This is a genomic window from Mesorhizobium sp. WSM3860, assembly GCF_002294995.1.
Taxonomy (GTDB): domain Bacteria; phylum Pseudomonadota; class Alphaproteobacteria; order Rhizobiales; family Rhizobiaceae; genus Mesorhizobium.
Map to the genome: position 1 here is coordinate 1 of NZ_NSGF01000028.1, position 57,671 is coordinate 57,671.

The following is a 57,671-nucleotide window of genomic DNA, read 5'->3' on the forward strand; positions in this document are numbered from 1 at the left end:
GCGGCGGACAGCAACTCAGGGGGAAAACTGTAACCCATGTATCCGGTTCAAAGTGTTACCCATCTATCGGCTGGACACAGGACAGAGGGGGGCGCGACAGAACGCAAACCTCGCCTATTGGCGCGGTCATTGTTATGAACCGCTTCGCCGAGCTCCTCGACCGGCTGGTGCTGACGCCTTCGCGCAACGGCAAGCTGACGCTGCTCACCGACTATTTCCGCAGCGTCGAGGATCCCGATCGCGGGCTGGCGCTGGCGGCGATCACCGGCGATCTGTCGATCGCGGCGGTGAAGCCGGCGATGCTCCGCGCGCTGGTGGTCGAGCGCATGGACCCCGTGCTGTTCGGCTATTCCTACGACTATGTCGGCGACCTCGCCGAGACGGTGTCGCTGGTCTGGCCGCAGCCGGCCGGCCACCACGCGCCGACGCTCGCCGAAGTCGTCGGCAAGCTGCAGGCGGCGAGCCGCTCCGACGGGCCGCAGGTGCTCGCCAGGCTGCTCGACAGCGCCAGCATCTCTGCGCGCTTCGCCATCATCAAGCTGGTTACCGGCGGGTTGCGCATCGGCGTGTCGGCGCGGCTTGCCAAGCAGGCGCTGGCCGATCTCGGCCAAGTCGATGTCGTCGAGATCGAGGAGCTCTGGCATGGGCTGACAGCGCCTTATACCGAACTGTTCGCGTGGCTGGAGGGCCGGGCGGAAAAACCGAGGAGCGCCGCGCTCGCATTGTTCCGGCCGGTGATGCTGTCCAATGCGGTCGACGACGGCGACTTGGAAAAGCTCGATCCCGTTGATTATGCGGCGGAGTGGAAGTGGGACGGCATCCGCGTCCAGGCGGTGTGCGAGGGCGGCATCCGTCGCCTCTATTCGCGCACCGGCGACGATGTTTCAGGCGCCTTCCCGGACCTCGCCGCGACGATGGATTTCGAGGCGGCGCTCGACGGCGAGTTGCTGGTGGGCGATCCGCGCGAGGCGACCGGAACCTTCTCCGACCTGCAGCAGCGGCTGAACCGCAAGAGCGTGTCGCCAAAAATCCAGCAGCAATATCCGGCCTTCATGCGCTGCTACGACGCGCTGCAGGTCAACGGCGAGGATTTGCGCAGCCTCCCCTTCGCCGAGCGCCGCACCCGGCTCGGAGCCTTCGTCGAGACGCTCGATCCCAGCCGTTTCGACCTCTCGCCGCTGGTCGAATTTTCGGATTGGGCGACGCTGGAGCGGCTGCGCCAGGCGCCGCCGCATCCGATCATCGAAGGGGTGATGCTGAAGCGCTGGGATTCGCCCTATCTTGCCGGTCGGCCGAAAGGCCCCTGGTTCAAGTGGAAGCGCGATCCGCACACGATCGACGCGGTGCTGATGTATGCGCAGCGCGGCCACGGCAAGCGCTCGAGCTTCTATTCCGACTACACATTCGGGGTCTGGTCCGGCCCAGAGGGATCGGAAGAGCTGGTGCCGGTCGGCAAGGCCTATTTCGGCTTCACCGACGAGGAGCTGCGGCAGATCGACAAATATGTCCGCGACCATACGATCGAGCGGTTCGGGCCGGTGCGCTCGGTGCGCGCCGATCGCAAGAATGGGCTGGTGCTGGAAGTGGCTTTCGAAGGCCTCAACCGCTCGACGCGGCATAAATCGGGCGTCGCGATGCGTTTTCCCCGCATCTCACGGCTACGCTGGGACAAACCGGCCGCCGAAGCCGACCGGATCGAGACGCTGCAGGCGCTGCTCGACAGCTAGGTATCCAACACCGGCGCTTCACCCCACCCAGCGCTTCGCGCCAACCTCCCCATCAAGGGACCATCAAGGGGAGGTAGAAGGTCGCACCCCGGCAGATACCGCTCGCTGCCGATGCCGAGGTCACTCCGCGATCGATACGCGGATCTCGTAGATGTCGACGGACTTGCCCTGCTTGTCGAAGTCGGAATTGACGGCGATGGTGCCGGCCGCACCCGGGTGCTTGGTCGGGAACTGCACGTCGAACAGGTACTCGTTGCGCTCGTGGCCGACGGCATAGCGCTTGCGACCGCAATCGCCGAGCTCGCCGAAATTGCAGTCGACCGAGATCTGCGTCTCCTTGCCTTCTTCCGAACGGGCGATGATGTCGAACATTGCGTGCTTGCCGGCGAGCTTTTCCAGCACGCCCTGGCCGACATCGAAGGCGATGGCCGAGCCGGATGCGCCGGAGCGGATGCGCAGGAACTGACCGGTGTCGTCCTTCATGACATCGGCGGCCGCATCGGACGGTGTGCTGACATGGGTTGGATCGCTGGGCGAGAAGACGTTGATCCAGTTCTTCGACTGATCCGCCTCGCCGGGCTTTTGCGGCGAGCCGGTGTCGGCTGGCTGCGAGGAGTCTTCGTCTTCCAGCGTCGGGGTCGGCTCCGGCGGACCGGTGTTCAGTTCAGCCGCCGTCTTGAAGACGCCGGTCTGCTTGGCGAAATAGAGGCCGATGCCGGCAGCCGCCAGCAGCGTCGCCGCGACGAATATGGCGGTGAGCGGCAGACGCCGGCCACGGATACGCCGTTCATCGCGATCCGGCGCCACTTCGGCGCCGTTGCCGATGGACGCTCCGGGAGAGTCATCGAGCGTCGGCGCGTTCGGGAGCGCCTCGTCCGGCATGATGTCGGGCACGCGGGGCAGCACGCGCGAGCGCGGCGCGTCCGATGCATCGGGCTGCACCGGACCGTCGATTGTGATCGACGGCGACGGTGAGGTCTGGGTCGGACCCTGCGGCGCTTCCACGGAGGGCGCGGGAGACTGGCTCGGCGTGTCGAGCGCGGGCCCCGGCGCGGCGTTGCCGGCGAATGGACCGCTGTCCAGCGGAAGCGTCACGTCAGGAACGGCCTGGACGGCCGGCAGGAATTCGGATTCGATCTCGGTGATCTTGGCCTGCACCGCCTTGCGGCGGTTGATGGCGGCTTCCACCGTCACATTCGGGTTGGCCTGCAGCACGCGATCGAGCGCGGCAAAGGCCGAGCGATAGACCTTCTCGCGAAACGCCCGGTCCTCGGGATTGCCTTTCTCGAAGGCGTTGCGGATCGCTTTCTCGATGGCGTCCAAGCGAGCTCCCTCTGCGCGTTCGCTCACAGTTATCGATCGTGAGCCGCAGGCGACCAGTCAATCAACGGGCGGCCGGCTGACTTGCCGACGCATCCAATGCCCATTTCGGCGTTTTTTGTTGAAGAATCAACATTTTTGTCGCCGCCGCCGGATCGGCCCGCAACGGAACCGGACGCCGACCGCCGGCGGGCCGGCAAGCCTCGCCGGCGGGGCGCCGGAGGCTATCGCGCGGCGGCAAGCGACGGAATTGCCGCGCATGAGAGCAGGATTTCGCCGCCAGCCATCTTGAATTAGCTGGCGGTTGAGTCTATCAACCGGCGCATCTTGGAAGCCCAGCGGCTTCCCGGGCCGCTTTAGCTCAGTTGGTAGAGCACATCATTCGTAATGATGGGGTCGCGTGTTCGAGTCACGCAAGCGGCACCAACTTTTCCTAAAAGCGTGTCATTCCAATACCATACCTGTTGGGTGGATTTGGATTCACCCACAAACCCACCCAGATTCGCCTCAAGCGGAAACACTGCGGCGTCGGGCGGCCGCATTGCGCCTTGCCGACCTCAGCACCTCCGAGCGTGAATTCGGTGTGATGCCGATACAAGAGCGCCGCCACGGTGGCGTCAACCGGTTACACAGGGCAGGCAACATCCCCGGCCTTCTGGAAGTGGCGTGTCCCCAGAGGCTGCGTGGGCGGGTCGTTGGTTGGCTGTTGGCGCGCGACTGAACGCTCCACGCCTAGCAGGCTGGATAGCGAAATCTCGTGGGGGCAAGGTCAAGCTGCCTTCCGTTCCAGCGACGGGCGAAGACTGGGAAAGATGGATACCGTGCACGTGAGGCGTATGGAAGCTGGCAGGACATGGACGCGGGGCGGCCCGCGTGCAGGCGCCTGGCTGAGCCGTGCAATGACCACGCAGCGCCACCTCGCAGCGATCCTGGCTTGCGACGTGGTCGGCTATTCGCGCCTGACGGAGCGCGACGAGCGCGGCACGCTCGAGCGGCTGAAGGCCTACCGCAAGGACCTCCTCGAACCGCTGGTATCCGAGAACCAGGGGCGCATCGTCAAGCTCACGGGCGACGGCATGCTCTGCGAATTCGCGAGCGTCGTTAATGCGGTGACAGCGGCGGTGGCGATCCAGCAGGCTGTGGCAGAACACGAGGCGGAGACGCCAGAGGAAGAGCGGATTCGCTTGCGCATCGGCGTCAATCTCGGCGACGTGGTCTGCGACGAGGACGGCGACCTCTATGGCGACGGGGTCAACATCGCCGCCCGCCTCGAAAGCGTCGCCGATCCCGGGACCGTGGTCGTCTCGGGCACCGCCTACGACCACCTGCAGGGCAAGCTCGACTGCGGCTTCATGCCGCTCGGCAACCTGCGCCTCAAGAACATCGAGCGGCCTGTTCGCGCCTACCGCGTCGAGACCGACGCCAGCGCCTCGGTGGCTGCACCGCCTCTCCTGCCCGAGAAGCCCTCGATCGCGGTTCTGCCTTTCACCAATATGAGCGGCGACCCTGACCAGGAATACTTCGCCGACGGGCTGGTGGAGGACATCATCACGGGATTGAGCCGGGTGAACTCTTTCTTCGTGATCGCCCGCAACTCGTCCTTCACCTACAAGGGCCGGGCGGTGGACCTGCGCCAGGTCGGGCGCGAGCTGGGCGTCCGCTACGTGCTCGAAGGGAGCATCCGCAGAGCCGGATCGCGGGTGCGCATCAGCGGGCAGTTGGTCGACGCGATCAGCGGACACCATGTCTGGACCGGCCGTTTCGAAGGCGACGTGAGCGACATCTTCGACCTGCAGGACAAGGTGACCGAGAGCGTCGTCGGCGCTGTCGAGCCGAGCATCCGGCTGGAGGAGATCAAGCAGGCGCGCATGAAGCCGACCGAGTACATGAGCGCCTACGACCTCTACCTTCGCGCACTGCCGCGCTTCTACAGCATGACGCGCGAAGGCTTTGCCGATGTGCGTCGGCTCACCAACGAGGCGCTCAGCATCGACCCTGGCTTCACTTTGGCTAAGGCACTCGGCGCCTATATCCGCAGCCTATCCGTGAGCCAGTGCTGGCACGAGCCCGACGATGTGCGAGTCGCCGCGCGCATGGCGCGCGAGGTGCTGGCGGAAGCGCGCGACGACCCCACAAGCCTTCGCTTCGCGGCGCAGGTGATTGCCTACAGCGCGAAGGAATACGAGATGGCGCTGGGCACGATCGAACGGTCACTGCTGCTCAACCCCAATTCGGCGCAGGGCCATACCGGCAGCGGCTGGGTGAACGCGCATTCCAGCCGCCCGCTCGTGGCGATCGAGCACTTTCACAGGGCGATGCGGCTGAGTCCGGTCGACCCCGAGAAAGGCATCGCGCTGTCCGGCATCGGGATGAGCTATCTGATGCTCGAGCGCTACGAGGAAGCGCTGGCATGGGGAGAACGCGCGCTGCATGAGATGCCGAACTACGGCTCCTCGCACCGCGTGGTGATCATGGCGCTGGTCAAGCTCAACCGGCTGGAGGAGGCGCAGGCCGCGGCGCGCCGGCTGATGGAGGCGTTCCCGACCTTCACGCTTACCCTGCAGAGACAGATCAACCCGTGGCTGGACAAGGTGTTCGCCGAGCGCTACGTCGAGGCGCTGGGCATCGCCGGCGTGCCGGAGTGATCGTCGCGGCTGCAACGATACCCTGATGCGGGGACAGTGCGGCCAGACGACCTCCTTTGCACAGGGGCCGAAAGCGGAACGTGCGCTTCGGGCTTTGTCGGCGCATCTCGGCCATTGTCGGGAATCGCTGTTGGTGGGAAACTCCCGGCCTCTAGCAAGGAGGCCAAAATGCCCAACAGTTTCAAGACCGGTGACGTCGTCAGGCTGAAATCCGGAGGCCCTGAGATGACGGTGAGTGATGGCGCTGCCTCGGGCACGTATCTATGCCACTGGTTCAACCGCGACGGAGATGTCTGGACCCCGCAACATGCCGGCTTCAAGCCGGACCAGTTGGTGGTGGTCGACGAACGGAAATAATTTCGCTCACTCTCAGGATCGGCTCCGGCCGGACTGTTGTTCGCATCGTCTCGTCAGAAACGACCGACGGATTTTCTCCGTTGCCGCGTTTAACGGCTGAAGCGTGGCCGCCAATGGCCGCGCGCAACCGGAGACGAGAGCATGATCCGCCGTTCGATATTTGTCGTTGCCCTTGGCCTGCAGGCCGCCGCTGCGGCGGCCCAGACAGCGACGCCTGCCACCGCGCCGGCGCAACCAGCGCCAAGCGTGTCTGCCTCCGCTAGGCCCGGCATCACGCTGGAAAAGTTCGAGGCGCGCCGGGAAAAGGCTTCCATGCGGGCTGACACCGACGGCGACGGCAAGGTCAGCCTCGCCGAGTGGACGGCGTTCCAGACCCAGCGCAAGGCCAAGGGCGATCCTGCCAAATCCTTCGCGCGGATGGACCCCAACAAGGACGGCTTCGTCGACAAATCCGAGCTCGACGCCTTCTTGGCCAAGCGCTTCGCCAGGCTCGACAAGAACGGCGACGGCGTGGTGGGCGCCGAGGAACGGCCGGGCCACAAAACCGCTCCCAATCAGGAGCAATGACCGAGAGGTTATGCAGCACGATGATCATTGGGAGCGCCCCGCTTGATGGGCCCCGATCCGGACGAGGAACTGGTACGGCGCATCGGTGCCGGCGATCAAGCCGCCGTGCAGGCGATGGTGGCGCGCAAGCTGCCGCGCCTGCTTTCGCTCGCCACCCGCATGCTCGGCGACTCCGCCGAGGCCGAGGACGTCGCCCAGGAGACCTTCGTGCGCATCTGGCGTCATGCCTCGAGCTGGCGCCATGGTCATGCGCGTTTCGACACCTGGGTCCACCGGGTGGCGCTCAACCTCTGCTACGACCGGCTGCGGCGGCGCCGCGAATGGGTGACGGACGAATTGCCGGAGGCGGCGGATGAGGCACCGCTTCCCGACGCCGGAGACGAAGGCCGGCGCGTCAGCCAAGCGCTGCAGCGCATCGCGCCGCGCCAGCGCGAGGCGATCGTGCTCGTCTATTATCAGGAGATGTCCAACATCGAGGCCGCCGGCGCCATGCAGGTCAGCGTCGATGCGTTGGAAAGCCTGCTCGCGCGGGGCCGGCGCTCGCTGCAAGCCATGCTCATCGGAGATGGCGATGACTGAGCAACTGGCGGCGGTTGGGACTTGGGTGGCCACGTCAAATCCGTGGAAGGGGAAACGAGATGGCTGACGAAAGAAAGGCCGCCCACGGGCCGATGAACGCCCAACGCTTCGCTGCACTTGCGGACGCCTATGGCAGCGCCCTGCATCGCTGGCCGCGGGCCGAGCAGGCTGCCGCCACGCTGTTTGCCGAGAGCGAAGAGGGTCGCGCCATCTTAGCGACCGCCCGCCGGCTCGATGTCATCCTCGACCGCCATCACGTCGAAGCCCCAAGCCGGACGCTGCATGGCGAGATTGTCGCACGGGCCACCACGCAGCTCAGCCAGGGGCGCCGCCGCCGTTTTTGGTGGCTGGGCTTTGGGCTTGCCGGCGTCGGCCTTGCCGGCGCCCTGGCCGGGCTGGCGCTGGTCACCGTCGTCACTCCAGATGCCGCGTCCGACCATTATGTGATGGATGCCAACGCAACGTCGTTCGGCGATGCCGGTCCCGACGCCGACACGGAGGACCTATGAGCGCTCGTCTTTTCGCGGCATCCCTGGTGCTGAACGTCTTCCTGATCGGTGCCGTCGCCGGCGGTGCAGGCTGGCTGATCGGCCGTTCCGGAGGCGGCTATTCGCTGGAATCGGCCGGCGGTCAGCTTCCCGCCGGCGACCGCAAGGTATTCCGCCAGGCGCTGCGCGAGGTTCGTCGCGAGTCCCGCGCAGTCATCCTCGACGGACAGCAGGCGCGGCGCGAGGCGGCCAACCTCTTGCAGCAGCCGACGCTCGACGCCGACGCTCTGGCCGCTGCCCTGGAACGGGCGCGCAATGCCGATGCCACCATCCGCAGCCGGCTGGAACAGCGCATCGTCGAATTCGCCGCGTCGAGCTCGCTGGAGGACCGTAAGCTGCTGGCCGACGCCCTGCTGCGCCATGTCGGCAGGCAGCGGCCGATCCCGACAAAAAATACGCCGTAGGCAGCGACGGAAAGCGCCGACCATCTCCGTTCAAGGAAACGAAGGGACACGCCTGCCGCCACGCGAACGCGGCATGGCCGGTATCAACCTGGAGAAACTTCGGAGCATCCCATGAACGGTCTGACGAAATATTCTGTTGCGGCTGCGCTTGCCATCGGCGGGACGGCCGCGGCAAGTGCCGCCTCGGCAATGCCGATCGCGCCGGTTGCGGCGCCTGCGATTGTCGAGCACGTGGCCTGGGGCTGCGGCCCCGGCTGGCACCCCAACCGGTGGGGTCGCTGCGTGCCCAACCGCCGCGTGATCTATCCGGGCTATTATTACTGGGGTGGCCCAAGCGTCTATATCGGCCCGGCCTGGCATCCGTGGCACGGCGATCGTTACTGGCGCCGCTGGTGAGCCGCCGGCCGGCCTCATCAAGCCGACTCCGGCTGAGGCTTTCGACCTTGGATACCGCCGACGCGACCTGCGTCGGTCCGCGACGGAGGCTGTGTTGGCTCTATCCGTTTCAAATGCCGTTCCGCCCGATCCAGCCTTGGTCGCGCTCAACCGCTTCGGGCTTGGCGCCAAACCTGGTGACGATCTCGAAAAGATCGCGGCCGATGCGCGCGGTTATCTGAACGCCGAGCTCAAGCAGTTGGATGTCGCGCTTGTCTCGGCCGACGATCCAAAGAATGCCGGCTTGTTGGACAGCACCGCCGCGATCCAGGCCAGCATGGCCGCCGCCGCGGAGCGCAAGGCATCGCGGGACGAGAAGCCGGCGCCCGCCATGCAGCCTGCGGCAGACACTTCGGACGGCTCAACCGAGGCAAAAAGCAAGTCGGGCGTGCCGCCGGTCGAGGCCGATATCTATCGGGATGAAGCCCAAGCCCGTTTCGACAAGGCGCTCACTGCCGCACCCGGCTTTGTCGAAAGACTGGTCGGTTTCTGGTCGAACCATTTCTGCGTCTCGACCGCCAAGGGCCAACTCGTGCGGGCTTGCGCCGGCGCTTTCGAGCGCGAGGCCGTCCGCCCCTTCGTGCTCGGCCGCTTCGCCGACATGCTGCTGGCCGTCGAGCATCACCCGGCGATGCTGTTCTACCTCGACAACCAGCAATCGATCGGACCGGATTCGCGCGCCGGAAAAAGGCGCGGCCGCGGCCTCAACGAGAACCTCGCCCGCGAGATCCTGGAATTGCACACACTCGGCGTCGACGGCGGCTATAGCCAGGCGGATGTCACGAGTTTCGCGGGAGCGCTCACCGGCTGGACGATGGCCGGACGGAAGGGCCGCCTGGGCGAGCCCGGCACATTTGTGTTCGACGCCAATGCGCATCAGCCCGGCGAGGCGGTGCTGCTCGGCAAGACCTACCCGGCCGGCGGCATGGACCAGGCCGAGGCCGCGCTCAACGACATCGCCCGCCAGCCGGCGACCGCGCGCCACATCGCTAGCAAGCTTGCCCGCCATTTCATTGCCGACGATCCGCCCGCGGCTGCGGTCGACCGCCTTGCCGAGATCTTCACCAAGACGGATGGCGACCTGCGCGCGCTGGCGCTTGCCCTGGTCGATCTGCCTGAAGCCTGGTCGATGCCGCTGACAAAATTGCGCTCGCCGTTCGACTATGCCGTGGCGGTCCGCCGGGCGATCGGCCCCACCAGCGGGAAAGAGCCGCAACGAACGCTGCGCTGGCTAAGGGCGCTGGGCGAGCCGCTCTGGCAACCGCCCGGGCCGAACGGCTTTTCCGACCGGACGGATAGCTGGGCGTCCGCCGAAGGCCTCAGGACCCGCCTCGACATCGCCTGGCAAGCGGCTCGCCAGGCGAGCGACATCGGCAATCCCGATGACATGCTTTCCACCGTGATCGGCGCCTCCGCCTCGGCCGAGACGCGCCAAGCGATCGCGCGCGCCGAATCCAGACAGCAAGGCCTGGCCCTGCTGCTGATGGCGCCGGAATTCCAACGCCGGTGAACAGCAATGGAGAAGCGGCATGAGCCTTCTTTGTGAAACGCCGAATCCATCTCGGCGCGCCGTGCTGATGACAGGCGGCGCGCTGTTTGCCTGGGCCTATCTGCCGCGCTTCGCCCGCGCGGCCGACCAGCGCGATCCGCGCCTGATCGTCATCGTGTTGCGCGGCGCGCTGGATGGGCTGTCGACGATCGGCCCGCTCGGTGACCCCGACTATGCCGGCCTGCATGGCGACATCGCGCTTTCGCTCTCGGGCGCCAATGCGGCGCTGCCGCTCGACGGCTTCTTCGCGATCAATCCCGCGATGCCGGCGTTCGCGCGGCTGTTCAAGGCAGGTCAGGCGGCTGCGGTGCACGCGGCCGCGACCGGCTACCGCGACCGCTCGCATTTCGATGGCCAGGACGTGCTGGAGAGCGGCCTGCCGGGCCCTGGCAACGCCACAACCGGCTGGCTAAACCGGGCGCTTGCCAGCCTCCCGGCAGGTGACCGGGTAGCGAAGACCGGCGGGCTGGCGGTCGGCCCGTCGACGCCGCTGGTGATCCGTGGCGCAGCACCCGTGCTCGGCTGGGCGCCGCAGGCTTTGCCGACGCCCGCCGATGCGCTGGCGGAGCGTGTGCTCGACCTCTACAACCATCGCGACCCGGTGCTGGCGGCGGCGCTGCAGAAGGGGCTCGACGCCGACCGGATGGCGATGAGCGACGAGCTCGATTTGAGCATGATGAAACCCCGAGGCGGCCTCGACAATGCCGCCGGCATGCGCCAATCCGCGCAAGGCGCGGCGAAACTGATGGCGGCCGACGACGGGCCGCGCATTGCGGCGCTGGCCTTCGACGGCTGGGACACGCATGTCAACGAAGGCGGCGCCACGGGGCGGCTCGCCAACCTGCTCGGCGGCCTCGATGGCGCCTTCGAGGAATTCGAGAAAGGGCTCGGCGAGCGCTGGAAAGACACGGCGATCGTCGCCATCACCGAATTCGGGCGCACCGCCCGCGTCAACGGCACCGTCGGCACCGATCACGGCACCGGAACGGTGGTTCTGCTCGCCGGCGGCGCGATCAAGGGCGGCCGCGTCATCGCCGACTGGCCGGGGCTGAAGCCGGCTCAGCTCTATCAAGGCCGCGACCTCGCGCCAACCAGCGATGTGCGCGCGGTGCTGAAGGGGTTGCTTGCCGAGCAGTTCGGGCTCTCCGCCGCCGTGCTCGGCGACAAGGTGTTCCCGGAGTCAGCGTCGGTGAAGCCGATGCGGGATTTGGTGGCGTGAGTCTTCAATGCGGATCGTGCCTGCATTGGATAATGTGGAGATTCGCCAAGGCGCTTGTCAGGTCGTCATCCTATGGCGAAGCAAGGAGCGAAGCGACGCGCGCAGACCATAGGATCCGTCGTCCTCAATGCCATCATTCGCGACAAGACTGCATTTGCGTGAACACAGTTGCCATTCCGTGACGTTGGGGCGTTGCCACGGTGCAGAATTCTGCTCCGCTGGCTTCTACGATCGAGGTAACGGAATGGATCCTCGGGTCTCCGCGTCCGCTTCGCTCCCGCTCCGCCCGTGGATGACGAAGCTGAGGGGCTTTGACCAATCAGGACCGTATTCGAAAGCCCACCGACATGAATCCCTCACATCGGAAACTCAACAAAAGCGCCCGCGCCTTTCCGGCACGAGCGCCCTTCAAACCGATCACCAGCTCCAATAGCCGGGGTGCCAGCGGTGGTGATACCGGAAACCGGGATGCCAGTGGCGCACGGGCCGGATGAACCGGCGACCGTTCGGCACGCATCTGCCCCAGTGGTTCACGTGCCAACCCGGACCGCAGCGCCAGCCGACCGTCTCGATCGGCAGCGGCGCAGCGCTGGGCTTTGCCATCGGCATGGCCTGCGCGCCGGCGGAGAGCATCAAAGTGCCGGCAGCCAATGCGAACGGTAGAAAATATTTCGTGAGCATAAAGTTCGTCTCCGTGATTCATCCCTACCGCCGTGAAACGGACGACAGGGTCGAAATCCGTCGGAGGGGATAGATCACATCCTCGTTATCGGGCGGCGTCGTTGAGCGTCGCCACGGTCTTCAGCGCGCCGTCGAGCATGTCGCCCCTTTCGTCCTTGAGCGCTGCTTCGCGCAGGCGGCGGATCCAGTCGGCGGCGTCTTCACGGCCCTTGAGCATCGGGAGCGCCGAGAGCACGCGGTCGAATTTCGATTGTCCACGGGCGTGGGTGTCGCTGTAGCCCTTGATCAGCCGGCGGCAGTTCAGGATCTCCACCCCGAGCGCGTAGTTTTCGCGCGCATGGGCAAGCGCCAGTTGGTACCAGCGCTGCAGATGCTCGACCTCGACCTTGTGGCGCAGCAGGCGGCGGCGCCAGCGGCGCAGGCCGCCGATGAACCACAGCATGGCGAAGCCGGAAAAACTGTCGGTGCGGATGTGGCGGCCGCGATTGATGCGGCGGTCGAGGAAGGCGGCGAGCCTCGGGCGGTTCTCGATGTAACTGCCGATTGCTACCGGCAGCGTGCCGCAGAATTCTTCGATGCGGGGATGGAAATATTCGGTGACCTGCAGGACCAAGCCTTCCCTGACACCGACTTCCTTGCGCACGCGCCTATCGCGGGTCGAACGCGTCTTGAGGTCGGCGACGCGGATCATGTCGTCGTAGCACATGGCGTTGGCCAGATGTTTCGCCGCCGCGACCGACAGCGCATGGCCACGCTCCGCATTGTCCAGCGCGACGGCCTTGTCCAGCCGGTCGAGATATTCGCCGCCATAGGCGATGTCCTGGTAATCGACGACCTTCTTCAGGCCGCGTTCAGCCATGTCGCGCAGCGGTTCCGGTAGCGCCGCGACACGGGCGGCGAGTTCCTGCCAGCCCGTCAGCAGGGTTTCGGGACCACTGACCTTCGCCGTTGATGCGGTGTCGGGAGCAGCAGGCTTCCCGGTCGCCTCATCCCCGGCTATCGCGACCGCGATGCCGCGCGCCCGGTCATAGGCGGTGCCGAAGGCGGCAAGGCTGGCCTTCACGCCACGGCCACCGGCGCCGATCGCCTGCTCGTAGTTGTCGCGCGGGAAGGGCAGCGCGTCGGAACCGGCCAGCGCCCCGAGCAGGCTGGCCGAGATCATCGTGCCGTGCTCGGCGGCGATCTTTTCCATGTCGAAGGCGATGAAGCGCTTCGCCGCCGCCTCGGCCGTCGCATGCACCTTTTCCGACGAGGCGCGGCCGTCGCCCGGCTCGATCTTTTCCGAGACGGCGGCGATACGGTGCGAGGAGGCGATCAGCGTGGTTCGCCCAGGCGAGACGAAACCGCGGATGATGGCGCGGCCGGCTTCCATCAGCTCGGCGGCTATCAATATGTCGACATCGCCCTGCGAGGGCGACAGCGCGAAGACCGGCAGCCGGCCGGTGTCGCGGGCCATCTCGATGTAATAGATCGTCGCCCCCGTGCGCTGGGCGACGCCCGCCACCGAAGTCGATTGCGCAATGTAGCCGCTGCGCTCGGCGACGTCGGTGATCCAATCGGCGAGCACGCCGCCGCCCTGGCCGCCGACGGCAAGCACGGCGAGTTTTATCACCCGCTCGTCATCAGAGGCGCCCGCCTTCGGGCGCAGCGGTGAAGCCTGCTCAAGCATCGGCGAACATCAAACGGCGGCGCTCGCGGCGGCGCTGCAAACGGCCGATCACGGCGCGGCGCGCGCTTTCCAGGAAGCGGTCCCAGCGGCTCGGATTGTGGACGACATCGGCGCGGTAGAAGGAGGGGCAGAGCACGGCCGCATCCGCCACCTCGCCGCAATTGCCGCAGCCGACGCAGTTCTGGTCGATCGAGGCGACCGGATCGTCGCGCAGCGGATCGTCGAGCGACTTCACCGAGAGCGACGGACAGCCGGAGAGCCGCATGCAGGCGTGATCGCCGGTGCAGACGTCCTCGTCGACGCCGAATTTCGGCTTGACCACCCGCTCGCCGCCCTTGACCGCCTTGTCGACCAGCGGCCTCTCGCGGCGCTGGCGGTTCAGCATGCATTCGGACGAGGCGACGATGACCTTCGGCCCCTTCTCCTCGGTGGTCAGCGCCTCGCGCAGCGTGTCGCGCATCTTGCCGACATCATAGGTGCGGTCGATGTGGCGCAGCCATTTGACGCCCATTCCTTTTACCGCTTCGGTGATCGGATGTTTCGTGGACTTGGTGCGGTTCGAGGCTCGCGAGGACAGGATGTCCTGGCCGCCGGTGGCGGCCGAGTAGAAATTGTCGACGATGACGATGACGCCGTCATTCTTGTTGAAGACGGCGTTGCCGATCGAGGAGGTCAGGCCGTTGTGCCAGAAGCCGCCGTCGCCGACGAAGGAGATCGAGCGGCGTTTCGCTTCCGGCGAATTGAAGGCGGAAGCTGAGGCCGGCCCGAGGCCGTAGCCCATGGTGGTGGCGCCGAGCTCGAAGGGCGGCATGATCGAGAACAGGTGACAGCCGATGTCGGAAGCGATGTGGTGCTTGCCAAGCTCCTGCTCGACCAGCTTGGTGGCTGCGAAGATCGGCCGCTCCGGACAGCCGACGCAGAAGCCCGGCGGGCGTCCGGGAACGACATTGATGAGATCGGCCGTGTCGACGCCCTCGCCCAGCTTGTTCGGCGCGCGAACCTCGCCGGGCAGCAGATGCGGAGCATAGGCACGCAGGAAGGAGCCGATACCGTCCAGCATCACCTGCCCGGTATATTCGCCGGCCATCGGCAGATGCTCCTTGCCGACCAGCTTGGTGCCGCGCCCGGCCTTGTGCAGCATCGCGGCCAAGGCCTGCTCGATATAGTTGGGCTGGCCTTCCTCGACGACCAGCACCGCCTGCTTGCCCTCGCAGAAGGAAAGGAACTCGTCATCGATGAGAGGATAGACGGCGTTCAGCACATAGAGCGGCACGTCGGTGTCGCCATAGGTGTCGGCAAGGCCGAGCCGCTGCAGCGCGCGGACGACGGAGTTATACATGCCGCCCTGCATGACGATGCCGATCGAGCCATTGTCCGGGCCGAAGATCTCGTTGATCTTGCGTTCGCGGACGAAGTTCACCGCAGCCGGCCAGCGCTTGGCGACCTTTTCCTTCTCGTGCAGGAAGGAGGCAGGAGGCAGCACGATGCGGCCGGTGTCGCGGCGCGGGGCCGACAGCGCATCGGCAACCGACATTGGCGGCCGCTTGTTGTCCTTGGCGATGAAGTGGCCATGGACGTGGCAGCAGCGGATGCGCACCTGCAGCATGACCGGCGTGTTGGAGGCCTCCGACAGCTCGAAGCCATCCTCGACCGCCTTAACGATCGAGGGCAGGTTCGGGCGCGGATCGAGCAGCCAGACCTGGCTCTTCATGGCGAAGGCATGGCTGCGCTCCTGCATGATGGAGGAGCCCTCGCCATAGTCCTCGCCGACGATGATCAGCGCGCCGCCGGTGACGCCGCCGGACGCGAGGTTCGCCAGCGCATCGGAGGCGACATTGGTGCCCACCGTCGACTTGAAGGTGGCGGCACCGCGGATCGGGTAGTGCACGGATGCGGCCAGCATGGCAGTGGCGGTCGCTTCCGAGGCGCTCGCCTCGAAGTGCACGCCGAGCTCGCCCAGAATGTCCTGCGCGTCGGCGAGCACATCCATCAGATGGCTGATCGGCGCGCCCTGGTAGCCGCCGACATAGCCGACGCCGCATTGCAGCAGCGCCTTGGTGATGGCGAGGATGCCTTCGCCGGAAAATTCCTGGCCGGCCCCCAACCTCAGCTTTTCGACTTCCTTGGCAAAAGACCGTTCGGCCATCTCTGCCTCCTTCCGTTACCGCCATCGGACGGCGGCGCGTACGTCAAACTCAAATGTCGTGCTTGCGGATGTTCTTCAGCATCTTCTGCAGAATCGCGATCAGCGCGGCATATTCGGCATCGTCGACGCCGTCGAACATCGCTTCGAAGGCATCATGCATGGCCGGCCAGGCGCGGGTGAAAAGCGCCCGGCCGTCATCGGTCAGGAACACATGGCGGAAGCGGCTGTCGGCGACGCCCTGCTCGCGCCGCACGAGGCCCTGGCCTTCCAGCGCGTCGAGCGTGCGGCTCAAGGTCGACTGCTCGATCACCGTATAGACCGAGAGGTCATTGACGGTGATGCCGTCGGTGACCGAGAGCACGGCCAGCGTGCGCACCTGCGGAATGGTCAGGCCCTGCTTGCGAAAGTCTTCTCGCAGGGTGGCGTTGTAGCGGCCCATGATGCGGTTCATCAGATAGGGCGCGAATTGCTGCAGGCCGATCTGGCCGAGGGTCGAGATGCGCTGGCGCCTTTCCGGAAGCTTCTGTTCCATCAGAGCCTCCCCGCCAGCAGGAAGCCCGAGCCGCCGCCGAGGCCTGCGCCGGGATGGGTCGAGGCGCCGATGTGATAGAGGCCATTGATACCCGTCTCGTGATTGCGGCTTGCCTTGAACGGTCGCCACAGGAAGGACTGGTCGATGGTGGACGAGCCGCCATAGGGATCGCCGCCGACAAGGTTGATGTTCATCGCGTCCAGATCGGCCGGCGAATAGGCGCGGCGCGCGATGATGGTGTCGCGAAAACCATGGACGTGCTTGGCGAGGATCGCCTCGACGCGGTCGGCATAGGCCTCGCGCAGCCCCTCGTTCCAGCGGCCATCGGCTGGAGTCTCGAGCTTGCCGGCGGCATCGCCCTTGATGTGGCGCGGCGCTTCCGGAAGCTGCAGCCACAGGATTGCCTTGCCCTCCGGACAGCGCGACGGGTCGAGCGCGTGGGGCTGGCCGACGCAGATGGTCGGCACTTCCGGCAAGAGGCCGCGCACCGCCTCGTTGCAGGCTTTCGACACACCATCGAGCCCCGGCGTCAGATGCAGCAGCGCCACCTTGTCGAGACCCTCGCCGCGCCAGGCCGGCGGCTTGTTCAGCGCGTAGTGGATCTGGAAGTTGCCCTTGCCATAGCGGTAGTCACGCATGGCTTTCGCGGCGGTTTCTGGCGCATCGTTGCCGAGCAGGCGGCCATAGAGCTGCGTCGGCGTGACCGAGCAGATGATGCCCTTTGCCGCCGTTAGTGTCTCGCCGGAGGCGAGCCGGACGCCGGTGGCACGGCCGCCGGCCTGGACGATCGAGGCGACATCGGCGTTGACGCGGATTTCGCCGCCGCGCTCCTTGATCAATGCCTCGAAGGCGGCGAGCAGGTTCTTCGCCCCGCCCTTGACGATCGGCGCGCCTGCCGCCTCCAGCGCGAAGGCGATGACCTTGGCGATCTGGCCGGAGAAGGCGTCTTCCGGCCCGAGCCCGGCATGCAGCACCCACGGCGCCCAGAGCGCGCGGACGGTATCGGATTTGTAGGCCGTCTCCAGCCAGCCGCGCGCCGGCACCAGCGCCTCGCCCAGGACGGCGGCAAGCTCGCGCGGACCGCGCCGCCACGCCTCGCCGGCCATGAGCTTCGTCGTCGGATAGGACCAGAGCGTGCCGCCGAGCAGGCCGAAGAGCAGTCCGGCGTTGCGTTCGATGTCGCCGACATCGCCGCCATGGCGGTCGCCGTCGCCGGAGGCAATTGCGTTCAGCGCCGCGATGTTGGCGGTGCGGTCGGTGGTGAGCACGGCATGGCTGCCGTCGGGCCGCAGCACGCCGGTGGGTGTGGTCGTGTAGCAGAATTCAAGCCCGTGCCGCGCAAGGTCCTTGCCGAGCGCGGCATAGGCAGGCGAGGTGATGAACAGCACGAAGGTCGTCGCCATCACGTCATGGACAAAGCCGGGCGCCGTGATCTCGTCGGTGCGCATGCAGCCGCCGATGCGATCGTTGCGCTCGAGCACGAGCACTTTGGCGCCCTTGGCGCCAAGCATCGCCGCGCAGACCAGGGCGTTGATGCCGCTGCCGACGATGATGTGATCGGCAGCGGTCATTGGGGGCGGCTCCGGGGTGACGGGAGGCCAATCGGGCTAAGCCGCGTTCCTTCGCGCCCCCCTCTGTCCTGCCGGACATCTCCCCCACTTGGGGGGAGATTGGCAGTTTCGGCGTCCTGCTCAATCCTGCGACGTCGGAGATTGGCGAAAGCGGAGGTGACGTGCAATCTCCCCCCTTGTGGGGGAGATGTCCGGCAGGACAGAGGGGGGCGCCGTAGAGCACTGACGCTCCAAGACGACCGCCTCGACCTCTCCTTCACTCCACTGCCCGCGCGCATGTCTTCTCCCGAAGACCCCGCCTTGCCCTATTTGCCCGGCACCAACGCCAGCGCGCGGATCGGGCTGCCGGTGCCGTGCTCGATCTTGAGCGGGGCGGCGATCAGGATCGCGCCTTTCGGGGGCAGCTGGTCGAGGTTGCAGAGGCTGGCCAGCCCATAACGATTGGCTTTGTGCATCAGCGTGTGCGCCGGGAATGGCGGCTCCATGCCGCCGGCCTTGCCGGCATCGGTGCCGATCGTCTCCGAGCCCCAGCCCTTGATGTCCTTGCCGATCAGGAACTGAATGGCTTCCGCCGTCGGCCCGGGCGTGTGCGGGCCGGTCTCATTGGCATTGAGGAACTCGGCTTCCGAACCGTTGCGCTTGTACCAGTCGGTGCGCATCACCACCCATTCGCCGGCATTGATGGCGCCATGCTCGGCCTCCCACGCTTTGATGTGGTCGACGGTGAGAAGGAAATCGTGATCGTCGGCGGCCTCCTTCGAGCAGTCGATGACGTTGACCGGGCCGACGAAATTCTGCGCCGGAATGGTGTCGGTGGCGCCATCCGGATAGTCCTTGCCGGTGATCCAGTGCTGCGGCGCGTCGAAATGCGTGCCCGAATGCTCGCCGAGCTTCAGCCAGTTCCAGGCCCACCACGGACCGTTCTTGTCATACTTGGAGATGGGGTGGATCTCGACCTTCGGCGTGTCGACGGCGAGCTCCGGCGGCAGCTTGATCAGCGGCGTGTTGGGCCCGAGCGGCGCCGACAGGTCGACCACCCTGATGGCGCCCGAAAGCAGCTGGCCGGCGACTTCGCCGAGGAGTTTTTGCGTGTCCATTGTCTTCGTTCCCTGTTGTTCCGTGCTCATCAAGGCTCGTTGCGGCCCTTAATATCCTACTAGACGAAAACATATGCATCTGCAATTATCTTTAAGCATAAAGCATTTTGGGGCAGGGCGTGAGCGAGTTCGACGCCATCTTTGTCGGGGCGGGCCACAACAGTCTGGCCTGCGCCGCGCATCTGTCGCTCAAGGGCTGGAAAACCGCGGTTTTCGAGCGCAGCGCAACAATCGGCGGCGCGGTCCGGACCGCGGAATACACGCTTCCCGGGTTCAGGCACGATTTCGGCGCGATGAATCTGAGCCTGTTCGCCGGCTCGGCCTTCCACCGGAAATATGCAAATGAATTGAAAAGTCACGGGCTGGAATTCGCTCAAGTCGCCGATTGTTTCGCCAGCGCCTTCCCGGATGGGAAGTGGTTCGGCGTCAGCAACGATCTCGAAAAGACCGCGGCGCGGCTCGCCGCCTTCTCCGCGGCCGATGTCGCTACATGGCGCCGGCTGGTTGGCGCCTTCCCGGGCGAGGCGGAGCATCTGTTCCGGCTGCTCGGATCGCCGATGAGCCCGCGGGCGCTGGCCGGCACGGCCTGGAACCTGTGGCGCAAGAAAGGCATTGGCGGAGCACTCGAGACCGGCCGGCTGCTTCTCTCCTCACCCCGCGCGTGGCTCGAGGACAATTTCGAGACGCCGCATGTGCAAACCACGCTCGCTGCCTGGGGCATGCATCTCGACTTCGCCCCAGACATCGCTGGCGGCGCCGTGTTCCCCTATCTGGAATCAATGGCCAACCAAAGTTTTGGCATGGTGCTCGGCAAGGGCGGCGCCGACACCATCATCCGCGCGCTTGTCGGCATGGTCAAAGCCGCCGGCGGCAAGGTCATGGCCGGCGCGGAGGTGGCGGAGATCACTGTCGCCGGCGGCCGCGCGACCGGCGTGCGGCTCGCCTCCGGCGATTTCCATGTCGCCAGCAAGGCCGTCATTGCCGGCGTCGCGCCCAAGGCGCTGACTGGCAAGCTGCTGCCGGAGGGATCCGGCGATGCCGGGTTCGACGCCGCGATGAAAAAGTTCCGCCATGCGCCGGGCACAATGATGATCCACCTGGCGCTGGACGATCTGCCGGACTGGAGCGCCGGCGCCGAGCTTCGCCACTTCGCCTATGTGCATTTGGCGCCGTCGCTCGATGCCATGTCGCGGACCTACCAGCAGGCAATGGCGGGCACCTTGCCCGATCAGCCGGTGCTCGTCGTCGGACAGCCGACTGCCGTCGATCCGTCGCGGGCGCCAGAGGGCAAGCACGTGCTCTGGGTCCAGGTGCGCATGCTGCCGGCGGAGATCCTTGGCGATGCCGCCGGCAAGATCGCGCCCGGTTCCTGGGACGCGGTCAAGGACGCCTATGCCGAGCGCGTGCTCGACATCATCGAGAGCTATGCGCCTTGTTTGCGCCAGAAGATCCTCGGCCGCGCGATCTTCTCGCCGCTCGACCTCGAGCGCGAGAATCCGAACCTCGTCGGCGGCGACCAGATTTGCGGCAGCCACCATTTGGCGCAGAATTTTCTGTTCCGTCCGGCGCGCGGCTTCGCGCGCTGGAACACGCCGGTCGGCAATCTCTACCTCACCGGCGCCGCGACATGGCCCGGCGCCGGCACCGGCGCCGGATCCGGCTTCATGCTGGCGCAACAGCTGGGAGGAAATTGAGCCGAAGAAATCCAGGATGGACAAGGCGCGGTTGCCCACCAGACCTTGCGAATGAACAACGCCGCGCGACAATGAAAGTCAAAAACCGACAACCAACAAGGGGAACGACCATGACCATCAACAGACGCGATTTGCTTGGATTTGGCGCGGCAGCGATCGGCGCGGCGACCCTCGGACTGCCGAGGGCGGCCAAGGCGGCGGACGAGCTCACCATCGCCTACAACGTCAACCTGCCATCCTGGGACCCGACGACCGGACCTTCGGCGGTGAACCCGACCATCCAAGGCCTCTACCAGTCGGTGTTCGACCAGTTCATCCCGCAGAAGCCGGACCTCTCTTTCACACCCGGCCTGCTCACCGAATGGGGTTGGAACGACGATCGCACCAAGGTGATGATGACGGTGCGCGACGGCGTGAAATGGCATGACGGCTCGCCCTTCACGGCCGAGGACGTTGTCTGGTCGCTGCAGCGGGCGGGCGACGAGAAGACCGGCAACCCGATCCAGTTCGTCTGGAAGAATGTCGGCAACTTCAAGGTCGACGGCAACAAGATCACCGGCGACGTGATGCAGTTCGACCCGGTCTATTTCAAGTGGATGTCGTTCCTGACCGGCTACATCATGCCGAAGGCCTATTACGAGAAGGTGGGCGCTGAAGGCTTCGAGAAGGCGCCGATCGGCACCGGCCCCTACATGGTCGACAAATTCGAGCGCAACGCTTTCCTGCGGCTGAAGGCCAATCCGAATTACTGGGGCACCAAGCCGGCCTTCGAGAATGTCACGATCAAGTTCGTCACCGACGCGGCGAGCCGCGTCGCCGAGGTCGAGTCCGGCTCCTCGCAGGTGACGCTTGAAATCCCCTATGAAGAATATGACCGGCTGATCGGCAAAGACGGGCTTGCCGGCTCGATCAAGAACGTCTCCGACATCGGCATGATCTTCTTCAACGACATCGAGGCGATGCTCGACAAGAACGTCCGCCAGGCGGCCGTGATGGCGGTGGACAAGGAGCTCTTGGTCAAGCGGCTGCTGCGCGGCTACGGCCAGCCGATCGCCACGCTGGAGACGCCGGAATACACGGCCTACGATGCGTCGATCAAGGTCGAGCACAATCCGAAAAAGGCCAAGGAACTGCTCGCCGCTTCAGGCTATTCGCCGAAGAAGCCGGTCAAGTTCACGATACAGACGACGAAAGGCTTCAAGCCCAAGGACTATGAGATGATCCAGGCGATCGTCGGCATGTGGCGCAAGGTCGGCATCGAGGCCAATATCGAGGTCTACGAGATCGCCAAGCATTACGAGCTGCGCGCCGCCGACAAGCTGGCGCCGGCCGCCTTCTACAATTGGGGCAATGCGATCGGCGATCCGACCACCTCGACCGGCTTTGCCATGTACGGGCCGAGCCCGCATTCGGTGTGGGACAGTCAGGACCTGATCGACATGATCAATCCGCTGTGGGGCGAAAAGGACGAGGCCAAGCGCATCGCCGGCTGGAAGGCCGTCGACAAATACATCGCCGAGCAGGCCTATGTGCTGCCGCTGATGCAGTACGCGCAGCCGATCGTGCATTCGAAGAAAGTCAATGTCGTGCAGCATGTATCCGGCGCGCTGCTGCCGGCGCTGATGACCCCGGCGTGATGACATCTGAGAAGGTGCGCTGGCGCAGCGCACCTTCTCCAACGACGCAGCCCTCTCATCCGGCCGCTTCGCGGCCACCTTCTCCCCAAGGGGAGAAGAGACTGGCGCGAGCGCCGCCAAACTCCTCTCCCCTCGAGGAGAGGTCGGCCGAGCGAAGCGGAGCCGGGTGAGGGGCCGAATGCATTAGGCCCAGCGAGCATGCTGCTGCAAAGATTCTTCGTTCGTCTGGTGACGATGCTGGTCACGCTGTTCGGCGTCGCCGTCGTCGTCTTCGTCGTCATCCGCGTGGCGCCCGGCGACCCGATCGCCATGATGCTGCCGCCCGGCGCCAGCAATGACGACGTCGCGCGTCTGCGCGCGCTCTATGGGCTGGACAAGAGCATCGTGCAGCAGTTCTTCATCTGGCTTGGCGGCGTGTTGCATGGCGATTTCGGCAATTCGATCTCGCTGCGCCAGGATGTGCTCGGCCTGGTCTTCAACCGGCTGCCGGCGACGTTGGAATTGGCCACCGTGGCGCTGCTGATGGCGGTGGCGATCGGCGTCTCCGCAGCGATCCTCGGTGCGCGTTCGCGCGACACGGCGGTCGAAGCCGGCATCGACATCGCCAGCGGCGCGACGCTCTCCATCCCTGATTTCCTGTGGGGCCTGGTGCTGATCCTGTTGTTCGGCGTGCTTGTCCCGGTGTTCGACATTTCCGGCCGAGTGTCGCCGCAACTCGACTTGCCCTTCGTGACCCAATTCTACCTCGTCGAGAGCATACTCAGGCTCCGCTTCGACCTGACCTGGGATTTGCTCAAGCACATGCTGATGCCGGCGATTGCGCTGGCGCTGCCGCTGGCGGCGATCATCGCGCAACTCCTGAAACAGTCGCTGAAGGAAGTGCTCGACCTCGACTATGTCGTGCTGGCGCGGGTCAAAGGCTTTTCCGAAACGCAGGTTATCCTGCGCGAGGCGTTGAAGAACGCGGCGCTGCCGACGCTGACGCTGGTCGGCGTGCAGTTCACCTTCCTCATCGGCGGCACGGTCATCGTCGAGCGGCTGTTCTCCTATGAAGGTCTCGGCAATATGGCGATCGATGCCGTTATCAATCGCGACCTGCCGCTGATCCAGGGCATCGTGCTGGTGTTTGCGCTGCTCTTCGTGCTGATCAACCTTGTTGTCGACATGATGTATGCGCTGCTCAATCCGAGGCTGCGCCATGGATGAGGCGCGCATTTCGCGGCGTGGGCTGAGCCCGCGGCTGTGGCTGGCCGGCGGCTGGCTTTTGCTGGCGCTGCTTGCGGCCATCTTCGCGCCGCTGATCGCGACGCAGGACCCGCTGGCGCAGGATCTGATGCTGGAGCGCCTGCCGCCTTTCTGGCTGGACGGCGCCGAGCCCGGCTATTGGCTCGGCACCGACAGCCTCGGCCGGGATCTCTTGTCGCGGCTGATCTTCGGCGGCCGCATCGCCTTCATCGTCGCCTTCGCCGCAGCATCCGCCGCCTGCCTCATCGGCTCGGCGCTCGGGCTGATCGCCGGCTATTTCGGCGGTTGGGCCGACCGCATCATCTCGCGCGTCGTCGATGTCTGGATGGCCTTCCCACCGGTGCTGTTCGCGATTCTGCTGGTCGCGGTGCTGGGCACGGGCTTGAGCTCGGTCATCATCGCCATCGCCGTCATCGACTGGACACGCTTCTGCCGGGTGATCCGCGCCGAGGCGATGAGCCAGGCGCGCATGGATTATGTCGAGAGCGCGCGCATCGCCGGTTATGGCCGCACCGGCATCATGCTGCGCGAAGTGCTGCCCAATGTGCTGCCTTCCGTGGTGGCGCTCTTGTCGCTTGAGATGGGCATCGCCGTCATCGTCGAGGCGATCCTCTCCTTCGTCAATCTGTCGATCTCGACCGACGATCCGACCTGGGGCGGCATCATCGCGGAGGGCCGTCTGTCGATCCACCAGGCTTGGTGGGTGCTGGTGTTCCCGCTGGCGACCCTGATCCTCACCGTGCTGTCCTTCAGCCAGTTCGGCGAGGGGTTGAAGACGCGATTCGATCCGGTGCTGCGATGAGCGCCAATATGGAACCATGCCTCGAAATCCGCTGCTTGAGCGCCGTGCTGCCAAACGAACGACGGGTGCTGCGCTCGGTGTCGCTCGCCGTGCAGCCGGGGGAAGTTCGCGCGCTGGTCGGCGAAAGCGGCGCCGGCAAGACGATGATCGGCAAGGCGGTGCTTGGCGTGCTGCCGAAAAGCGTGCGCATCGTCGAGGGCGAGATGCTGATCGAGGGCGAGGATCTCGGCCGCCTTGATGCGAAGGCGCGGCGGACGCTGATCGGCGCGCGTACCGCACTGATCCCACAGGACCCGCTCACCGCGCTCAACCCGTCGCGCCGCATCGGCCCGCAAATGACCGACCGGCTGGTGCGCATCCTCGGCTGGAGCGGTGAGAAAGCCGACAAACGTATCCGCCAGTTGCTCGACGAGGTGCAGATCCGCGAGCCCGAACGTGTTCTGAAATGCTATCCGCACGAGCTGTCCGGCGGCATGCGCCAGCGGGTGCTGATCGCGGCTGCCTTCGCCGCCGAACCTCGATTGATCGTCGCCGACGAGCCGACGACGGCGCTCGACGTGACCGTGCAGAAGCAGATCCTGCGGCTCATTGCGCAATTGCAGCGCGATCACGGCACGGCAATCCTGTTCGTCACCCACGATCTCGGCGTCGTTGCCAAGATCAGCCAGAAAGTGTCGGTGCTCTATGCCGGCAAGGTGGTCGAGGAGGCCCAGACCGCCGACCTCTTCGCATCACCGCAGCACCCGTACACGCGGGCGCTGATTGCGGCGACGCCGCGCTATACCGATCCTTACGCATCGCTGAAGCCGGTGGACGAGACTGTGCTGGCCGGGCTCGCGGACGAGATCGCGGCCGCCGACCGGGCGTGGAGGCCAAGCCATGGCTGAGCCGCTGTTTTCGGTGCGCGGGCTGAAGGTGGCGCTGCCCGACATGACGCGCAAGCCGCTGATCGGCCGCACGCCGCTGGCCGAGATCCTCAAAGGGCTGGATTTCGACCTGCCGAAAGGATCGGTGACCGGCATCGTCGGCGAGTCTGGCTCGGGCAAGTCGACGCTCGGCCGCGCGCTGGTGCGGCTGATCGAGCCGAGCGCCGGCTCGATCGGCTTCGAAGGGCGCGACATCAGCCATCTTTCGGAAGCCGAATTGAGGCCGCTGCGCCGCGACCTGCAGATGATCTTTCAGGACCCGATGTCCTCGCTCAACCCGCGGCACACCATCTTCAACATCATCGCAGCACCCTTGAGGCAGAACGGGCTTGGCGACCGGCTGAAGGAGCGCGTTGCGGAAGCCCTGCAGCGTGTCGGCCTGCCGCAGAGTTTTGCCGGCCGCTACCGCCACGAGCTGTCCGGCGGGCAACGCCAGCGCGTCGGCATCGCACGGGCGCTGGCGCTGTCGCCGAAATTCGTGCTGGCCGACGAGATCGTTTCCGGCCTCGACGTCTCGACGCAGGCGCAGATCCTGACCTTGCTGGAAAAGCTGGCGGCCGAGATGGGGCTGACGGTCGCCTTCATCAGCCACGATTTGTCGGTGATCCGGCGGCTCTGCCGGCAAGTCATCGTCATGCGCGAGGGCAGGATCGTCGAGGCCAGCGCCACCGATGCGCTCTTCGATAATCCGAAGGAGGGCTATACGCGCGACCTGCTCGCGGCCATCCCGCTGCCTGAGATCGATGCGAACTGGCTGCAGCCGCCTGCAAAGGTGCCGGCATGAGAAAAGCCAAACCGTCCGCACACCGAACAGCGGGCCTCGGATGTGCATGGGAGCAAAGTCAGCCCGCCAAATGGAGGGTGACATGAAATACGCAACATGCAGTGCGATGCTCGCCACAATCCTGTTCGGCTCAATGGGAATGGCTGCGGCCGACTCGATACCCGGCATGCGCGGGCACGATCATACCGGCGTCACCGTGCCAGATATGAAGCAGGCCGTCGACTTCTTCATCAATGTGGTCGGCTGCAAGAAGGCGATGTCCTTCGGGCCGTTCGCCGACGACAAGGGCACCTTCATGCAGGACCTGCTCGGCGTCGATCCGAAAGCGGTTATCGAGGAGATCACCATGGTGCGCTGCGGCTATGGATCGAACATCGAATTGTTCAAATACACCGCGCCCGACCAGAAGGACCTGACGCCGAAGAATAGCGATATCGGCGGCTTCCATATCGCCTTCTATGTCGATGATGTCGCTGCGGCGAAGGCCTATCTCGACGCGAAGGGCGTGAAGACCAGGCTGGGACCGCTGCCGGTCAAGGAAGGGCCGGCCGCCGGCCAGACCATCCTCTATTTCCAGGCGCCATGGGGGTTGCAGCTCGAGGCGATCAGCTATCCCGATGGCATGGCTTACGAGAAGGGCGCGGAGACGGTGCTGTGGAGCCCAAAGGACCCAAGCAAGTGACATGAGCAGCGATGTGCATCTGCATTGGTTCAACTATGAAACTTCAAGCTTGAAATAATTGCCTGTCGGCGCGATAGTGACTGTCGGGATCGCCGGCCTTGCCGGCGACTCCTGATGCCCTTAGAGCGTTTGACGCAATTCCGGACGGATAACCGCTACGCACTTTTCCTGGAATTGCTCTAGAGGAGATCGCAAGACATGAAGGTTGCGGTTCTCGGCGGCGGCCCAGCCGGACTCTATTTTGCCATCTCGCTCAAGCTCCGCGACGCCGCGCATGATGTGACGGTCTATGAGCGCAACCGTCCCGACGACACGTTCGGCTGGGGCGTGGTGCTGTCGGCCGAAACGCTGGAGAACCTGACCAGGAACGACCCGGTCAGCGCCGTGTGGATCAAGAAGCATTTTGCCTATTGGGACGACATCGCCGTCATCCATGACGGCGTACGCACCGTCTCCACGGGCCACGGCTTCTGCGGCATCGGCCGCAAGCGGCTCTTGATCTTGCTGCAGCGGCGGGCGCGCGAGCTCGGCATCAAGGTGATGTTCGAGACCGAGATTTCCGATCCGAGGCCGTTCATGGAAACGCATGACCTTGTGGTCGCGGCCGACGGGCTGAACTCGAAATCCCGCGCCGCCTTCGCCGACGTCTTCAAGCCCGACATCGACACGCGCAAATGCAAGTTCGTCTGGCTCGGCACCACGCAGAAGTTCGACGACGCGTTCACCTTCATCTTCGAAAAGACCGAGCATGGCTGGGTGTGGGCGCATGCCTACCAGTTCGACAGTGAGACGGCGACCTTCATCGTCGAATGCAGCGAGCAGACATGGGAGCGTTTCGGCTTCGGCGCGATGACGCAGCAGGAATCGATCGCGCTCTGCGAGCGCATCTTCGAAAAGCATCTCGGCAGCCATCCGCTGATGACCAACGCCAACCACATCAGAGGTTCGGCCTGGATCAACTTTCCACGCGTGCTGTGCGAGCGCTGGTCGCACAAGAACCTGGCCCTGATGGGCGATGCCGCGGCATCGGCGCACTTCTCGATCGGCTCCGGCACGAAGCTGGCCCTGGAGAGCGCGGTCGCCCTCGCCGACTATGTCGAGTCCGAGCCGGATCTCGAGGCGGCCTTCCGCAAATACGAGGATGCTCGGCGCACAGAGGTGCTGAAACTGCAGTCGGCGGCGCGCAACTCGCTCGAATGGTTCGAGGAAGTCGAACGTTATCTCGGGTTAGATCCAGTTCAATTCAACTATTCGCTGCTCACCCGCTCGCAGCGCATCAGCCACGAGAACCTTCGCCTGCGCGACGCCGAATGGCTGGCGGGCGCGGAGGAATGGTTCCAGCGCAAGGCTGGCGCCGGCGGCAACATGCTGCGCCGCGCGCCGATGTTCGCGCCATTCAGGCTGCGCGAGATGGCGCTCACGAACCGCATCGTCGTCTCGCCGATGGCCCAGTACAAGGCGATCGACGGCTGCCCGACCGACTGGCATTTCGCCCACTATGCCGAGCGCGCCAAGGGCGGGGCCGGGCTGCTCTATATCGAGATGACCTGCGTCAGCCCCGAGGGACGCATCACGCCCGGCTGCACCGGCTTCTACAAGCCCGAACATGAGGTCGCCTGGAAGCGCCTGGTCGATTTCGTCCATGCCGAGACCGAAGCCAAGATCTGCGCCCAGATCGGCCATTCAGGCCCGAAGGGCTCGACCCGCCTCGGCTGGGAAGGAACCGACGAGCCGCTGCCATCCGGCAACTGGCCGGTGATGGCGCCATCGGCGGTCCCGTGGTCGCCGCAGAATCAGGTGCCGAAGGCGATGGAACGCGCCGACATGGAAGTTGTGCGCGACCAGTTCGTCGCCTCGGCCGAAATGGCCGAGCGCTGCGGCTTCGACATGCTGGAGATCCATGCCGCGCATGGCTACCTGCTCTCCGCCTTCATCACGCCGCTGACCAACCGGCGCACCGACCAGTATGGCGGCTCGCTGGAAAACCGCATGCGCTACCCGCTGGAGATCTTCCACGCGGTGCGCGCCGTGTGGCCGGCGCAAAAGCCGATCTCGGTGCGCATCTCGGCCAATGACTGGGTCGGCATCGAAGGCGTCACGCCGGCCGATGCGGTAGCGATCGCCAAGCTTCTGCATCAAGCCGGCGTCGATCTCTGCGACGTCTCGGCCGGTCAGACCACGATCGCCGCCAAGCCGGTCTACGGCCGCATGTTCCAGACGCCGTTCTCGGACCGCATCCGCAACGAGATCGGCATGGCAACGATGGCGGTTGGCAACATCTACGAGCCGGACCACGCCAATTCGATCCTGATGGCCGGACGCGCCGATCTGGTGGCGCTGGCCAGGCCACATCTTACCGATCCCTATTGGACGCTGCATGCGGCGGTCACCCTCGGCGATCGCGGAGTCAAGTGGCCGGATCCTTATTTGCGTGGGCGCGACCAGATTTACCGCCTGGCCGAACGCGAAGCGGCAGCGGGGCTGAAGGTATGAGCGCTTCATCTTTCCCAGGTGGGCGCTGCCCCTCATCCGCCTGCCGGCACCTTCTCCCCGTGAAGGACGGGGAGAAGGGACGCGCTCCAGCGCCGATGCCCCCCTCTCCCCGTTCTTCACGGGGAGAGGGTAAGGGTGAGGGGCAGCGCCTGACTTGGAGAAACAAGGCATGATCGCCGGCAGACATGCCCTCGTCACCGGCGGCGGCTCCGGCGTCGGCCGTGCAATCGCACTGGCGCTGGCGCAAGCCGGCGTCGAGGTCACCATCTGCGGGCGTCGTGAGGCGGCGCTGAACGAAGTCGCGAGGGAAAACGACCGTGTCTTCGGCATCGCCGCCGATGTCACCGACGAAGCCGACATGACTGCGCTTTACGAGAAGGCCGAAGCGGCGCGCGGTCCCTTCGAGATCGTCGTCGCGAATGCCGGCATGGCTGCCAGTGCGCCGGCGCACAAGACTTCGCTCGCCGACTGGCGGCGCACGCTCGACGTCAACCTCACCGGCGCTTTCGTCACCGTGCAACCGGCGCTGGCCGGCATGCTTTCGCGGAAGACAGGCCGCATCGTATTCATCGCCTCCACTGCCGGGCTGAAAGGCTATGCCTATGTCGCGCCTTACGTCGCGGCCAAGCATGGCGTCGTCGGATTGATGCGGGCCTTGGCCGCCGAGACCGCCAAATCGGGCATGACGGTCAATGCCGTCTGTCCCGGCTTCGTCGAAACCGAGATGCTGGAGGAGTCCGTCCAGCGCATCGCCGAAAAAACGGGGCGCTCGGCGCAGGAAGCAAGGCAGAGCCTGTCGGCCGTCAACCCGCAAGGGCGTTTCATCCGGCCGGACGAAGTCGCCGACGCGGTGCTCTGGCTCTGCAGCGACGCGGCGCGGTCGATCACCGGACAGGCGATCTCGGTCTCGGGAGGCGAGACATGGTAGCGGGACCGACATTCGCCGGCCCGGGCAAGGACAGGCTGCGCCTTTGGATTAGGCTGCTGCGCGCCTCGCGCACGATCGAGGCCGAGTTGCGCGAGCGGCTGAAGAAGGAGTTCGACACCACGCTGCCGCGCTTCGACGTGATGGCGGCGCTCTATCGGTCGCCGGAGGGCATGCTGATGAGCGATCTGTCGCGATTCCTGCTGGTGTCGAACGGCAATATCACCGGCATCGTCGACCGGCTGGTCTCCGAAGGGCTGGTGACGCGGGCGCGCCGCAACGGCGACCGCCGCACCTCGATGGTGCGACTGACCGATGAAGGCGCGAAGTCGTTCGCCGCAATCGCCGCCGCGCATGAGAACTGGGTCGGCGAGTTGCTCGGCAACGTCAGCGAGGACGAGGCGCGGCGGCTGACCGGTATGCTGAAATCGTTCCGCAGCAATTGGGAGGGACGCGAATGAGCGCCATGGCCAAGCTCAAGCCGAAGCACTTCCTCTGGGAAGTCGAAGGCAGGGTGGCAAGAATCCGGCTCGACCGTCCGGAGCGGAAGAACCCGCTGACCTTCGACAGCTATGCCGAGCTGCGCGACATGTTCCGCGATCTCGTCTATGCCGACGATGTCGATGCCGTGGTGTTCCTGCCCAATGGCGGCAATCTCTGCTCGGGCGGCGATGTCCACGACATCATTGGGCCGCTGGTCAAGATGGACATGAAGGCGCTGCTTGCCTTCACGCGCATGACCGGCGACTTCGTCAAGGCGATGCTGAATTGCGGCAAGCCGATCATTTGCGCGGTCGACGGCGTGGCGGTCGGCGCCGGCGCGATCATCGCCATGGCCGCCGACATCCGCATCGCGACGCCGGATGCAAAGACCGCCTTCTTGTTCACCCGTGTCGGCCTCGCCGGCTGCGACATGGGCGCCTGCGCAATCTTGCCCCGCATCATCGGCCAGGGCCGCGCCGCCGAGTTGCTTTACACCGGCCGCACCATGAGCGCGGCCGAAGGCGAGCGCTGGGGCTTCTACAATCGGCTGGTCGATGCGGCGGCGCTCGAGGCCGACGCGCTCGACCTGGCGGCACGCATCGTCTCGGGCCCGACCTTCGCGCATGGCATCACCAAGACGCAGCTCAACCAGGAATGGTCGATGGGTCTCGATCAGGCTATCGAGGCTGAAGCGCAGGCGCAGGCCATCTGCATGCAGAGCGGCGATTTCGAGCGCGCCTACAAGGCGTTCGTCGCCAAGGAAAAGCCGGTGTTCGAGGGGAATTGAGGATGGGTGGATTATTGGAGACGTTGGCGGGACAGCGCCCCCCTCTGGCCTGCCGGACATCTCCCCCACTTGGGGGGAGATCAGCTGTCATCTCTGCTTTCGCCAATCACGAAGGTCGCAAGAATGAGCGGGGCGCCAAAACTGCCAATCTGCCCCCTTGTGGGGGAGATGTCCGGCAGGACAGAGGGGGGCGCCGTAGAGTGCAAACCCCGCGGAACTGCTGAGGCACAAATGCCTGACCGTTCCTTCCTCAACTGGCCCTTCTTCGAAAGCCGCCATCGCCAACTCTCCGAGCAACTCGACGCCTGGTGCGCAAAGAACCTGCCCGTCGATCACCACGACGTCGATGCGGCCTGCCGCAACCTCGTCTCCATGCTCGGCCGCGACGGCTGGCTAAAGCCGACGGCGCTCGACCCGGACAATCCGGCACCGCTCGATGTACGTACGATCTGCATCACGCGCGAGACGCTGGCGCGCCACGACGGGCTCGCCGACTTCGCCTTCGCCATGCAGGGACTTGGCACCGGCGCGATCTCGCTGTTCGGCACACCGGAGCAGCAGCGCTGGCTGGAAAAGACGCGGGCGGGCCAGGCGCTTGCCGCTTTCGCGCTGTCGGAGCCGCGCTCGGGATCGGATGTCGCCAACATGGAGATGACGGCTGTCCGCGACGGCGACTTCTATGTGCTCTCGGGCGAGAAGACTTGGATCTCCAATGGCGGCATTGCCGACGTCTACATCGTCTTCGCCCGCACCGGCGAGGCGCCGGGCGCCAAGGGGATTTCCGCCTTCGTTGTGCCGGCCGACACTAAGGATCTCAGTGTCGCCGAGCGGCTTGAGGTCATCGCCCCGCATCCACTCGCGCGGCTGTCGTTCGACAATGTACGCCTTCCGGCTTCCGCCCTGATCGGCAAGCCCGGCGACGGTTTCCGCATCGCCATGGCGGTGCTCGACGTCTTCCGCTCAACCGTGGGCGCCGCGGCGCTCGGCTTTGCTCGAAGAGCGTTGGATGAAAGCATCAAAAGGGTGGCCGAGCGAAAACTGTTCGGCGCGCCGATGGCCGAGTTGCAGCTGGTGCAGGGCCACATCGCCGACATGGCGCTCGATGTCGACGCCGCCGCCCTGCTCGTATATCGCGCCGCCTGGACCAAGGACATGGGCGCCGCGCGGGTGACGCGCGAGGCAGCCATGGCCAAGCTGTTCGCCACCGACAAGGCGCAGGAAGTGATCGACAAGGCGGTGCAGCTGCATGGCGGCGACGGCGTGCGCAAGGGCCATATCGTCGAGAGCCTGTATCGCGAGATCCGGGCACTGCGCATCTATGAAGGAGCGTCGGACGTGCAGAAGGTGGTGATCGCCAGGCAGGTGATGGGAACGGCGTGAGACCAATGCCTTGCGGACCGCATTTCAGTTAAGGGGAAGCTAGATATGCACACGATCCTGCAGCCGGAAGGCTGGGCCAAACCGATCGGCTATGCCAACGGCGTGGCCGCGCGTGGCCGGCTGGTCTTCATCGGCGGCCAGGTCGGCTGGAATGCCGCGTGCCAGTTCGAGACCGACGATTTCGTCGGCCAGGTGCGGCAGACCCTCGCCAATATCGTCGCCGTGCTCGCCGAAGCCGGCGGCGAGCCGCAGCACATCACCTCGATGACCTGGTATTTTACCGACAAGGCCGAATACCTCGCCAATCTCAAAGGGATCGGCGAAGCCTACCGCGCCGTCATCGACCGGCATTTCCCGGCGATGGCCGCCATGCAGGTGGTGGCGCTAGTCGAGGACCGGGCGAAGGTGGAGATACAGGCTACGGCGGTCATTCCCGACTGAGTTCAGCCAGCGGCAACACCCCGGTAGCCGCGCAGCGGCGACTCCGCCGATCCGCCGGCTTTTATCTTGGCCCAATCTGTGATCAGATGATCACGCCCGCGTCGGGGGCATGTTTGGCGTGCTCTTCGCACATAGGCTTTGTGAGCAGTCAAGGAAAGCAAAAGCGTGGCTCTGGGCTTCGAACCAGTATCGGGACGCATCACGGTCCAGGATGGCGTCTACCAACAGCTTCGCCATGCCCTGATGGTCGGCAGCTTCGATCCTGGGCAGGTGCTGACCATCGCCTCGCTGGCGCAGGCTTTCGGCACCTCAAACATGCCGGTGCGCGAGGCGTTGCGGCGGCTGGCTGCAGAGAATGCGCTCGAAATCTCGCAGAACGGTTCAGCCTGCGTGCCGGTGGTGACGCGGGCGCGGCTCGACGACCTCTGCCGGGCCCGGCTCGCCGTCGAAGGGCTCGCCGCCGAGCTTGGCGGGCCGCGCCTGACCGCAGGCGAGATCGCCAGCCTGCAGCGGGTCACCGACGACCAGCAGGCGATCGGCCGCGACGGCAGCATTTACGAGCTGATCGCCAAGAACCAGCAGTTCCACTTCACCATCTACCGCGCCTCCGGCTCCGATGTTCTGTTCCAGCTGATCGAGACGCTGTGGCTGCGCTTCGGTCCCTACATGCGATTGCTCTCCAACCATGTCGCGCCGCTGATGCGCGCCGGCGCCATGGAGCCTTCGGGCCGGCACATCGCGATCATCGCGGCCATCAGAGACAAGGACTTCATCCGCGCGCGCGACGAGGTGGTGGCCGATATCACGGCGACACAAGCGACTTTGCGGACGATCTGTCCTGACGTGCCGGAGACCAGACCGGTCGATTTCGCCGCCTTCGGAAGGACGCCCTGACGCCTACAGGTTCGTCATCCACGGGCGAAGCAAGGAGCGAAGCCACGCGGCGCAGACCCGAGGATCGATTCCGTGACCTTGAGGCGCCGCCGCGGAGCAAAATTCTGCGCCGCTGCACCGCTCATATGTAACGGAATGGACCTTGGGTCTACGCGGTACGCTTCGCTTCCCGCTGCGCCCAAGGATGACGACGGAATGGGCGTTCGGCCAATCTCCATAGTGTAGAACCTGCCAACGCAGACGTAGAGAATCCGTCGCTTCGGCCATCTCCACAGAGATTTAGCAGCGGCTCGTGGACCAAAGATAATCAGCACTTCTTGGTCGCCAATCCGCATTTCTTCCCTGTTGCCGATTGATCCTTGTCCGGATTTGTGATCACATGATCACAAGGGAGCGAGACAGCAAATGTCCGGCTATTTTCTCTATCATTCGATCGGCACCTTCCCCGGCAAGGCCGAGCAAATGGCCGCCTCGCTGACGAAATTCTCCAACATCTGGTCGGCACAAGACGACGGCCAGTGGCCCGCCGCGCTTGCCGCGCAGCAACGCTTCATCGATGCCTGGACGCGGCTGATCGAGGCGCCGCAAGGCACGCTGACCACGGCCGAGAATGTCACCGCCGCGCTCTACAGCCTGATCGGCGCCCTGCCGGCCGCGCGCCTGGCGGGAAAACGCCTGCTGGTCGCCGGCGACTGTTTTCCGAGCCTGCATTTTCTGCTCGCGGGCTTGGGCGAGCGTTTCGGCTTCACCCTCGACACCGTCCCATTGCGGCCAAGCGAGACCTGGGTGCGCGACGAAGATTTCATCGCCCGCTGGCAAGCGGATGTCGGGCTCGCGCTCATCACCTTCGTCACCTCGACGGCCTCGCACCGCTGCGATGTCGACCGGCTCGCCGCGCATAGCCGCGCCATGGGCAGCATCGTCGGCGTCGACGTCACACAGGGCATCGGCGTGGCGCCGTTTTCGGTTGCCGCGACGCCGGTCGATTTCGTCGTCTCGACTTCGCTAAAATGGCTGTGCGGATCCTCCGGCGCCGGCATTTTGCAGGTCGCGCCGGAACTTCTTAAGTCCTGCCGGCCGGAGTTGCGGGGCTGGTTCAGCCAGCCGAACCCATTCTCCTGGGACCTCGACGCTTTCACTTATGCCGACGATGCGCGCCGCTTCGATCATGGCACGCCGGCGATCCTGGCGAGCGTCGCCTCGCTGCCCGGGCTGGAGTGGGTGGAACCGACCGGCATCGACGCCATCCGCGCGCAGAATGCCGGGCTGGTCGAGCGTATCATCAGCGCCGCGCTGGAGAATGGCTGGGAGATCCGCTCGCCGCTCGACGCCAGGGAGCGCGGCGGCAGCGTGATGGTCGGCCTGCCGCCGCAAGGCGCCGAGCCGGCGAAGATCATAGCCGCGCTTCGCAAGGAGCGGCTTTACTGCGATGCCCGCGGCACGACGCTGCGACTGTCTCCCGGCATGGTCACCACAGAGACGGCGGTCGATGCGCTGATCGCGCGGCTCACCGAGCATATCGGTTCGCGGCGACGTCGCGCGTCCTGAATTCAGGTATCGCCTCGCCTGCGGCGCCCGGGAGTTTGGCGCCGGAAAGGGGCGGATCAGGAACCGAACCAGAGGGAAGCAAGATGTTGAAACGTCTAGGACTGATTGGGGTGGCCGTCGCTGCCGGCCTCGCCTTTGCGGCACCCGCCTTTGCCGACAAGATCATGGTTGGCGCCTATCCGGCCAACCCGCCATGGGAATACAAGACCGAGTCCGGCGGCTTCGAGGGGTTTGAGATCGATGTCGCCAATGATGTCGCCAAGCGCATCGGCGCAGAGGTCGAGTTCCAGGATCTCGGCTTCCAGGCACTGTTCGCGGCGACCGCTTCGGGCCGCATCGACTTCGCCGTGTCCTCAATCTCGATCACCAAGGAGCGGCTGCAGAACCAGGGCTTCACGCAAGCCTATTACGACAGCGACGGCACCATCGTCGGAAAGGCCGACTCGACCATCAAGTCGCTCGACGATCTGAAGGGCAAGACCATCGGCGTCATCGCCGGCTCGACGGGCGAAGCTTACATGAAGGAAAACGCCGCAAAGCTCGGCGTCGCCGAAACCAAGAGCTACAACGCCCAGCAGGATCTTTTGCTCGACGTGCAGAACGGCCGCATCGACGGCGGCGCCGGGGAGCTCGCCGGCTTCCTGTTCGCGATCAAGCAGATGCCGGCGCTGAAGATCCTGGTGCGCATCCCGACCGGCGAGCGTTTTGCGATGATGACCAAGAAGGGTCATCCGCTGCTGGAAAAGGTCAACGACGCGATCAGCGCCATGAAGAAGGACGGCACGATGGCCGCGATCCACAAGAAGTGGTTCGGCGTCGATCCGGAGGCCGGCACCAGCACGGTGACGCCCGGCCCGATCCCGCAATAAGCCGGCGAATTGCCAGCTTCGACGAGAGCGTCGGCGATACGCCGGCGCTCTCGCTTCTACCCTTGGGCGCCGCACAGACGGAGCGCGCCCTGTCTCACGGTGAACGCCGATGGAACTGATCGACACCTTCTTCAACTGGGGCATTCTGGTCCGATCGTTTCCGATCCTGATCCGCGGTCTCGGCAACACCATTCTGCTCGGCTGCGCGGCGATCGTCTTCGGCACCATCGGCGGGCTGGCGATCTGCCTGGTGCGGCTCTACGCGCCGAAGCCCCTCAGACGGCTGGCGATCCTCTGCATCGACATATTCCGCGCGCTGCCGATCCTGGTGGTGCTGATCCTGATCTATTACGCCCTGCCCTTCGTCGGCATCCGCCTGACGTCCTTCGTCTCGGCAGCACTTGCGCTGTCGCTGGTGTTGGCGGCCTTCACCGCGGAAGTCTGCCGCGCCGGCATCGAGAACATTCCGAAGGGCCAGTTTGAGGCGGCCTCGGCACTCGGCCTGCCCTTCTGGGTCGCTATGCGCAAGGTGATCCTGCCGCAAGCAATCCGTGTCGTCATTCCGCCGCTCACCAGCAACTGCGTCTCGGTGTTCAAGGACACCGCGCTCGCCTCGGTGGTGGCGATGCCGGACCTCCTGAAGCAGGCGACCGACGCACAGGCGCTGATGGCCAATCCAACGCCGCTGATCGGCGCGGCGATCATCTATCTCGCCTTCCTGTGGCCGCTGGTGCGGCTGGTCGGCTACCTCGAAGAGCGCGGCAAGGCCCGGTCTGCGCACTGATCCCCTTAGAATTACCCCCGATGACCTGAAGGAGACTCCCGTGAACCAGCACCATGTTTCGAAAGCGCAGGAGAGCGCCGCTTCGTTCCCGGTCGAGAAGATCCGCGCCATGTTCCCTGCGATCCGGCAGGCCGGCGACTTCATCTTCATGGACAACGCCGCCGGTGCGCAGATCCCGCAAAGCGTGCTCGACGCGGTGACCAGCCATCTGGTCCGGCACAACGTGCAGCGCGGCGGCCGCTACGGCCGCAGCGTCGCCGTCGACCAATCCGTCGCCGAAGCGCGTGAAAGCGTGGCGCTTTTGATCAACGCCTACAGCCCGTCCGAGATCTGCTTCGGAATGAACGCCACCTCGTTCATCCGCCTGGTCAGCCTCGGCATCGGCCAGATGCTTTCGCAACGCGACGAGATCGTCGTCACCGACATGGACCATGACGCCAACATCGCAACATGGCTGGCGCTGGAGCAGGCCGGCGCCAGGTTCAAATGGTGGCGCATGCGCGAGGACGGCAATCTACATGTCGACGACCTCAAGCCGCTGATGTCGGACCGCACCCGGCTCGTCGCCTGCACCGTGACCGCGCACTCGATCGGCTCGATCGTCGATGTCGCTTCGGTCGCCAAGATCGCGCATGCGGCAGGCGCGGAAGCGTTCCTCGACTGCGTGCATTACGGGCCGCACGGGCTGATCGACGTGCAGGCCTGGGACTGCGACTATCTCGTCTGCTCAGGCTACAAGAATTTCTCGCCACATATGGGTTTTCTCTGGGGCCGCTTCGAAACGTTGAAGCGGCTGCCGACCTTCCGCGAGGATTTCATCCCGGATGAGCCGCCCTACAAGGTCGAGGCCGGCACCTTCATCTACGAGAACGTCTCAGGCATGGATGCCGCCGTCCGCTATCTGGAATCGGTCGGTCGCAATTTCCTAGCCGAGAACAACCGCTCGCGCCGTGAAAACATCGTCGCCGGCATGAGTGCCATCCGCGACTACGAGCTGATGCTGGCGCGCGAGATGATGAAGGTGCTGAAGGACTGCGGCGCGACAATCTACGGCGTCGCCGACGAGGCGCGCATCCATGAGCGCGTGCCGACCTTCTGCTTCAACATCGGCACACTCTCGCCGCAGAGGATCGTCGAGGAGATGGCGGCCATGCAGATCGGCATCCGCGACGGCCATATGTACGCGCCACGGCTGATGAAGCGGCTCAACCTGTCGATGGACAGCGGCGCGATCCGCGCCTCGCTGGTTCACTACAACACGGTCGAGGAAGTGCACCGGTTTGGGGAGGCACTGCGGGCGATCATCGCGATGCTGTCGTAAGTTGGCGCTTTACCCTCACCCGGACCTTCGGTCCGACCTCCCCACAAGGGGGAGGTAGGGCGCCGCGCTCTTGGCTTCGTCATCCACCGGCGAAGCACGGGGCGAAGCGACGCGGCGCAGACCCGAGGATGACGACCTCCGGGCTCAAGCCGCCTTCTTCTTCGCCAGCCTCGCCTTGATGCTCGCCACGTCGGCGCGAGGCGTCGCGGCGAAGAGCGTCTTGGTGTAGCTGTGCTGAGGGTTGGAGAAGACTTCATCGCGCGGACCGTATTCGACCGCCTCGCCGAAATACATCACCATCACGTCGTCGGCGATGTAGCGCACCACCGACAGATCGTGGCTGATGAAGACATAGGTCAGCTGGAACTCGTCCTGCAGGTCGGCAAGCAGGTTGAGCACCTGCGCCTGCACCGAAAGATCGAGCGCCGAGACCGGCTCGTCCAGCACCAGCAGGCTCGGGTTCAGCATCAGCGCGCGGGCAATGGCGATGCGCTGACGCTGGCCGCCGGAGAACATATGCGGATAGCGGTTGTAGTGCTCGGGGCCGAGGCCGACCTTCTTCAGCATCTTCATCGCCAGGTCGCGGCGTTCCTCGGCCGGCTTGTCGGTATTGATCAGCAGCGGCTCGCCGAGCACGTCGCCGATCTTCTGGCGCGGGTTAAGCGACCCGTACGGATTCTGGAAGACGATCTGCACCTTGCGGCGCATTTCCTTGGTCAACCCGTCCTTGGCGATGTCGACCTTGTTGCCGTCGATGAACAAATCGCCGGCGGTCGCGGGATCGATCAGCGTGATGATGCGGGCGAGCGTGGACTTGCCGCAGCCGCTTTCGCCGACAATGGCGAGCGTCTTGCCCTTCTCGACGCTGAAGGAGACGCCCTTCACCGCATGCACCGTACGCGCGGGGCGGAACAGGCCGCCGCCGACATGGTAGTCGCGCTTGATGTTCCTGCCTTCGACAACCTTGGTCATGCGCCGGCTCCGATCATGCACTAGCTTCTGGAGGCGCCGGCTCGAACAGCATGTCGGAGACGGTCGGCAGCCGGTCGCCAACGGCGTTCTCCGGCAGCGCAGACAGCAGCGCGCGCGTGTAGTTGCTTTTCGGGTTCTCGAACAGCGACAGCACGCCGGCCTCTTCCATCTTGCGCCCCTTGTACTGGACGATGACGCGATCAGCGGTTTCGGCGACCACGCCCATATTGTGGGTGATCATGATCAGGCCCATGCCGTATTTGGCCTGCAGCGACACAAGCAGGTCGAGAATTTGCTTCTGGATGGTGACGTCGAGCGCCGTTGTCGGTTCATCCGCGATCAGGAGCTTCGGATTGCAGGCAATCGCCATCGCGATCATGACGCGCTGGCATTGGCCGCCCGACATCTGATGCGGGAAGGAGTTGAGCCGCTCGGCCGGCTCCGGAATGCCGACCTGCTTCAACAACTCGATGGCACGCGCCCGGCGCTGCGCGCGATCCATGCCGAGATGGAAGCGCAGCACTTCCTCGATCTGAAAGCCGACGGTGAAGCAAGGAGTGAGACTGGCGATCGGCTCCTGGAAGATCATGGCAATGTCCTTGCCGATGATCTTGCGGCGCTCGGCCGGACTCATCTTGAGGAGATCGCGGCCGCCAAACGTCATGCGGTCGGCGGTGACAGTGGCCGTCCAGGGCAACAAGCCCATAACCGCCAGCATCGACACCGACTTGCCGGAGCCGGATTCGCCGACGATGGCCAGCACCTCCCGCTCGTCGACATGGAGCGAGACGCCGTCGACGGCACGGAACGGGCCTGACGCGGTCTGGAACTCGACGACGAGGTTCTGGATGTCGAGCAATGCCATCACGACCTCCTGAGCTTCGGATCGAGCGCGTCGCGCAGGCCGTCGCCGATCAGGTTGATGGCGAGCACCGTGATAAGTATGGCAAGGCCGGGGAAAGTCACCACCCACCAGGCGCGCAGAATGAATTCGCGAGCCGAGGCGAGCATGGTGCCCCATTCCGGCGTCGGCGGCTGGGCGCCGAGGCCGAGGAAGCCGAGCGCTGCCGCCTCGAGAATGGCGTTGGAGAAGGACAGCGTGCCCTGGACGATCAGCGGCGCCAGGCAGTTCGGCAGGATGGTCTTGAGCATCAGCCTCAGGTGCCCGGCGCCGGCGACCTTGGCAGCCACGACATATTCGCGGCTCTTCTCAGCCATCACGGCAGCGCGCACCAGGCGGGCGAAATGCGGCTGCAGGACAAGCGAGATCGCCAGCATCGCATTGAACAGGCCGGGCCCGAGGATGGTGACCAGCACCAGCGCCAGGAGCAGCGATGGGAACGCCAGGATCAGGTCCATGATGCGCATGATGGCGACGTCGACCCAGCCGCGGAAATAGCCTGCCAGCAGGCCGAGCGTGATGCCGCCGACGAGCGCCAGCGTGACGACGACGGCGCCGATCAGCAGCGAGAAGCGCGCGCCGTAGAGCAGACGCGAGAGCATGTCGCGGCCGACCGGGTCGGTGCCGAGGATATATTGCGAGCTGCCGCCCGCCTGCCAGGCCGGCGGCCTGAGGAACGCGGTCTTGTCCTGCACGTCCGGTGCATAGGGCGCGAGCAACGGCGCAAACAGCGCCGCCAGCACCAAAAGGATGAAGACGACCAGGCCGATGACGGCGCCGCGGTTGACCGAGAAATAGTGCCAGAAGGTCTTGAAGCCGGTCAGCCGGTCCGGGCTGCCGGCGGCCATCGGGGCGATTTCGGTCGACTGGCTCATCACGCCGCCCTGATGCGCGGGTTGATGACGGCATAGAGCACGTCGACGATGAGGTTAACGGCCATGACGATGAGGGCGATCAAAAGCAGACCTGACTGCACGACGACATAGTCGCGCTTGAAGATGGAATCGACCATCCACTTGCCGATGCCCGGCCAGGCGAAGATGGTTTCGGTGAGGATAGCGCCGGCAAGCAGCGTGCCGACCTGCAGGCCGATGGTGGTGACGACCGGGATCAGGGCGTTGCGAAGTGCGTGCGCACCGATGACGCGGGCGGCGGAAAGGCCCTTGGCGCGGGCGGTGCGGACATAGTCCTCTCCGAGCACCTCGAGCATGGCCGAACGGGTCTGGCGCGCGATCACCGCCAGCGGAATGGTGCCGAGCACGATCGCCGGCAGGACGAGATGGCTGAGCGCCGAACGCAGCGCGTCCCATTTGCCGTAGAGGATGCTGTCGATGGTCATGAAGCCGGTGATCGGCTTCAGGAAGAACTGCAGGCCCATGCGGCCCGACACCGGCGTCCAGCCGAGATAGCCGGAAAAGAAGATGATGAGCAGCAGGCCCCACCAGAAGATCGGCATGGAATAGCCGACCAGCGCGGTGCCCATCAACGACTGATCGAACCATGATCCGCGCTTGACGGCCGCGAATATGCCCGCCGGGATGCCGATCACCATGGCGAAGATCATGGCGAAGAAGGACAATTCCAGCGTCGCCGGGAACAGCGTCTTGAACTCCTGGAGAACCGGGCGCTTGGAGGAAATGGAGACGCCGAAATCGCCGGTGGCGACCTCGCCGACATAGCGCGCATACTGCTCCCAGACCGGCAGATTGTAGCCGAACTGTTCCTTGAGCTCTTCGTAGCGCGCTGGCGTGACGCCATGCTCGCCGGCCATGGCCAGGATCGGATCGCCGGGCAGCAGCCGGACGAAGGCGAAGGCGCAGATGGTGATGCCGACGAGCGTCGGGATCAGAAGTGCGATTTTGTTGAGGAGATATCTGAGCATCGTGAAATGGAATGGGGCGGCGATAATTCGCGCCGCCCCGTTCGCAAATATTACTCGGCCTTGTCAACGCCGTCGAAGCGATGAATGCCGAGCGGGTCCATCTTGAAGCCGCTGACGTTGTTGCGGACAACGGCATAGACCTGGCTGTGGGCGAGCAGGAAGGCCGGCGCCTGCTTGGCGAAGATTTCCTGCGCCTGCTCATAGAGTTTGGTGCGCTCGCCCTGGTCGCTGGTCTTCTTGGCCTTCTGGATCAGGTCCTCGAAGTCCTTGTCGCACCAGCTGGAGTAGTTCGAGACGCCGATGGCCGAGCACGCGAAGAGGGTGGCGAAGAAATTGTCCGGATCGCCATTGTCGCCGGTCCAGCCGATCTGGAAGGCGCCGGGACGCTCCTTCTTCTTGCCTTCCTCGCGATACTTGGTCCACTCGTAGTTGACGATATTGGCCTTGACGCCGACCTTGGCCCAGTCGGCCTGGATCAGCTCAGCCGCGCGCTGGAAGTTCGGGTTGTAGGGACGCACGCGGTCAGCGGCCCAGAGCTGGATCTCCTTCAGCCCGGCATCGGCCAGCACCTTCTTGGCCGCCTCCGGATCATAGGAATCGAACTTCACATCCTTGTTCCACGACCACATGGTCGGCGGGATCAGGTTCTGCGCCGGCGTTGCACCAGCGTCCTGGAACAGCGACTTGATCAGCGCTTCCCGGTCGATCGCCTGGTTGAGCGCGTGACGAACCTCCGGCTTGTCGAGCGGCGGGATCGTCGTGTTGTAGCTCATGTAGCCGATGTTGAGGCCGGCCTGATCCATCAGGGTCACGTCCTTGTTGGCCTTGATGGTGGCGATGTCGGCCGGGTTCGGATAGGGAGCGACATCGCATTCGCCGGCCAGCACCTTCTGGATGCGGGCGGTCGCGTCAGGTGTGATGGCGAAGACGAGATCGTCGATCTTCTCCTTGCCCTTGAAGTAGTCGGGGTTCGCCGCATAGCGGATGACCGAATCCAGCTGATAGTCGACGAACTGGAACGGCCCGGTGCCGATCGGCTTGGTCGAGAAGTCGGCCATCTTGCCTTCCTTCTCGAGCTGGTCGGCATATTCCTTCGACACGATCGAGGCGAAGTCCATGCCGAGATTGGCCAGCATCGGCGCGTTCGGCTCGGTCAGCGTCAGCTTGACAGTGAGGTCGTCGACCTTTTCCCACTTGGCGACGTATTTCGGCATGTCCATGCCGGTGTAATAGTCCCAGGTCAGGTTCGGCAGATACTTCTCGCCGTTCCACGGATTCTGCTTGTTGAACTGACGGTCGAACGAGAAGACGACGTCATCGGCATTGAGGTCGCGCGTCGGCTTGAAATAGTCGGTGGTCTGGAACTTCACGCCCGGGTGCAGGTGGAAAGTATAGACCAGGCCGTCGTCGGAAATTTCCCATTTGTCGGCGAGGCCCGGCTCGATCTCGGTGCCGCCGTGCTTGAACTCGACCAGGCGCGAATAGACCGTGCGCGACGAAGCGTCGAAGTCGTTGCCGCCCGTCGTGGTACCCGGATCGAAATTGGCCGGCGACGCTTCCGAGCAATAAACAAGCGTCTTAGCATTGGCCATCCCGCCGAGGACGCTTGCAGCCAGCAACGCGGCTGCAAAAGTCATTGTCTTTTTCATTGAGCACTCCCTGATGTTCTTCCAAGCCCCTCTATCAGGCTCGCGAAGCGCGCATATAAGCACCGTTTTTGGGGCTTTGGAACACCCCGTTTGCGTACCCCATGGTAAGCAGGAGAAGAATCCGTATTTTGCTCAGCCAGCGGAAAAAATGAGCACAATTTTTCGCTCACGCTAATGTTAACAACCGCATTTTTTTATTGATCGAGCCTCCTCCGAAATGCAGCGAGGAGCTCCTGCCTGCGATCCCGGTTCCTCGTTGGGACGCGCCTGAAGGCGGCGTCGAGGAAAGAGATTTCGGCGGCAAATCTTTCCGCCGCTACCGCTGGGGCAAGACTTGCACGGCCGCTGATAGAGGCAATACATAGACGTCAGGCTGGATTTCTTGGAATCCGCAATCGGCCGCAGCGGAGGAACGCGTCCGATATCGGAAGGAGACGCGGCCCAGCAGCAAGACCAGGACACCAGGGAGGGATTTTGGTGGCAAAAGCAGCAAAGACAACGCCCCCCGCGAAGGCAAGAGCCAAGGCCGCGACCGTCAATGCGGGCGCGCCCAAGGCTTCATCTTCTAAGACCGCTTCGCCAGCCAAAACGCCGTCACCTGCAAAGCCCGGCTCTAAGCCGAAGGCCACTGTGAAACCGACTGCCGCTGCAAAAAAGACGAACCCCACATCCACTGCCAAGGCTGCAACCGCAAAGGCCGACAGGCCTGCGGCCGCAAAGGCGGCCTCGGGAACGCCCAAACGGCTGCCGAAGGCGATCACGGAACTCGCGGCAGGGTTGCCAGAAAAGCCTTGGCTGAAAAACTATCCGAAGAACATGCCGGCCGAGATCGGTCCGCTGCCTTACAATTCCATCGGCGACTTCCTTGTCGGCGCCTGCAAGCAGTTCGCCAGCCGGCCGGCGTTCGTGTGCATGGGCAAGTCGATCTCCTATGCCGAGCTCGAGCGGCTTTCGGCGGCCTTCGGCGCCTATCTGCAGTCGAAGGGGCTGGAGAAGGGCGCGCGCGTGGCGCTGATGATGCCGAACGTTTTGCAATACCCGGTAGCGATGATGGCAGTGCTTCGCGCCGGCTTCACGGTGGTGAACATCAACCCGCTCTATACGCCGCGCGAGCTGGAGCATCAGCTCAAGGATTCCGGCGCGCAGGCCATCGTCATTCTGGAGAACTTCGCCAACACGCTGCAGGCGGTGATCGCCAGGACGCCGGTCAAGCATATCGTGGTGGCGGCGATGGGCGATATGCTGGGCGGGCTGAAAGGCGCGATCGTCAACCTCGTCGTGCGGCGGGTGAAGAAGATGGTTCCCGCCTGGTCGCTGCCCGGCCATGTCAAATTCAACGCCGCGCTTAAAACGGGCGCGGGTCTCACCTTCAAGCCCGCGGCGGTGTCGGGCGACGATATCGCCTTCCTGCAATATACAGGCGGCACGACCGGCGTCTCGAAGGGCGCGACGCTGCTGCACCGCAACGTCTTGTCCAACGTGGCGCAGAATTCGCTCTGGGTGGAAGACGCCTATACGGTCAAGCCGAAGCCGGCGCATCTCAACTTCGTCTGCGCGCTGCCGCTCTACCACATCTTCGCGCTGACGGTGAACGCGCTGATGGGCATGCAGCAAGGCGCGCAGAACGTGCTCATTCCGAACCCGCGCGACATTCCGGGCTTCGTCAAAGAACTGCAGAAATACCCGGCCCACATCTTTCCCGGCCTCAACACGCTGTTCAACGCGCTGCTCAACAATGAGGATTTCCGCAAGCTCGATTTCAGGCCGCTGATCCTGACTCTCGGCGGCGGCATGGCGGTGCAGAAAGGCGTGGCCGAGCGCTGGAAGGCACTGACCGGCTGTCCGGTGAGCGAAGGCTACGGGCTTTCCGAAACCTCGCCGGTGGCGACCGCCAACAACTTCAGCTCCAGCGACTTCACCGGCACGATCGGACTGCCGCTGCCTTCGACGGAGATCGCCATTCGCGACGACGACGGCAACAACGTGCCGCTCGGCGAAGTCGGCGAGATCTGCATCCGCGGGCCGCAGGTGATGGCCGGCTACTGGAACCGGCCGGACGAGACCGCCAAGGTGATGACCAAGGACGGGTTCTTCAAGTCGGGCGACATGGGCTTCATGGATGAGCGCGGCTACACCAAGATCGTCGACCGCAAGAAGGACATGATCCTGGTCTCCGGTTTCAACGTCTATCCGAACGAGCTGGAAGAAGTCGTGGCGCAGCACCCTGGCGTGCTCGAGGTGGCGGCGATCGGCGTGCCGGACGAGCACTCCGGCGAGGTGCCGAAGCTGTTCGTGGTCAGGAAGGATCCAGCGCTCACCATCGAGACGCTGACCGCCTATTGCCGCGAGAACCTGACCGGCTACAAGCGGCCGAGATACATCGAATTCCGCGCCGAGCTGCCGAAGACGCCGGTCGGCAAGATCCTGCGGCGCGCGTTGCGGGAGTAGATTTGAGCGAAAATGTTGCCGGCCTGACGCCAGTACGTCGCGCCGGCCTCGATCCCGCCGAATTCATCAAGGCGAACATGCGGCTTCAGCCGGTGCCGTCGCTGGCTGAAATCCGGCTCTATACGGCCCATCCCGGCAGCGGGCTGAGGCGGCTACTGGAGCCGGAGGACGGCTCGCATGAGCAGGCGGCCGAGCCGCAGCCGCCCTACTGGGCCTATGCCTGGGCGGGCGGCGCGGTGCTGGCGCGCTATGTTCTCGACCGGCCGTCAACCGTTGCTGGCCGCCGTGTGCTCGATCTCGGCGCCGGCTCCGGCCTTGTCGGTATCGCCGCGGCGCGAGCCGGGGCAAGGGAAGTGACCGCGGCGGAGATCGACCGCAACGGCATCATCGCGCTCCGCCTTAACGCGGAGGCCAACGGCGTCGCCATCACCATAGTCGGCGAGGACATCAGCGGCGATCCGCCGCCTGCTGTCGATCTGGTGCTCGCCGGCGACGTTTTCTACGGGCGGGCGGTGGCGCGGCGGATCGTCCCCTTCCTCGACCGCTGCCTGGCTGCCGGCATCGAGGTGCTGATCGGCGACCCGGGCCGCGCCTGGCTGCCGAGGCGGCGGCTTCGCCTGCTTGGCGAATATCAGGTGCCCGATGTCGGCGGAAACGGCGGCGGCACGCCGAAGCCGAGCGGGGTGTTTGCGTTCCTCCCCGGAAAGCCCTGATCAGCCCGCCGGCACACTCATCCGCGCGGCGAGAAAATCCGGCAGGTCGGCGACCGAATCCAGGATGACGTCGGCCATCGGCGACAGCGAGTCGCGCGTGCCCGTGCCGGAAAGCACGCCGATGGCCAGGCCGCAGCCGCCGGCGCGCGCCATTTCGAGATCGTGGCGATTGTCGCCGACCATGGCGATCTCGCCGGGCTTCAGTCCCGTCAGATCGCAGAACGCGATGACCGTGTCGGGCGCGGGCTTCGGGTTCGCGACCGCATCATAGCCGAAGGCGGCCTCGAAGAGCTGCGCGACACCGAGCGTGGCGAGCGTCTTCTCGGCGCCGCTGGTGGAATCGTTGGTGGCGACGCCCAGCCGGAAGGATCGCTTGTGCAGCGCCCGCAGCGATTCGACGATACCGGGCAGCGCGACAGCCATCGACGAGCCCTGAACCGAGGTGATCTCGTTGAAGCGGGCGACGGCCAGCATCTGGTCCTCTTCCGACAGGCGCGGGAACCAGAGCTCGACGACGTCCATGTTCGAGCCCGAGGCAAAGATCGAATCGGGCTTGAAGCGCTTGCTGACGAAATCGAAGCCGGCGGCGGCGAGCAACCTGTCGGCTTTCCAGCGATCGCCTTCGGCGGCGTCCATCGCCATGAAATCGGCAATGCCGAGCCAGGTAGCGTTGAAGTCGACAAGCGTGCCATCCTTGTCGAACAGAATTCCCTTGATATCTGCCAATCCTTTTACTCCGCGCCGCGCAATTGGTGGATATGAGCCACCAATCCGGCAGTCGAGGCGTCGCGTTTTGCGGCAGTCTCCTTGCCTTCCACGACGGGCAGCAGGCCTGTCGCCAGTTCCTTGCCGAGTTCGACACCCCACTGGTCGAACGAGTTGATGTTGAACAGCGCGCCCTCGACGAAGACGCGATGCTCATAGAGCGCGATCAGGCGACCGAGCGTGCGCGGATCAAGCTTCCGGTAGAGGATGGTGAGTGAGGGACGGTTGCCCGAAAAGACGCGATGCGGCGCGATGTGGTCGACATCGGCGGGCTTCATGCCCTTGGCCAGCATCTGCGCGCGCGCCTCTTCCAGCGTGCGGCCCTTCATGAACGCTTCGGACTGTGCCAGGCAATTGGCGAGCAGCAGATCGTGGTGGGTCTTCAGCTCGGGCTCGTGGCTGACGGCTGCGGCAAGAAATTCGACCGGGATGAAATCGGTGCCCTGGTGCAAAAGCTGGAAGAAGGCGTGCTGGCCGTTGGTGCCGGGCTCGCCCCAGACCAGCGGGCCGGTCGGCGTGGTCACCGCTCCGCCGTCCAGTGTCACGCTCTTGCCGTTCGATTCCATATCGAGCTGCTGCAGATAGGCCGGCAGGCGCGACAGGCGCTGATCGTAAGGAATGACGGCGCGGGCCGGGTATTTGCAGACGACGCGGTGCCACCAGCCGATCAACCCCAGCAAAACAGGCAGGTTCTTTGGCAGGGGTGCCGAGCGGAAATGCTCGTCCATCTCATGCGCGCCGTCGAGGAAGGCGCGGAAATTGCGCGGGCCGATCGCGATCGTCACCGGCAAGCCGATGGCGCTCCACACCGAGTAGCGGCCGCCGACCCAGTCCCAGAAGCCGAAGACGCGGTCGGAGGCGATGCCGAACTTGGCCACCAGGTCGAGCGCGGTCGAGACGGCGGCGAAATGCTTGCCGATCGCCTCCTTGCCCAACGCCTTTTCGACCCATCTGCGCGCCGTCTCGGCATTGGTCATCGTCTCGACGGTGGTGAAGGTCTTGGAGGCGATGATGAACAAGGTCGTCTCGGGAGACAGGCCCTTCAGCGTGTCGTGGATATGGGCGCCGTCGACATTGGAGACATAGTGCGCGCGTGGCCCGTCATGGTAGGGAGCGAGCGCCAGCGTGACCATCGCCGGGCCAAGATCCGAGCCGCCAATGCCGATATTCACGACGTCGGTGATCTTCTTGCCGGTGGCGCCGGCCGCCTCGCCGGAGCGAACCGCGTCAGCGAAGGCGCCCATGGCGTCGAGCACGGCGATCACATCGGCCTTGGTGTCCTGGCCATCGACCACGACACTCTTGCCGGTCAGATTGCGCAATGCCGTGTGCAGCACGGCGCGGTTTTCGGTGATGTTGATCTTCCTGCCTTCGAACATCGCGGCGCGCCGGCCTTCGAGATCGGCGGCGCCGGCGAGCTTCTCCAGCATCGCCATCGTGTCGGCGTCGACCGCGCATTTCGACCAGTCGAGCAGAAGATCGCCATCGGTGGCGGAGAATTTCTCGAAGCGCCTGGGATCGGCGGCGAAAGCTTCGCGCATGGTGCCCTTGGCTGCCGCGCGCTGCTCACGCAGGGCGGTGACCTGCTTGTCGAAGGCTGACTGATCCAATGGTGGCTCCTGGCGGGTTTTTAGACCTATTTTAGCAGGCCGGATGTTTCCGGCGCGTGTCGTCGCGACATTGTATTGAGCCGATTTCCGTTTCGTTCAAGCGCGGCAGTGACGCACTGCATCACGCTTTTATGATGCCCTGCAACATCCGCTCCATGGCAGACGCGCACTTTCGGGAGCAATGGATCACTGGCATAAATCCCAGCGATCAGAAAAATTGATTGGCGCAACCCCTTGTGCCACCCCTACACTCGACTGGTCCAGCCAAGTGAAAACAGCTGGCCATCCGAGGATGATCTCCCATGCCACAGCGCAATGACACGGCCATATGGTCCGGCCTGTTCCGGATTTCGGCCGAATCCGGACAAACCCTCCAGGCACAGATCCGCCAGGCGATCGTCGCAGCCATCCTCGACCGGCAGATCGCCGCTTCGATGCCGCTGCCGTCATGCCGAATTCTGGCGGAAAAGCTCGGGGTTGCCCGCGGCACGGTGGTGCTTGCCTTCCAGCAGCTGGTCGACCAGGGTTTTCTGGTAGCGCGCGAGCGGCGCGGCCACTTCGTCAACCCTGAAGTGCTGGCTACCCCCGCCAAGCCGCACCAGAAGGCGCCCGACCAGCAGAACGAGATCGACTGGAAGGCGCGTCGGCAGATCGCCGCCAGCGACATGCCGCCGCCGGCCAAGCACGACAACTGGATCAAGTCCTCCTACCCGTTCGTCTACGGGCAGTTCGATCCGGCGCTGTTTCCGACCGCCGAATGGCGCGAGTGCAACCGCATGGCGCTCGCGGTGCTGGAGATCCGCAACTGGGCATCCGACATGGTGGATCGGGACGATCCGCTGCTCATCGAGCAGATCCAGGCCCGGCTTTTGCCGCGGCGCGGCATCTTCGCCAATCCGGACGAGATCATCGTGACGCTGGGCGCGCAGAACGCGCTCTATATGCTCGCCTCGCTGCTGATGACCAAGGGCTCGAAGGTGGCCATGGAAGACCCCGGCTATCCGGATGCCCGCTCGATCTTCCGGCTCGCCGGCGCCGATATCCAGCCGGTTCCGGTCGACCAGTCGGGTATCGTGACCTCGGCGATCCCCAGCGATTCCGGCTTTGTCTTCGTCACCCCCAGCCACCATTGCCCGACCATGGTGCCGCTGTCGGCGGAGCGCCGGCAGGATCTCCTGGCGCGGGCCAACCGCAACAACCAGATCATCATCGAAGACGGCTATGACAGCCAGCTTCTCGACGAGGCGCCGCAGCAGGCGCTGAAGAGCCTCGATCGCTCGGGCCGCGTCATCTATGTCGGCTCGATGTCGAAGACGCTGGCTCCGGGTCTGAGGCTCGGCTACATCGTCGCTTCGGCAGGACTGATTGCCGAGCTTCGCGCGTTGCGCCGCTTCATGCTCAGGCACCCGCCGGCAAACAACCAGCGCGCCGTTGCGCTGTTTTTGTCGCTCGGCCATCACGAGGCGCTGGTGCGCAGGCTCTCCGCCGCTTTCGACGAGCGGCGCAAGCGTCTGGTCCATGCGATTTCCGCTTTCCTGCCAGAGTGGCGCTCGACCGACTCGGCGGGCGGCACATCGTTGTGGCTGGAGGGCCCGCGCGGCACCGATTCACGAGGGCTCGCCGAAGCGGCCGCTTCGCGCAGCGTCATCATCGAACCCGGCGACCGGTTCTTCGACCGCAGCGAAAAGCCGTCGCGTTTCATGCGCTTGGGCATCTCTTCGATCTCGCTGCAGCACATCGAGCCCGGGATCCGGGAACTCGCCACGGCGGCCGGCCGCAGGCCCGCTGCCGCCTGATCACCCCGGACTGGGAAATGAGAGCCGGCGTTTCGTCGGCTCTTTTTTTGGCGCGCCCCAATCGCTTTAGCATTCTGGTATATTCGACGGGACTGGCTGGCTCATAGGCTGTGCCAATGCCGACGGCATAGTCGAGGCATAAAGGGGACGAGGCAGGCCGATGGTGGACCAACCGCCGCGCATCCTGCCCCTGAAAAAGCAAAGGTGGAGTGCTTTCCATGTCAGTGGCTCTTGAGAAGCAGGAAGCGTCGTCGGACCAGCGTTCGCGACGGTCCGGCGGGCGCGAAGCGCGCCGCGCGATGCGGGCAGCGCCGCTCGCAGACGAGATCCGTCCGGTGCGAGCCGGCCTCGAAGGCGGCAGCTACGGACCATTGAGCCAGAACGACAAGGAACGCATCCATGAAGCGGTGCTGACGCTTCTGGAGACGGTGGGCTTCGCCAATGCCATCCCCTCCTGCATCGAGGCGCTGACCCGGGTGGGCGGCACCTATGGCGACGACGGCCGCATCCGCCTGCCGCGCGCGCTGGTCCTCGACACGATCAAGAAGGCGGCGCGCCACTTCACGCTTCACGGCCAGGATCCCAAGCACGACATGGTCATCCAGGGCAAGCGCGTCCATTACGGCACGGCGGGCGCCGCGGTGCATCTGGTCGATGTGGAGAAGCGCGAGTACCGCGAATCGCAGCTGCAGGACATTTACGACGCCGCCCGGCTGGTCGATGGGCTCGACAACATCCACTTCTTCCAGCGCACCATGGTGCCGCGCGACATCCCCGATCCGCTCGAGATGGATTTCAACACGCTCTATGCCTGCGTGATGGGGACGTCGAAACATGTCGGCACCTCGTTCACGGTGCGCGAGAACGTCAAGCCGGCGCTGGAGATGCTCTATGCGATCGCCGGCGGCGAGGAGAATTTCCGGGCGCGACCGTTCGTGTCGAACTCGAACTGCTTCGTTGTGCCGCCGATGAAGTTCGCCGAGGACGCCTGCGGCGTGCTCGAGGCCTGCGTCGAGGGCGGCATTCCGATCCTGCTTTTGTCTGCCGGCCAGGCCGGCGCCACGGCTCCCGCCGCGATTGCCGGCGCCGTCGTGCAGGCGGTGGCCGAGGTGCTGATGGGCCTGGTCTATGTCAACGCGATCAAGCCCGGCCATCCGGCGATTTTCGGCACCTGGCCCTTCGTGTCGGATCTCAGGACCGGCGCCATGTCCGGCGGTTCGGCCGAGCAGGCGGTGTTGACCGCGGCCTGCGCGCAGATGGCGCAATATTACGACCTGCCGGGCGGCTCGGCGGCCGGCATGACGGATTCGAAGCTGCCCGACATCCAGTCCGGCTATGAGAAAGGCATCACCGATGTGATGGCCGGTCTTGCCGGCCTCAACCTCGTCTACGAATCGGCCGGCATGCATGCCTCGCTGCTCGGCTTCTGCCTCGAAAGCCTGATCATCGACAACGACATGCTCGGCCACTGCCTGCGATGCGTGCGCGGCATCGAGGTGACGGACGAGGCGCTGTCGATCGACACGATCGCCGATGTCTGCCTCAAGGGCCCCGGCCACTATCTCGGCAACGAGCAGACTTTGAAGCTGATGCAGACCGAATATTTTTATCCCGCAGTTGGCGATCGTTTCTCGCCCAAGGAATGGAACGAGAAGGGCCGGCCCGACATTTTGCAGCGGGCGATCGCCGAGAAGAAGCGCGTGCTGGCCGAGCGCTTCCCGCGCCATGTGTCGCGGCTCATCGACGACAAGCTGCGCGCGCGCTTCGGCGAGATGATCAAGCTGCCGCGCAACAAAATGGGCGGCTGATCTTTCCGATCTCGCAGATCACTCTGCACGCAGCCCATAGCGCTCGACGACTTCGGCGTTGATCAGCTTGGCATGCAGCGTCATCAGCACGATCTGCGCATCGAAGCTGTCGCCGGCTTCGAGCGCGGCCTCGATGCGGCGCTCGGCTTCCAAAGTGTGCTCCCTGCCATTGGCCCGCTCGAAGGTTTCCGCTCCGGCGACGCAATAGCTGCAGAGTTGCGCCACCGATTGGTAAGTCTGAGGGGGCGGCTCCTCGGGCCATTGATCCTTCATCAGGTTGACGATGGTGAGCTTGACGCCCTCAGGCACCAGCGCCGGATGCAAGTCGACTTTGCGCAAGGCATCGTCGAGCTGGCGCAAGTCGCCCGAACGCCCGAACATGCCGAGGAAGCCGAGGGAAGAGCGCCGTTTCGCCACGGTGGTCCTTTCGTTCCGATGTCTCGTGACTCATATGGGGATCGGGGATCGTTTTGCATCGGATCTTCCGGCAAGCAGCGTTCAGGCCAGCCAAGGGATTAATGCGAAGTCGCGCTGGAGAAGCGCCTCCGCGCTTTCCAGCGCGCCCTCGATCCAACCATGGCTGTTGGACCAGGCTTCCCCGCAGATGTGGATGTCCGGCGCCAGATCGTGGGTTTCGCCAGCGCTCGCAACGTCGACCCCGCGGGCCCATAGATGGATGGCTCCACCAAAGGTTCCTGCACCCCAGTCCCGGGCGAAACCGCCCATCGCATCCTCAGGCTTCGATGCCAAGCCGTAGACTTCGATCATCTGGCGATGGATTTCCGCCAGCACCGGATGATCCGGAGGCAGGACGGCAAAGCCATCCTGCGCGTCAAGCAGTGGCAGCAGCTTGCGCCAGTAGCCGATGGCAGGGCCATCGCAATAGATCACGACGGCGCCCTTTTGCGCGGTTCCGCGATCGCCCGCGGCGCGACTAAAATGCCATATCTGACGGACAGGCAAATCGGTGACGCTGTGGCCGCCCTGAATTCCAAGGCGTTCCCACCAGGCATCCCGGTAGCAGGCGGCAAGCACAAGCATGGGCCAGGCAACGACTCGGCGCGCAGGGTCGGCGAACCGTTCGGCCAGCAGCGGACCGGATTTTGCGGCAAGCGCGCTCAGCGGTTCCCGCGGCAAGGCCAGAATGACCTTGCGAGCCGCAACCCCAGAGACATCGCCACCACTGGCGACAGACAGGACTGCCCCTTCGCCGGTCGGCGTCAGCCCGACCACAGCATGTCCGCAATGGACCGCGCCGCCACTATCGTGGATGCGATCTTTGAGCCTCTCAGCTACCCGTTGGAACCCTCCGTCAGGCGAGAGATAGGGCCGCCCGCCGCTCAGCTCGCTAAGCGCCAGCCTGAAAATCTCGGCGGCGTTCGGTCCGTCAACCATCAGGGAATATCCGATCGCCCCCTCGAGGTACGCCAATTCCTCGCGGGTAAGCACAGTCGCGAGCACCTCGCGCGCCGTCCAGTGGCTCAGCGGCCGGCCGCGATAGGCAAGCCCGCGCGCTGCCTTGTTCCAGTCATCCCGGCCGAATTTCGAGGCTCCGGGAGCGATCCTTTCGGCTGCGGTCCTCATCAGCCGCGCGGGACCCTTTTCCTGTGTCCGACGCGACACCGCGAAAGGAAACAGCCGCCGTGGCGCGAAACGCGATATCCTGCCGTAAGGAATGCTCCTGCCGCGCAGATGGAGGACGTTTTGGTCCGAGGCGATGACGAAGGGCGAGGTCCCGATACCGAGGCTTTCAAGCAAATTCACCAGTAGCCGGTGCTCAGGCATCAGCATGGTTGCGCCGAGGTTGATGTCGAAGTCCGGTTCCCCAGGGAAGGATACGGAGGACGCCCGCCCGCCGACGCGGTCTGCAGCCTCGAAAACCTTGACTCTCAGCTTCTTGTTGCTTTGATCAAGTAGCCGCCAGGCCGCAAACAGGCCGGCCATGCCGGCGCCAACCACTGCGACATCCAGTACTTTGTCCGGCGCGGTATTGTCCATCAAGCCCGCACTAACACGGGCCGGCGGGCATGCGCACCACCAGGTGTTGATTTTCCACGCTAAAACCGAGATTCTACCACCGCGCCGCAATGACGGGCTTGATTTGCCCAACCGGTCGGTTCATCAAGCGCGGATTGGGATTTTGATTACAGGCGGGGACCTATGAAAAAGGCATATCAGCCACCGGTTATTCGCAAGGTGGGACTGCTGTCCAGCGTGACAGCCATCGTCGCGATTTCCGGGGCGAAGCCTGCTTAAAGGCCTAAGTTGCTTGCGGGCTGGCAGCCGGCCGGCATTCTCTAGCTGCTTGTCTGAGGGCGGCCTGATTCCGTCAGGCCGCCTTCGCTATTTTTCGGAAGCTGCGCGACGCTTGCTCAATGATTGTCGCGCGGCACGCCTCTGGTGTGCGCGACATCCTGATATTTCACCGCCGGCTTCAGCACCATGCCGGCCGAGAACTGGTCGACCATGCCGCGCTGGATCTCCTGCCAGGGCGTCTGGTGCTCGGGATAGTCATAGCCGCCATCGCCCTGCAGCGCTGCCCGCCGCCTGGCGATCTCCTCGTCGCTGACAAGGATATCGGCGGTGCCCTTCCTCAGGTCGATGCGGACCCGGTCGCCGGTCTTGAGCAGCGCCAGCCCGCCGCCGACCGCTGCCTCCGGCGAGGCGTTGAGGATCGAGGGCGAACCCGACGTGCCGGACTGGCGGCCGTCGCCGATGCAGGCCAGCGAATGGATGCCCTTCTTGATGAGATGGGCCGGCGGCTGCATGTTGACCACCTCGGCGCCGCCCGGATAGCCGACCGGACCGGCGCCGCGCATGAACAGGATCGTGTGCTCGTCGATGCCCTGCGCCGGATCGTCGATGCGGGCGTGGTAATCCTCGGGGCCGTCGAAGACCATGGCGTTGCCTTCGAAAGCCTCCGGATCGTTCGGGTTCGAGAGATAGCGCTCGCGGAATTCGGGCGAGATGCCGCTGGTCTTCATGATGGCGGAATCGAACAGATTGCCCTTGAGGTTGATGAAGCCGGCATTGCTCTTGAGCGGCTTGTCGACGCCGCGGATGACATCGTGATTTTCGTTGACCGCGGCGCGGCAATTGTCGCCGATCGACTTGCCGTTGACGGTGATCGCGTCGGGGTGCGGCAATAGCCCGCCCTTCAGCAGCTCCGCCACGACGGCCGGCACGCCGCCGGCATGGTGATAGTCCTCGCCGAGATACTCGCCCGTCGGCTGCAGGTTGACGATCAGCGGCACGTTGAGGCCGATGTTCTGCCAGTCGTCATTGTCGAGCGGCACGCCGAGATGGCGGGCGATGGCATTGAGGTGGATCGGCGCGTTCGTCGAGCCGCCGATCGCCGAATTGACGACGATGGCATTCTCGAACGCTTGGCGGGTCATGATGTCCGACGGCTTCAGATCCTCATGCACCATATCGACGATGCGCTTGCCGGTCTCGTAGGCAATCTGGCCGCGCTCGCGATAGGGCGCGGGGATGGCGGCCGAGCCCGGCAGCTGCATGCCGAGCGCCTCGGCCAGCGAGTTCATGGTGGTGGCGGTGCCCATGGTGTTGCAATAGCCGGTCGACGGTGCCGAGGAGGCGACGATGTCCATGAACTCGTCATAGTTGATCTCGCCGGCCGACAGCCGCTGGCGCGATTCCCAGACGATGGTGCCGGAGCCGGTGCGCTTGCCCTTATGCCAGCCATTGAGCATCGGGCCGACCGAAAGCGCGATCGCCGGAATGTTGACGGTCGCCGCCGCCATCAAGAGCGCGGGCGTGGTCTTGTCGCAGCCGATGGCCAGCACGACACCGTCGAGCGGATAGCCGTAGAGCACCTCGACGAGGCTCAGATAGGCGAGATTGCGGTCGAGCGCCGCCGTCGGGCGCTTGCCGGTCTCCTGGATCGGGTGACACGGGAACTCGAAGGGGATGCCGCCCATGGAGACAATGCCTTCGCGCACGCGCTTGGCGAGCTCGAGATGGTGCCGGTTGCAGGGCGAGAGATCGGAACCCGTCTGCGCGATGCCGATCAGCGGCTTGCCCGACATCAGCTCGGCGCGGGTCAGCCCGTAATTGAGGTAGCGCTCGAGATAGAGCGCCGTCATGCCCGGGTTGTCGGGATTGTCGAACCACTCCTGCGAGCGAAATTTCTTCTTCTTGGTGGGGGCGCCTGCCATCGTGGTCTCCGTATTTGTATGACAAATCGATATGACAACGCGCTCATGCAGGCAAGAGGCAGACACGCCGCAGACCCGCACTTTGGTGCGATAGACATGGAAAGGGCCGCGCGCTAGGACCAATCGACGTCAGCAATCCGGGAGGTCTTGATGGCTTTGGTGATCGAAGGCGAGGAGCGGATCGCCGCACCCGTCGAGAAAGTGTGGG

Annotated in this window: 51 protein-coding genes and 1 tRNA gene (1 of these 52 running past the window's edge); 34 read left to right on the plus strand and 18 right to left on the minus strand. The window is 64.8% G+C overall.

The features are described 5' to 3' along the window. Positions 1 to 134 precede the first annotated feature (134 nt). Entirely contained in the window at positions 135 to 1,727 is a 1,593-nt protein-coding gene (locus tag CK220_RS28295) for a cisplatin damage response ATP-dependent DNA ligase (RefSeq protein ID WP_095814679.1), read from the plus strand. Between the two features lie 120 nt (positions 1,728 to 1,847). Here CK220_RS28295 and CK220_RS28300 read toward each other — a convergent pair whose 3' ends face one another. Further along, a complete protein-coding gene (locus CK220_RS28300) occupies positions 1,848 to 3,050 on the minus strand; it encodes a hypothetical protein (protein ID WP_095814680.1) in 1,203 nt (400 codons plus the stop codon). A gap of 347 nt (positions 3,051 to 3,397) precedes the next feature. Between CK220_RS28300 and CK220_RS28310 the strand changes: the two genes are divergently transcribed. The 10 genes from CK220_RS28310 to CK220_RS28355 all read left to right on the plus strand — a co-directional run bounded on the left by CK220_RS28310 (position 3,398) and on the right by CK220_RS28355 (position 11,350). Further along, positions 3,398 to 3,473 (plus strand) — tRNA-Thr (locus CK220_RS28310). A gap of 473 nt (positions 3,474 to 3,946) precedes the next feature. After that, a complete protein-coding gene (locus tag CK220_RS28315) occupies positions 3,947 to 5,692 on the plus strand; it encodes an adenylate/guanylate cyclase domain-containing protein (RefSeq protein ID WP_095814682.1) in 1,746 nt (581 codons plus the stop codon). Positions 5,693 to 5,860: 168 nt separating this feature from the next. Then, the gene (locus tag CK220_RS28320) at positions 5,861 to 6,049 is read left to right on the plus strand and encodes a DUF2158 domain-containing protein (RefSeq protein ID WP_095814725.1); all 189 of its coding nucleotides are present in this window, start codon (positions 5,861 to 5,863) and stop codon (positions 6,047 to 6,049) included. A gap of 141 nt (positions 6,050 to 6,190) precedes the next feature. After that, positions 6,191 to 6,616, plus strand: a complete 426-nt coding sequence (locus CK220_RS28325) for an acid-shock protein (protein ID WP_095814683.1) — start codon at positions 6,191 to 6,193, stop codon at positions 6,614 to 6,616. A gap of 45 nt (positions 6,617 to 6,661) precedes the next feature. Continuing rightward, positions 6,662 to 7,195, plus strand: a complete 534-nt coding sequence (locus CK220_RS28330; protein WP_095814684.1) for an RNA polymerase sigma factor — start codon at positions 6,662 to 6,664, stop codon at positions 7,193 to 7,195. Between the two features lie 59 nt (positions 7,196 to 7,254). Continuing rightward, a complete protein-coding gene (locus CK220_RS28335; RefSeq protein WP_245429428.1) occupies positions 7,255 to 7,704 on the plus strand; it encodes a hypothetical protein in 450 nt (149 codons plus the stop codon). Further along, positions 7,701 to 8,147, plus strand: coding sequence for a periplasmic heavy metal sensor (locus CK220_RS28340; RefSeq protein WP_095814685.1), 447 nt, complete (start codon positions 7,701 to 7,703; stop codon positions 8,145 to 8,147). The genes CK220_RS28335 and CK220_RS28340 overlap by 4 nt, the downstream gene beginning before the upstream one ends. 111 nt (positions 8,148 to 8,258) lie before the next feature. Continuing rightward, on the plus strand, positions 8,259 to 8,543 hold the full coding sequence (locus CK220_RS28345; protein ID WP_095814686.1) for a hypothetical protein: 285 nt from the start codon (positions 8,259 to 8,261) through the stop codon (positions 8,541 to 8,543). Between the two features lie 94 nt (positions 8,544 to 8,637). After that, positions 8,638 to 10,092, plus strand: a complete 1,455-nt coding sequence (locus CK220_RS28350; protein ID WP_095814687.1) for a DUF1800 family protein — start codon at positions 8,638 to 8,640, stop codon at positions 10,090 to 10,092. 19 nt (positions 10,093 to 10,111) lie between these two features. Beyond that, a complete protein-coding gene (locus tag CK220_RS28355; RefSeq protein WP_095814688.1) occupies positions 10,112 to 11,350 on the plus strand; it encodes a DUF1501 domain-containing protein in 1,239 nt (412 codons plus the stop codon). 417 nt (positions 11,351 to 11,767) lie between these two features. Here the strand turns inward: CK220_RS28355 and CK220_RS28360 are convergent, their stop codons facing one another. From CK220_RS28360 to CK220_RS28390, 6 genes are all read right to left on the minus strand, one after another. Beyond that, entirely contained in the window at positions 11,768 to 12,031 is a 264-nt protein-coding gene (locus tag CK220_RS28360; RefSeq protein ID WP_095782357.1) for a hypothetical protein, read from the minus strand. Between the two features lie 85 nt (positions 12,032 to 12,116). After that, positions 12,117 to 13,700, minus strand: a complete 1,584-nt coding sequence (locus CK220_RS28365; protein ID WP_095814689.1) for an indolepyruvate oxidoreductase subunit beta family protein — start codon at positions 13,698 to 13,700, stop codon at positions 12,117 to 12,119. Beyond that, complete coding sequence (locus CK220_RS28370) at positions 13,693 to 15,846, minus strand: indolepyruvate ferredoxin oxidoreductase subunit alpha (RefSeq protein ID WP_095814690.1); 2,154 nt, start codon at positions 15,844 to 15,846, stop codon at positions 13,693 to 13,695. The genes CK220_RS28365 and CK220_RS28370 overlap by 8 nt, the downstream gene beginning before the upstream one ends. Before the next feature lie 49 nt (positions 15,847 to 15,895). Beyond that, a complete protein-coding gene (locus tag CK220_RS28375) occupies positions 15,896 to 16,378 on the minus strand; it encodes a MarR family transcriptional regulator (protein ID WP_095814691.1) in 483 nt (160 codons plus the stop codon). Continuing rightward, complete coding sequence (locus CK220_RS28380; RefSeq protein ID WP_095814692.1) at positions 16,378 to 17,949, minus strand: NAD(P)/FAD-dependent oxidoreductase; 1,572 nt, start codon at positions 17,947 to 17,949, stop codon at positions 16,378 to 16,380. The genes CK220_RS28375 and CK220_RS28380 overlap by 1 nt, the downstream gene beginning before the upstream one ends. Positions 17,950 to 18,254: 305 nt before the next feature. Continuing rightward, positions 18,255 to 19,046, minus strand: coding sequence for a cyclase family protein (locus CK220_RS28390; protein WP_095814693.1), 792 nt, complete (start codon positions 19,044 to 19,046; stop codon positions 18,255 to 18,257). A gap of 119 nt (positions 19,047 to 19,165) precedes the next feature. Here CK220_RS28390 and CK220_RS28395 point away from each other — a divergent pair, with 119 nt between their 5' ends. From CK220_RS28395 to CK220_RS28485, 18 genes are all read left to right on the plus strand, one after another. After that, positions 19,166 to 20,740, plus strand: a complete 1,575-nt coding sequence (locus tag CK220_RS28395) for an NAD(P)/FAD-dependent oxidoreductase (RefSeq protein WP_095814694.1) — start codon at positions 19,166 to 19,168, stop codon at positions 20,738 to 20,740. A 110-nt stretch (positions 20,741 to 20,850) separates the two neighbouring features. Then, positions 20,851 to 22,377, plus strand: coding sequence for an ABC transporter substrate-binding protein (locus CK220_RS28400; protein WP_095814695.1), 1,527 nt, complete (start codon positions 20,851 to 20,853; stop codon positions 22,375 to 22,377). A 198-nt stretch (positions 22,378 to 22,575) separates the two neighbouring features. Continuing rightward, positions 22,576 to 23,583: an ABC transporter permease gene (locus CK220_RS28405; protein WP_095814696.1), complete on the plus strand. Its 1,008-nt coding sequence runs from the start codon at positions 22,576 to 22,578 to the stop codon at positions 23,581 to 23,583. Next, entirely contained in the window at positions 23,576 to 24,424 is an 849-nt protein-coding gene (locus CK220_RS28410) for an ABC transporter permease (RefSeq protein ID WP_095814697.1), read from the plus strand. Before CK220_RS28405 ends, CK220_RS28410 begins: the two co-directional genes overlap by 8 nt. Positions 24,425 to 24,432: 8 nt before the next feature. Further along, on the plus strand, positions 24,433 to 25,311 hold the full coding sequence (locus CK220_RS28415) for an ABC transporter ATP-binding protein (RefSeq protein WP_245429429.1): 879 nt from the start codon (positions 24,433 to 24,435) through the stop codon (positions 25,309 to 25,311). Further along, a complete protein-coding gene (locus CK220_RS28420) occupies positions 25,304 to 26,134 on the plus strand; it encodes an ATP-binding cassette domain-containing protein (RefSeq protein ID WP_095814699.1) in 831 nt (276 codons plus the stop codon). Before CK220_RS28415 ends, CK220_RS28420 begins: the two co-directional genes overlap by 8 nt. A gap of 82 nt (positions 26,135 to 26,216) precedes the next feature. Further along, entirely contained in the window at positions 26,217 to 26,816 is a 600-nt protein-coding gene (locus tag CK220_RS28425) for a VOC family protein (RefSeq protein ID WP_245429430.1), read from the plus strand. A 198-nt stretch (positions 26,817 to 27,014) separates the two neighbouring features. Further along, positions 27,015 to 29,309: a bifunctional salicylyl-CoA 5-hydroxylase/oxidoreductase gene (locus tag CK220_RS28430; protein ID WP_095814701.1), complete on the plus strand. Its 2,295-nt coding sequence runs from the start codon at positions 27,015 to 27,017 to the stop codon at positions 29,307 to 29,309. 169 nt (positions 29,310 to 29,478) lie between these two features. Next, the gene (locus CK220_RS28435; protein ID WP_095814702.1) at positions 29,479 to 30,237 is read left to right on the plus strand and encodes an SDR family NAD(P)-dependent oxidoreductase; all 759 of its coding nucleotides are present in this window, start codon (positions 29,479 to 29,481) and stop codon (positions 30,235 to 30,237) included. Then, complete coding sequence (locus CK220_RS28440) at positions 30,231 to 30,695, plus strand: MarR family transcriptional regulator (protein WP_095814703.1); 465 nt, start codon at positions 30,231 to 30,233, stop codon at positions 30,693 to 30,695. The genes CK220_RS28435 and CK220_RS28440 overlap by 7 nt, the downstream gene beginning before the upstream one ends. Next, entirely contained in the window at positions 30,692 to 31,504 is an 813-nt protein-coding gene (locus CK220_RS28445) for an enoyl-CoA hydratase family protein (RefSeq protein WP_095814704.1), read from the plus strand. Before CK220_RS28440 ends, CK220_RS28445 begins: the two co-directional genes overlap by 4 nt. Positions 31,505 to 31,735: 231 nt before the next feature. Beyond that, on the plus strand, positions 31,736 to 32,884 hold the full coding sequence (locus CK220_RS28455) for an acyl-CoA dehydrogenase family protein (RefSeq protein ID WP_095814705.1): 1,149 nt from the start codon (positions 31,736 to 31,738) through the stop codon (positions 32,882 to 32,884). A gap of 45 nt (positions 32,885 to 32,929) precedes the next feature. Further along, on the plus strand, positions 32,930 to 33,325 hold the full coding sequence (locus tag CK220_RS28460) for a RidA family protein (RefSeq protein WP_095814706.1): 396 nt from the start codon (positions 32,930 to 32,932) through the stop codon (positions 33,323 to 33,325). Positions 33,326 to 33,490: 165 nt separating this feature from the next. Next, positions 33,491 to 34,219 (plus strand): GntR family transcriptional regulator, encoded by a 729-nt coding sequence (locus tag CK220_RS28465; protein ID WP_095814707.1) that lies wholly within the window; start codon positions 33,491 to 33,493, stop codon positions 34,217 to 34,219. A gap of 405 nt (positions 34,220 to 34,624) precedes the next feature. Next, on the plus strand, positions 34,625 to 35,767 hold the full coding sequence (locus CK220_RS28470; RefSeq protein WP_095814708.1) for an aminotransferase class V-fold PLP-dependent enzyme: 1,143 nt from the start codon (positions 34,625 to 34,627) through the stop codon (positions 35,765 to 35,767). A gap of 83 nt (positions 35,768 to 35,850) precedes the next feature. After that, positions 35,851 to 36,636: an ABC transporter substrate-binding protein gene (locus CK220_RS28475; protein WP_095814709.1), complete on the plus strand. Its 786-nt coding sequence runs from the start codon at positions 35,851 to 35,853 to the stop codon at positions 36,634 to 36,636. Between the two features lie 109 nt (positions 36,637 to 36,745). Further along, entirely contained in the window at positions 36,746 to 37,420 is a 675-nt protein-coding gene (locus CK220_RS28480; protein WP_095814710.1) for an amino acid ABC transporter permease, read from the plus strand. A gap of 40 nt (positions 37,421 to 37,460) precedes the next feature. After that, a complete protein-coding gene (locus CK220_RS28485; RefSeq protein WP_095814711.1) occupies positions 37,461 to 38,741 on the plus strand; it encodes a cysteine desulfurase-like protein in 1,281 nt (426 codons plus the stop codon). 144 nt (positions 38,742 to 38,885) lie between these two features. Here CK220_RS28485 and CK220_RS28490 read toward each other — a convergent pair whose 3' ends face one another. The 6 genes from CK220_RS28490 to CK220_RS32665 all read right to left on the minus strand — a co-directional run bounded on the left by CK220_RS28490 (position 38,886) and on the right by CK220_RS32665 (position 44,906). Then, complete coding sequence (locus tag CK220_RS28490; RefSeq protein WP_095814712.1) at positions 38,886 to 39,713, minus strand: dipeptide ABC transporter ATP-binding protein; 828 nt, start codon at positions 39,711 to 39,713, stop codon at positions 38,886 to 38,888. Positions 39,714 to 39,726: 13 nt separating this feature from the next. Beyond that, on the minus strand, positions 39,727 to 40,578 hold the full coding sequence (locus CK220_RS28495; protein WP_095814713.1) for an ABC transporter ATP-binding protein: 852 nt from the start codon (positions 40,576 to 40,578) through the stop codon (positions 39,727 to 39,729). Further along, entirely contained in the window at positions 40,578 to 41,462 is an 885-nt protein-coding gene (locus CK220_RS28500) for an ABC transporter permease subunit (RefSeq protein WP_245429432.1), read from the minus strand. The genes CK220_RS28495 and CK220_RS28500 overlap by 1 nt, the downstream gene beginning before the upstream one ends. Before the next feature lie 26 nt (positions 41,463 to 41,488). Next, positions 41,489 to 42,496, minus strand: a complete 1,008-nt coding sequence (locus CK220_RS28505; protein WP_095814715.1) for an ABC transporter permease subunit — start codon at positions 42,494 to 42,496, stop codon at positions 41,489 to 41,491. Positions 42,497 to 42,546: 50 nt separating this feature from the next. Beyond that, positions 42,547 to 44,145, minus strand: a complete 1,599-nt coding sequence (locus tag CK220_RS28510; protein WP_095814716.1) for an ABC transporter substrate-binding protein — start codon at positions 44,143 to 44,145, stop codon at positions 42,547 to 42,549. A 368-nt stretch (positions 44,146 to 44,513) separates the two neighbouring features. Then, entirely contained in the window at positions 44,514 to 44,906 is a 393-nt protein-coding gene (locus tag CK220_RS32665) for a hypothetical protein (RefSeq protein WP_245429431.1), read from the minus strand. Here CK220_RS32665 and CK220_RS28515 point away from each other — a divergent pair. Next, complete coding sequence (locus CK220_RS28515; protein WP_280952767.1) at positions 44,890 to 46,593, plus strand: long-chain fatty acid--CoA ligase; 1,704 nt, start codon at positions 44,890 to 44,892, stop codon at positions 46,591 to 46,593. The two genes, CK220_RS32665 and CK220_RS28515, sit on opposite strands and share 17 nt — an antisense overlap. 77 nt (positions 46,594 to 46,670) lie before the next feature. Further along, entirely contained in the window at positions 46,671 to 47,306 is a 636-nt protein-coding gene (locus CK220_RS28520; protein WP_095814727.1) for a 50S ribosomal protein L11 methyltransferase, read from the plus strand. Here CK220_RS28520 and CK220_RS28525 read toward each other — a convergent pair whose 3' ends face one another. Both CK220_RS28525 and pgi read right to left on the minus strand, forming a co-directional pair. Then, positions 47,307 to 48,032: an HAD family hydrolase gene (locus tag CK220_RS28525; RefSeq protein ID WP_095814718.1), complete on the minus strand. Its 726-nt coding sequence runs from the start codon at positions 48,030 to 48,032 to the stop codon at positions 47,307 to 47,309. A gap of 5 nt (positions 48,033 to 48,037) precedes the next feature. Then, positions 48,038 to 49,681, minus strand: a complete 1,644-nt coding sequence (gene pgi, locus CK220_RS28530; RefSeq protein ID WP_095814719.1) for a glucose-6-phosphate isomerase — start codon at positions 49,679 to 49,681, stop codon at positions 48,038 to 48,040. 302 nt (positions 49,682 to 49,983) lie between these two features. Between pgi and CK220_RS28535 the strand changes: the two genes are divergently transcribed. Continuing rightward, positions 49,984 to 51,477, plus strand: coding sequence for a PLP-dependent aminotransferase family protein (locus CK220_RS28535; protein WP_040974759.1), 1,494 nt, complete (start codon positions 49,984 to 49,986; stop codon positions 51,475 to 51,477). Between the two features lie 218 nt (positions 51,478 to 51,695). Continuing rightward, a complete protein-coding gene (locus tag CK220_RS28540; RefSeq protein ID WP_095814720.1) occupies positions 51,696 to 53,285 on the plus strand; it encodes a trimethylamine methyltransferase family protein in 1,590 nt (529 codons plus the stop codon). 18 nt (positions 53,286 to 53,303) lie between these two features. Here CK220_RS28540 and CK220_RS28545 read toward each other — a convergent pair whose 3' ends face one another. The 3 genes from CK220_RS28545 to CK220_RS28555 form a co-directional block, all read right to left on the minus strand. Next, the gene (locus tag CK220_RS28545) at positions 53,304 to 53,702 is read right to left on the minus strand and encodes a hypothetical protein (protein ID WP_095814721.1); all 399 of its coding nucleotides are present in this window, start codon (positions 53,700 to 53,702) and stop codon (positions 53,304 to 53,306) included. 81 nt (positions 53,703 to 53,783) lie between these two features. After that, a complete protein-coding gene (locus tag CK220_RS28550; RefSeq protein ID WP_141245246.1) occupies positions 53,784 to 55,394 on the minus strand; it encodes an FAD-dependent oxidoreductase in 1,611 nt (536 codons plus the stop codon). Positions 55,395 to 55,657: 263 nt separating this feature from the next. Continuing rightward, the gene (locus CK220_RS28555; protein ID WP_095814723.1) at positions 55,658 to 57,463 is read right to left on the minus strand and encodes an IlvD/Edd family dehydratase; all 1,806 of its coding nucleotides are present in this window, start codon (positions 57,461 to 57,463) and stop codon (positions 55,658 to 55,660) included. Positions 57,464 to 57,613: 150 nt separating this feature from the next. Here CK220_RS28555 and CK220_RS28560 point away from each other — a divergent pair, with 150 nt between their 5' ends. Further along, positions 57,614 to 57,671, plus strand: the 5' portion of a protein-coding gene (locus CK220_RS28560; protein WP_095814724.1) for a carbon monoxide dehydrogenase subunit G. It continues 392 nt past the right edge of the window; the window shows 58 of its 450 coding nt (coding positions 1–58); it begins with the start codon at positions 57,614 to 57,616; its stop codon lies beyond the right edge, outside the window.

Bases quoted from the DNA above. Each gene is read 5' to 3' on its own strand.
- CK220_RS28480 (WP_095814710.1), top strand. From the start codon at position 36,746: ATGGAACTGATCGACACCTTCTTCAACTGGGGCATTCTGGTCCGATCG.
- CK220_RS28335 (WP_245429428.1), top strand. From the start codon at position 7,255: ATGGCTGACGAAAGAAAGGCCGCCCACGGGCCGATGAACGCCCAACGC.
- CK220_RS28325 (WP_095814683.1), top strand. From the start codon at position 6,191: ATGATCCGCCGTTCGATATTTGTCGTTGCCCTTGGCCTGCAGGCCGCC.
- CK220_RS28475 (WP_095814709.1), top strand. From the start codon at position 35,851: ATGTTGAAACGTCTAGGACTGATTGGGGTGGCCGTCGCTGCCGGCCTC.
- CK220_RS28500 (WP_245429432.1), bottom strand. From the start codon at position 41,462: ATGGCCGCCGGCAGCCCGGACCGGCTGACCGGCTTCAAGACCTTCTGG.
- CK220_RS28410 (WP_095814697.1), top strand. From the start codon at position 23,576: ATGGATGAGGCGCGCATTTCGCGGCGTGGGCTGAGCCCGCGGCTGTGG.
- CK220_RS28555 (WP_095814723.1), bottom strand. From the start codon at position 57,463: ATGGCAGGCGCCCCCACCAAGAAGAAGAAATTTCGCTCGCAGGAGTGG.
- CK220_RS28355 (WP_095814688.1), top strand. From the start codon at position 10,112: ATGAGCCTTCTTTGTGAAACGCCGAATCCATCTCGGCGCGCCGTGCTG.
- CK220_RS28365 (WP_095814689.1), bottom strand. From the start codon at position 13,700: ATGCTTGAGCAGGCTTCACCGCTGCGCCCGAAGGCGGGCGCCTCTGAT.
- CK220_RS28445 (WP_095814704.1), top strand. From the start codon at position 30,692: ATGAGCGCCATGGCCAAGCTCAAGCCGAAGCACTTCCTCTGGGAAGTC.
- CK220_RS28345 (WP_095814686.1), top strand. From the start codon at position 8,259: ATGAACGGTCTGACGAAATATTCTGTTGCGGCTGCGCTTGCCATCGGC.
- CK220_RS28315 (WP_095814682.1), top strand. From the start codon at position 3,947: ATGACCACGCAGCGCCACCTCGCAGCGATCCTGGCTTGCGACGTGGTC.
- CK220_RS28430 (WP_095814701.1), top strand. From the start codon at position 27,015: ATGAAGGTTGCGGTTCTCGGCGGCGGCCCAGCCGGACTCTATTTTGCC.
- CK220_RS28460 (WP_095814706.1), top strand. From the start codon at position 32,930: ATGCACACGATCCTGCAGCCGGAAGGCTGGGCCAAACCGATCGGCTAT.
- CK220_RS28510 (WP_095814716.1), bottom strand. From the start codon at position 44,145: ATGAAAAAGACAATGACTTTTGCAGCCGCGTTGCTGGCTGCAAGCGTC.
- CK220_RS28435 (WP_095814702.1), top strand. From the start codon at position 29,479: ATGATCGCCGGCAGACATGCCCTCGTCACCGGCGGCGGCTCCGGCGTC.
- CK220_RS28360 (WP_095782357.1), bottom strand. From the start codon at position 12,031: ATGCTCACGAAATATTTTCTACCGTTCGCATTGGCTGCCGGCACTTTG.
- CK220_RS28295 (WP_095814679.1), top strand. From the start codon at position 135: ATGAACCGCTTCGCCGAGCTCCTCGACCGGCTGGTGCTGACGCCTTCG.
- CK220_RS28415 (WP_245429429.1), top strand. From the start codon at position 24,433: ATGGAACCATGCCTCGAAATCCGCTGCTTGAGCGCCGTGCTGCCAAAC.
- CK220_RS28520 (WP_095814727.1), top strand. From the start codon at position 46,671: ATGCGGCTTCAGCCGGTGCCGTCGCTGGCTGAAATCCGGCTCTATACG.
- CK220_RS28505 (WP_095814715.1), bottom strand. From the start codon at position 42,496: ATGCTCAGATATCTCCTCAACAAAATCGCACTTCTGATCCCGACGCTC.
- CK220_RS28420 (WP_095814699.1), top strand. From the start codon at position 25,304: ATGGCTGAGCCGCTGTTTTCGGTGCGCGGGCTGAAGGTGGCGCTGCCC.
- CK220_RS28440 (WP_095814703.1), top strand. From the start codon at position 30,231: ATGGTAGCGGGACCGACATTCGCCGGCCCGGGCAAGGACAGGCTGCGC.
- CK220_RS28455 (WP_095814705.1), top strand. From the start codon at position 31,736: ATGCCTGACCGTTCCTTCCTCAACTGGCCCTTCTTCGAAAGCCGCCAT.
- CK220_RS28375 (WP_095814691.1), bottom strand. From the start codon at position 16,378: ATGGAACAGAAGCTTCCGGAAAGGCGCCAGCGCATCTCGACCCTCGGC.
- CK220_RS28490 (WP_095814712.1), bottom strand. From the start codon at position 39,713: ATGACCAAGGTTGTCGAAGGCAGGAACATCAAGCGCGACTACCATGTC.
- CK220_RS28535 (WP_040974759.1), top strand. From the start codon at position 49,984: ATGCCACAGCGCAATGACACGGCCATATGGTCCGGCCTGTTCCGGATT.
- CK220_RS28390 (WP_095814693.1), bottom strand. From the start codon at position 19,046: ATGGACACGCAAAAACTCCTCGGCGAAGTCGCCGGCCAGCTGCTTTCG.
- CK220_RS28330 (WP_095814684.1), top strand. From the start codon at position 6,662: ATGGGCCCCGATCCGGACGAGGAACTGGTACGGCGCATCGGTGCCGGC.
- CK220_RS28405 (WP_095814696.1), top strand. From the start codon at position 22,576: ATGCTGCTGCAAAGATTCTTCGTTCGTCTGGTGACGATGCTGGTCACG.
- CK220_RS28425 (WP_245429430.1), top strand. From the start codon at position 26,217: ATGAAATACGCAACATGCAGTGCGATGCTCGCCACAATCCTGTTCGGC.
- CK220_RS28340 (WP_095814685.1), top strand. From the start codon at position 7,701: ATGAGCGCTCGTCTTTTCGCGGCATCCCTGGTGCTGAACGTCTTCCTG.
- CK220_RS28495 (WP_095814713.1), bottom strand. From the start codon at position 40,578: ATGGCATTGCTCGACATCCAGAACCTCGTCGTCGAGTTCCAGACCGCG.
- CK220_RS28470 (WP_095814708.1), top strand. From the start codon at position 34,625: ATGTCCGGCTATTTTCTCTATCATTCGATCGGCACCTTCCCCGGCAAG.
- CK220_RS28370 (WP_095814690.1), bottom strand. From the start codon at position 15,846: ATGGCCGAACGGTCTTTTGCCAAGGAAGTCGAAAAGCTGAGGTTGGGG.
- CK220_RS28320 (WP_095814725.1), top strand. From the start codon at position 5,861: ATGCCCAACAGTTTCAAGACCGGTGACGTCGTCAGGCTGAAATCCGGA.
- CK220_RS28380 (WP_095814692.1), bottom strand. From the start codon at position 17,949: ATGACCGCTGCCGATCACATCATCGTCGGCAGCGGCATCAACGCCCTG.
- CK220_RS28540 (WP_095814720.1), top strand. From the start codon at position 51,696: ATGTCAGTGGCTCTTGAGAAGCAGGAAGCGTCGTCGGACCAGCGTTCG.
- CK220_RS28400 (WP_095814695.1), top strand. From the start codon at position 20,851: ATGACCATCAACAGACGCGATTTGCTTGGATTTGGCGCGGCAGCGATC.